The organism is Streptomyces sp. NPDC002671 (assembly GCF_053592475.1).
Genome location: NZ_JBSFVU010000004.1, coordinates 57,472 through 113,979 on the forward strand (window position 1 = coordinate 57,472; position 56,508 = coordinate 113,979).

53 protein-coding genes, 1 tRNA gene and 2 pseudogenes (2 of these 56 cut by a window edge) are annotated in these 56,508 nt (G+C 69.7%); 22 read left to right on the forward strand and 34 right to left on the reverse strand.

Annotated elements, in window-relative coordinates:
- Positions 1–763 carry the final stretch of an ABC transporter permease gene (locus ACWD35_RS07060; RefSeq protein ID WP_451350131.1) on the forward strand. Its footprint begins 1,970 nt before the window's first position, so the window shows 763 of its 2,733 coding nt (coding positions 1,971–2,733); the start codon falls outside the window, past its left edge; the stop codon is at positions 761–763.
- Positions 764–779: 16 nt separating this feature from the next.
- Complete coding sequence (locus ACWD35_RS07065; RefSeq protein ID WP_451350423.1) at positions 780–1,736, forward strand: ABC transporter ATP-binding protein; 957 nt, start codon at positions 780–782, stop codon at positions 1,734–1,736.
- 66 nt (positions 1,737–1,802) lie between these two features.
- On the opposite strand, the gene ACWD35_RS07070 is transcribed toward ACWD35_RS07065, so the two are convergent.
- Genes ACWD35_RS07070 through ettA form a run of 3 tightly spaced genes read right to left on the reverse strand, consistent with a single transcriptional unit; the run spans position 1,803 to position 4,594 of the window.
- Complete coding sequence (locus ACWD35_RS07070; RefSeq protein WP_451350132.1) at positions 1,803–2,495, reverse strand: hypothetical protein; 693 nt, start codon at positions 2,493–2,495, stop codon at positions 1,803–1,805.
- Positions 2,492–2,923, reverse strand: coding sequence for an acyl-CoA thioesterase (locus ACWD35_RS07075; RefSeq protein ID WP_451350133.1), 432 nt, complete (start codon positions 2,921–2,923; stop codon positions 2,492–2,494). Before ACWD35_RS07075 ends, ACWD35_RS07070 begins: the two co-directional genes overlap by 4 nt.
- 6 nt (positions 2,924–2,929) lie before the next feature.
- Entirely contained in the window at positions 2,930–4,594 is a 1,665-nt protein-coding gene (ettA, locus tag ACWD35_RS07080; RefSeq protein WP_451350134.1) for an energy-dependent translational throttle protein EttA, read from the reverse strand.
- A 155-nt stretch (positions 4,595–4,749) separates the two neighbouring features.
- On the opposite strand from ettA, the gene ACWD35_RS07085 reads away from it, so the two are divergent.
- Positions 4,750–5,094, forward strand: coding sequence for a hypothetical protein (locus ACWD35_RS07085; RefSeq protein WP_451350135.1), 345 nt, complete (start codon positions 4,750–4,752; stop codon positions 5,092–5,094).
- Here the strand turns inward: ACWD35_RS07085 and ACWD35_RS07090 are convergent.
- Together ACWD35_RS07090 and ACWD35_RS07095 are read right to left on the reverse strand one after the other, a co-directional pair.
- Positions 5,091–5,198, reverse strand: a pseudogene (locus ACWD35_RS07090) (GntR family transcriptional regulator); the annotation flags it as partial. The gene ACWD35_RS07085 and the pseudogene ACWD35_RS07090 overlap by 4 nt on opposite strands.
- A gap of 103 nt (positions 5,199–5,301) precedes the next feature.
- Positions 5,302–6,618, reverse strand: a complete 1,317-nt coding sequence (locus ACWD35_RS07095; protein ID WP_451350136.1) for an alpha/beta hydrolase family protein — start codon at positions 6,616–6,618, stop codon at positions 5,302–5,304.
- A gap of 548 nt (positions 6,619–7,166) precedes the next feature.
- On the opposite strand from ACWD35_RS07095, the gene ACWD35_RS07100 reads away from it, so the two are divergent.
- The 3 genes from ACWD35_RS07100 (at position 7,167) to ACWD35_RS07110 (ending at position 11,418) form a co-directional block, all read left to right on the forward strand.
- Positions 7,167–8,705: an FAD-binding oxidoreductase gene (locus ACWD35_RS07100; protein WP_451350137.1), complete on the forward strand. Its 1,539-nt coding sequence runs from the start codon at positions 7,167–7,169 to the stop codon at positions 8,703–8,705.
- A gap of 1,240 nt (positions 8,706–9,945) precedes the next feature.
- Complete coding sequence (locus ACWD35_RS07105; RefSeq protein WP_451350138.1) at positions 9,946–10,191, forward strand: hypothetical protein; 246 nt, start codon at positions 9,946–9,948, stop codon at positions 10,189–10,191.
- A gap of 429 nt (positions 10,192–10,620) precedes the next feature.
- Positions 10,621–11,418, forward strand: a complete 798-nt coding sequence (locus tag ACWD35_RS07110; protein WP_451350139.1) for a bestrophin-like domain — start codon at positions 10,621–10,623, stop codon at positions 11,416–11,418.
- A gap of 278 nt (positions 11,419–11,696) precedes the next feature.
- Here the strand turns inward: ACWD35_RS07110 and ACWD35_RS07115 are convergent.
- A tRNA-Arg gene (locus tag ACWD35_RS07115) sits at positions 11,697–11,769 on the reverse strand.
- Positions 11,770–12,042: 273 nt separating this feature from the next.
- On the opposite strand from ACWD35_RS07115, the gene ACWD35_RS07120 reads away from it, so the two are divergent.
- The 7 genes from ACWD35_RS07120 to ACWD35_RS07150 all read left to right on the forward strand — a co-directional run bounded on the left by ACWD35_RS07120 (position 12,043) and on the right by ACWD35_RS07150 (position 21,922).
- Positions 12,043–13,650: a dynamin family protein gene (locus ACWD35_RS07120; protein WP_451350140.1), complete on the forward strand. Its 1,608-nt coding sequence runs from the start codon at positions 12,043–12,045 to the stop codon at positions 13,648–13,650.
- A 105-nt stretch (positions 13,651–13,755) separates the two neighbouring features.
- Complete coding sequence (locus ACWD35_RS07125; protein ID WP_451350424.1) at positions 13,756–15,822, forward strand: YfjP family GTPase; 2,067 nt, start codon at positions 13,756–13,758, stop codon at positions 15,820–15,822.
- A 243-nt stretch (positions 15,823–16,065) separates the two neighbouring features.
- Complete coding sequence (locus ACWD35_RS07130) at positions 16,066–16,563, forward strand: single-stranded DNA-binding protein (protein ID WP_451350141.1); 498 nt, start codon at positions 16,066–16,068, stop codon at positions 16,561–16,563.
- A gap of 316 nt (positions 16,564–16,879) precedes the next feature.
- Positions 16,880–18,268, forward strand: coding sequence for a Cys-Gln thioester bond-forming surface protein (locus tag ACWD35_RS07135; protein ID WP_451350425.1), 1,389 nt, complete (start codon positions 16,880–16,882; stop codon positions 18,266–18,268).
- A gap of 640 nt (positions 18,269–18,908) precedes the next feature.
- Positions 18,909–19,463, forward strand: a complete 555-nt coding sequence (locus tag ACWD35_RS07140; protein ID WP_451350142.1) for a hypothetical protein — start codon at positions 18,909–18,911, stop codon at positions 19,461–19,463.
- A 508-nt stretch (positions 19,464–19,971) separates the two neighbouring features.
- On the forward strand, positions 19,972–20,766 hold the full coding sequence (locus ACWD35_RS07145; protein WP_451350143.1) for a hypothetical protein: 795 nt from the start codon (positions 19,972–19,974) through the stop codon (positions 20,764–20,766).
- Positions 20,753–21,922 (forward strand): helix-turn-helix domain-containing protein, encoded by a 1,170-nt coding sequence (locus tag ACWD35_RS07150; protein WP_451350144.1) that lies wholly within the window; start codon positions 20,753–20,755, stop codon positions 21,920–21,922. The genes ACWD35_RS07145 and ACWD35_RS07150 overlap by 14 nt, the downstream gene beginning before the upstream one ends.
- A 112-nt stretch (positions 21,923–22,034) precedes the next feature.
- On the opposite strand, the gene ACWD35_RS07155 is transcribed toward ACWD35_RS07150, so the two are convergent.
- Genes ACWD35_RS07155 through ACWD35_RS07175 form a run of 5 tightly spaced genes read right to left on the reverse strand, consistent with a single transcriptional unit; the run spans position 22,035 to position 26,527 of the window.
- A complete protein-coding gene (locus ACWD35_RS07155) occupies positions 22,035–22,472 on the reverse strand; it encodes an NUDIX hydrolase (RefSeq protein WP_451350145.1) in 438 nt (145 codons plus the stop codon).
- Positions 22,473–22,502: 30 nt separating this feature from the next.
- On the reverse strand, positions 22,503–23,294 hold the full coding sequence (locus ACWD35_RS07160; RefSeq protein WP_451350146.1) for an SDR family NAD(P)-dependent oxidoreductase: 792 nt from the start codon (positions 23,292–23,294) through the stop codon (positions 22,503–22,505).
- Positions 23,275–24,393: a hypothetical protein gene (locus ACWD35_RS07165; RefSeq protein WP_451350147.1), complete on the reverse strand. Its 1,119-nt coding sequence runs from the start codon at positions 24,391–24,393 to the stop codon at positions 23,275–23,277. Before ACWD35_RS07165 ends, ACWD35_RS07160 begins: the two co-directional genes overlap by 20 nt.
- Positions 24,390–26,291, reverse strand: coding sequence for a nucleotidyltransferase domain-containing protein (locus tag ACWD35_RS07170; RefSeq protein WP_451350148.1), 1,902 nt, complete (start codon positions 26,289–26,291; stop codon positions 24,390–24,392). Before ACWD35_RS07170 ends, ACWD35_RS07165 begins: the two co-directional genes overlap by 4 nt.
- Positions 26,292–26,341: 50 nt before the next feature.
- Positions 26,342–26,527, reverse strand: coding sequence for a hypothetical protein (locus ACWD35_RS07175; protein ID WP_451350149.1), 186 nt, complete (start codon positions 26,525–26,527; stop codon positions 26,342–26,344).
- A 567-nt stretch (positions 26,528–27,094) separates the two neighbouring features.
- Between ACWD35_RS07175 and ACWD35_RS07180 the strand changes: the two genes are divergently transcribed.
- Positions 27,095–28,120 carry a tetratricopeptide repeat protein gene (locus ACWD35_RS07180; protein ID WP_451350150.1) on the forward strand — a complete coding sequence of 342 codons (1,026 nt, stop codon included), beginning with the start codon at positions 27,095–27,097 and terminating at the stop codon, positions 28,118–28,120.
- Positions 28,121–28,748: 628 nt separating this feature from the next.
- On the opposite strand, the gene ACWD35_RS07185 is transcribed toward ACWD35_RS07180, so the two are convergent.
- Together ACWD35_RS07185 and ACWD35_RS07190 are read right to left on the reverse strand one after the other, a co-directional pair.
- Positions 28,749–29,810: a serine/threonine-protein kinase gene (locus tag ACWD35_RS07185; RefSeq protein WP_451350151.1), complete on the reverse strand. Its 1,062-nt coding sequence runs from the start codon at positions 29,808–29,810 to the stop codon at positions 28,749–28,751.
- A gap of 31 nt (positions 29,811–29,841) precedes the next feature.
- On the reverse strand, positions 29,842–30,330 hold the full coding sequence (locus ACWD35_RS07190; RefSeq protein ID WP_451350152.1) for a hypothetical protein: 489 nt from the start codon (positions 30,328–30,330) through the stop codon (positions 29,842–29,844).
- Between the two features lie 1,164 nt (positions 30,331–31,494).
- Here ACWD35_RS07190 and ACWD35_RS07195 point away from each other — a divergent pair.
- Both ACWD35_RS07195 and ACWD35_RS07200 read left to right on the forward strand, forming a co-directional pair.
- Positions 31,495–31,935, forward strand: a complete 441-nt coding sequence (locus ACWD35_RS07195) for a hypothetical protein (protein WP_451350153.1) — start codon at positions 31,495–31,497, stop codon at positions 31,933–31,935.
- A 134-nt stretch (positions 31,936–32,069) separates the two neighbouring features.
- Positions 32,070–32,297, forward strand: coding sequence for a hypothetical protein (locus ACWD35_RS07200; RefSeq protein ID WP_451350154.1), 228 nt, complete (start codon positions 32,070–32,072; stop codon positions 32,295–32,297).
- A gap of 382 nt (positions 32,298–32,679) precedes the next feature.
- Here the strand turns inward: ACWD35_RS07200 and ACWD35_RS07205 are convergent, their stop codons facing one another.
- Entirely contained in the window at positions 32,680–33,198 is a 519-nt protein-coding gene (locus ACWD35_RS07205) for a YfbM family protein (RefSeq protein ID WP_451350155.1), read from the reverse strand.
- Positions 33,199–33,332: 134 nt separating this feature from the next.
- Between ACWD35_RS07205 and ACWD35_RS07210 the strand changes: the two genes are divergently transcribed.
- Entirely contained in the window at positions 33,333–33,521 is a 189-nt protein-coding gene (locus ACWD35_RS07210; protein ID WP_451350156.1) for a hypothetical protein, read from the forward strand.
- A 44-nt stretch (positions 33,522–33,565) separates the two neighbouring features.
- Here the strand turns inward: ACWD35_RS07210 and ACWD35_RS07215 are convergent, their stop codons facing one another.
- Entirely contained in the window at positions 33,566–33,940 is a 375-nt protein-coding gene (locus tag ACWD35_RS07215; protein WP_451350157.1) for a hypothetical protein, read from the reverse strand.
- A 137-nt stretch (positions 33,941–34,077) separates the two neighbouring features.
- On the opposite strand from ACWD35_RS07215, the gene ACWD35_RS07220 reads away from it, so the two are divergent.
- Positions 34,078–34,413, forward strand: a complete 336-nt coding sequence (locus tag ACWD35_RS07220; protein WP_451350158.1) for a hypothetical protein — start codon at positions 34,078–34,080, stop codon at positions 34,411–34,413.
- A 219-nt stretch (positions 34,414–34,632) separates the two neighbouring features.
- Here ACWD35_RS07220 and ACWD35_RS07225 read toward each other — a convergent pair whose 3' ends face one another.
- The 6 genes from ACWD35_RS07225 to ACWD35_RS07250 all read right to left on the reverse strand — a co-directional run bounded on the left by ACWD35_RS07225 (position 34,633) and on the right by ACWD35_RS07250 (position 38,537).
- Positions 34,633–35,037 carry a DUF6416 domain-containing protein gene (locus ACWD35_RS07225; protein ID WP_451350159.1) on the reverse strand — a complete coding sequence of 135 codons (405 nt, stop codon included), beginning with the start codon at positions 35,035–35,037 and terminating at the stop codon, positions 34,633–34,635.
- 80 nt (positions 35,038–35,117) lie between these two features.
- Complete coding sequence (locus ACWD35_RS07230) at positions 35,118–35,960, reverse strand: phosphate ABC transporter ATP-binding protein (RefSeq protein ID WP_451350160.1); 843 nt, start codon at positions 35,958–35,960, stop codon at positions 35,118–35,120.
- A gap of 583 nt (positions 35,961–36,543) precedes the next feature.
- A complete protein-coding gene (locus ACWD35_RS07235; RefSeq protein WP_451350161.1) occupies positions 36,544–37,128 on the reverse strand; it encodes a vitamin K epoxide reductase family protein in 585 nt (194 codons plus the stop codon).
- Positions 37,128–37,628 carry a DUF5949 family protein gene (locus tag ACWD35_RS07240; protein WP_451350162.1) on the reverse strand — a complete coding sequence of 167 codons (501 nt, stop codon included), beginning with the start codon at positions 37,626–37,628 and terminating at the stop codon, positions 37,128–37,130. Before ACWD35_RS07240 ends, ACWD35_RS07235 begins: the two co-directional genes overlap by 1 nt.
- 161 nt (positions 37,629–37,789) lie before the next feature.
- The gene (locus ACWD35_RS07245; protein ID WP_451350163.1) at positions 37,790–38,080 is read right to left on the reverse strand and encodes a hypothetical protein; all 291 of its coding nucleotides are present in this window, start codon (positions 38,078–38,080) and stop codon (positions 37,790–37,792) included.
- A 217-nt stretch (positions 38,081–38,297) separates the two neighbouring features.
- Positions 38,298–38,537: a chaplin gene (locus ACWD35_RS07250; RefSeq protein WP_451350164.1), complete on the reverse strand. Its 240-nt coding sequence runs from the start codon at positions 38,535–38,537 to the stop codon at positions 38,298–38,300.
- A 123-nt stretch (positions 38,538–38,660) separates the two neighbouring features.
- Here ACWD35_RS07250 and ACWD35_RS07255 point away from each other — a divergent pair.
- Positions 38,661–38,861 (forward strand): annotated as a pseudogene (locus ACWD35_RS07255) (dimethylaniline monooxygenase); the annotation flags it as partial.
- Here the strand turns inward: ACWD35_RS07255 and ACWD35_RS07260 are convergent.
- The gene (locus ACWD35_RS07260) at positions 38,824–39,543 is read right to left on the reverse strand and encodes a chaplin family protein (protein WP_451350165.1); all 720 of its coding nucleotides are present in this window, start codon (positions 39,541–39,543) and stop codon (positions 38,824–38,826) included. The pseudogene ACWD35_RS07255 and the gene ACWD35_RS07260 sit on opposite strands and share 38 nt — an antisense overlap.
- Before the next feature lie 114 nt (positions 39,544–39,657).
- Positions 39,658–39,885: a chaplin gene (locus ACWD35_RS07265; protein ID WP_451350426.1), complete on the reverse strand. Its 228-nt coding sequence runs from the start codon at positions 39,883–39,885 to the stop codon at positions 39,658–39,660.
- A 352-nt stretch (positions 39,886–40,237) separates the two neighbouring features.
- Between ACWD35_RS07265 and ACWD35_RS07270 the strand changes: the two genes are divergently transcribed.
- Together ACWD35_RS07270 and ACWD35_RS07275 are read left to right on the forward strand one after the other, a co-directional pair.
- Positions 40,238–40,648, forward strand: coding sequence for a rodlin (locus tag ACWD35_RS07270; RefSeq protein ID WP_451350166.1), 411 nt, complete (start codon positions 40,238–40,240; stop codon positions 40,646–40,648).
- Positions 40,649–40,872: 224 nt separating this feature from the next.
- Positions 40,873–41,280, forward strand: coding sequence for a rodlin (locus tag ACWD35_RS07275; protein ID WP_451350167.1), 408 nt, complete (start codon positions 40,873–40,875; stop codon positions 41,278–41,280).
- Between the two features lie 74 nt (positions 41,281–41,354).
- Here the strand turns inward: ACWD35_RS07275 and ACWD35_RS07280 are convergent, their stop codons facing one another.
- The 10 genes from ACWD35_RS07280 to iolC all read right to left on the reverse strand — a co-directional run bounded on the left by ACWD35_RS07280 (position 41,355) and on the right by iolC (position 55,480).
- A complete protein-coding gene (locus ACWD35_RS07280; protein WP_451350168.1) occupies positions 41,355–43,277 on the reverse strand; it encodes an AMP-dependent synthetase/ligase in 1,923 nt (640 codons plus the stop codon).
- A 70-nt stretch (positions 43,278–43,347) separates the two neighbouring features.
- On the reverse strand, positions 43,348–43,869 hold the full coding sequence (locus ACWD35_RS07285) for a hypothetical protein (protein WP_451350169.1): 522 nt from the start codon (positions 43,867–43,869) through the stop codon (positions 43,348–43,350).
- Between the two features lie 12 nt (positions 43,870–43,881).
- Positions 43,882–44,745: an ABC transporter permease gene (locus ACWD35_RS07290; protein ID WP_451350170.1), complete on the reverse strand. Its 864-nt coding sequence runs from the start codon at positions 44,743–44,745 to the stop codon at positions 43,882–43,884.
- The gene (locus ACWD35_RS07295) at positions 44,742–47,411 is read right to left on the reverse strand and encodes a CocE/NonD family hydrolase (protein ID WP_451350171.1); all 2,670 of its coding nucleotides are present in this window, start codon (positions 47,409–47,411) and stop codon (positions 44,742–44,744) included. The genes ACWD35_RS07290 and ACWD35_RS07295 overlap by 4 nt, the downstream gene beginning before the upstream one ends.
- Before the next feature lie 150 nt (positions 47,412–47,561).
- Complete coding sequence (locus tag ACWD35_RS07300) at positions 47,562–48,968, reverse strand: APC family permease (protein WP_451350172.1); 1,407 nt, start codon at positions 48,966–48,968, stop codon at positions 47,562–47,564.
- Positions 48,969–49,343: 375 nt separating this feature from the next.
- Positions 49,344–50,846, reverse strand: coding sequence for a CoA-acylating methylmalonate-semialdehyde dehydrogenase (mmsA, locus tag ACWD35_RS07305; RefSeq protein ID WP_451350173.1), 1,503 nt, complete (start codon positions 50,844–50,846; stop codon positions 49,344–49,346).
- A gap of 16 nt (positions 50,847–50,862) precedes the next feature.
- Positions 50,863–52,740 (reverse strand): 3D-(3,5/4)-trihydroxycyclohexane-1,2-dione acylhydrolase (decyclizing), encoded by a 1,878-nt coding sequence (gene iolD, locus ACWD35_RS07310; protein WP_451350174.1) that lies wholly within the window; start codon positions 52,738–52,740, stop codon positions 50,863–50,865.
- On the reverse strand, positions 52,737–53,561 hold the full coding sequence (iolB, locus tag ACWD35_RS07315) for a 5-deoxy-glucuronate isomerase (RefSeq protein WP_451350175.1): 825 nt from the start codon (positions 53,559–53,561) through the stop codon (positions 52,737–52,739). Before iolB ends, iolD begins: the two co-directional genes overlap by 4 nt.
- Positions 53,562–53,570: 9 nt before the next feature.
- On the reverse strand, positions 53,571–54,455 hold the full coding sequence (locus ACWD35_RS07320) for a Cgl0159 family (beta/alpha)8-fold protein (RefSeq protein WP_451350427.1): 885 nt from the start codon (positions 54,453–54,455) through the stop codon (positions 53,571–53,573).
- Positions 54,456–54,514: 59 nt separating this feature from the next.
- Entirely contained in the window at positions 54,515–55,480 is a 966-nt protein-coding gene (gene iolC, locus ACWD35_RS07325; protein ID WP_451350176.1) for a 5-dehydro-2-deoxygluconokinase, read from the reverse strand.
- Between the two features lie 349 nt (positions 55,481–55,829).
- Here iolC and ACWD35_RS07330 point away from each other — a divergent pair, with 349 nt between their 5' ends.
- Complete coding sequence (locus ACWD35_RS07330; RefSeq protein ID WP_451350177.1) at positions 55,830–56,030, forward strand: helix-turn-helix transcriptional regulator; 201 nt, start codon at positions 55,830–55,832, stop codon at positions 56,028–56,030.
- Between the two features lie 29 nt (positions 56,031–56,059).
- Here ACWD35_RS07330 and ACWD35_RS07335 read toward each other — a convergent pair whose 3' ends face one another.
- Positions 56,060–56,508, reverse strand: the 3' end of a protein-coding gene (locus ACWD35_RS07335; RefSeq protein ID WP_451350178.1) for a zinc-dependent alcohol dehydrogenase family protein. 595 nt of this gene lie beyond the right edge of the window; 449 of the gene's 1,044 nt are visible here — the last part of the coding sequence; its start codon lies off the right edge, out of view; its stop codon occupies positions 56,060–56,062.

Genomic DNA, 56,508 nt, shown 5'->3' on the forward strand with positions numbered 1-56,508 from the left:
CGCCCCGCTGCCCGCCCTCGCCTCCCCGTCCGTCGCGGCCTCGTACGGCACCAGGCGGCCGTTCCTGGTCCGGCTGGAGGACGGCAGCGCGGTCACCGTCCGCATCACGGCCGTCCGGGAGCGCACCCCTGCCCTGCCGAGCTCCGACTTCCTCGTCGTGGACCGCGGCCGGCTCGGGACCGATGCCGCCCGTCCTACGGCGCTGCTGCTGACCGGCGGCCGGGTGGACGCGGCCGGGCTGCGTCGCGCGGCGGGTGGCGCGGGCACCGTCCGGGTCCGCGCCGAGGAGCGGGGCCGGTACGCCGACTCGCCCCTCCAGTCCGGCGCCGAGCACGTGTACACCGCAGCGGTGGCGGCGGGCGCCGGTTTCGCCGTGCTCGCCCTGCTGCTGGCCCTGCTGCGGGCGGCGCCCGAACGGGCCGCGCTGCTCGCCCGGCTCCGCACGATGGGCCTCACGCGAGCGCAGGGCCGCCGCCTGCTCGTCCTGGAGTCCCTCCCGCAGGCCCTGCTCGCCGCGCTCGGCGGCACCCTGACCGGCTGGGCCGTCATCCGGCTCCTCTCCCCCGGCATCGACCTCACGACGATCGCCCTGCCCACGGCCCGCACCCCGGTGACCGAGGCCGAACTGCGCCCCGACACCTGGTCACTGACGGCCCCGGCGGTGACGGTCGTGGTGGTGGCGGTGGGCATCGCGGGGGTGCAGGCGTGGTGGACGGGGAGACGGGGGGCCGTACGGGAGCTGAGGGCGGGGGATGTCCGATGAACCACTGGAGGCGCTCATGACCACCAACCCGAGCCTCACCGACCTCGCCGACAAGGTCGCCGAGTCCCGCAACCGCCCCGCCTACGGCCACGACGCCCTCATCACCTGCGACCGTCTCGTCCGGGTCTTCTCCACGGACGGCGTCGAGGTCCAGGCGCTCCAGGGCCTCGATCTCCTCGTCCGCGAGGGCGAGCTGATGGCCCTGGTGGGCGCGTCCGGCAGCGGCAAGTCCACGCTGATGAACATCCTCGCCGGCCTGGACACCCCCACCGCGGGCGCGGCCCGGGTCGCCGGCCGCGATCTGCTCACCATGACCGCCGCCGACCGGCTGGCCTACCGCCGCGAGGTCGTCGGCTTCGTCTGGCAGCAGACCTCCCGCAACCTGCTGCCGTACCTCACCGCCGTCCAGAACGTCGCGCTGCCCCTCCAGCTGTCCGGCACCCGCATGCGCCGCCGCGCCCGCGCCGAACGCGCCCTGGAACTCCTGGAGTTGCTGGAGGTCGCGGACTGCCGCGACCGGCGCCCGCACGAGATGTCCGGCGGCCAGCAGCAGCGCGTCGCGATCGCGGTGGCCCTCGCCAACAGCCCCTCGGTGCTGCTCGCCGACGAACCCACCGGCGAACTCGACTCCCACACGGCCGCGCAGATCTTCGACGCGTTCCGCACGGCGAACGAGACCCTGGGCACCACCATCGTCATCGTGACCCACGACCAGGCGGTGGCCGGCGAGGTGCGCCGCACGGTCGCCATCCGCGACGGCCGCACCTCCACCGAGGTGCTGCGCCGCAGCGAGGTCGACGCCGCCACCGGCCACGAGACGGTGGTCGCCCGCGAGTACGCCATGCTCGACCGCGTGGGCCGCCTCCAGCTGCCCGCCGACTACCTCCAGGCCCTCGGGATGCGCGACCGTGTCGCCCTGGAACTGGAGCCGGACCACATCGGGGTGTGGCCGGACGACAGCGAAGAGAAGTAGCGAAGAGGGGTAAGGAGAAGAGGGGGAAGGAGAAGAGGGGGAAGGCAGGGGGCAGGGGGCAGGGGCTCAGCGGACGCTGACGCCGAGGGCGCCCAGACCGGGTGTGCCGAGACCGGCGCGTCGTACGGCGACGGACCCGTACGGCGTACGCAGCCTGAGCCACGCTCCCGAGGAGTAGAGCCCGGTGTCCTCCCGGCCGACGCCCGGCCGCAGGAAGCCCAGGGACTGGGCCGCGTGCACGGCCCGTACCGGAAGCCGGGTCTCGCCGATCTCCCGGGACCAGATGTCCCGCCCGATCCGGTCCAGTTCCGCGCGGGTACGGCCCTCCGGCGCCAGCTCCTCCGTACGGGAGCGGAACTCGGCGACCGCGGCGGCGACCAGCGCCCGCAGTGCGTCCGGCGCGGGCAGCCCCGGCTCGGGCTGCCAGCCGCCGCGCGGCGGCAGCACGCCCGCCCATGGCGGCCCGGTGACCGCGCCCGGGACGGCGGCGGTGGCCGCGCGCTCGTCCACGGACTCCAGGAACTCACCGGCGGAGACGGTCACGTCCAGCGTGACGTCCAGCCCGTTCTCGTACGGCTTCGCCAGCCGGACCGCGCGGACCGCCAGCACCTCGAAGGACGGCGGGCGTCCGAAGACGGCGAGCGCCGTGCCGGCCGCCTGGAGGCGCACCGCCGCTCCACGGTCGTAGCGGAGCAGCCGGGAGAGGAAGGCGACGAGGTCCGCCGCCTCCGTCTCGTCGGCGAGGTGCAGCACGGTCATGCCGCGACGGCCTCCGCGTCGGCCTTGTCGGCACCGGCAGCACCGTCCATGTACTCCTGGAGGAACTCGCGCTCCTCCCCGGTGATCCGGCGGGGCCGCTCGGTCTCGAAGTCGAACGGCACGACCACCGTCGAGGCCCGTACGTAGACCAGGTCCTCGTCCTTCACCTCATAGGTGATGGTGAAGGACGCGGCCCTGATCTCGGTGACCCACAGCTCGATGTCCACCGGGTGGTGCCGGTGCACGAGCTGCCGCTTGTAGTCGATCTCATGGCGCGCCACCACGGACCCCTGCTTGAACTCCTTGTCCGGGCGGAACAGGAAGTCGATACGGGCTTCCTCCAGGTAGCGGATGAAGACCGCGTTGTTGACATGGCCGTACGCGTCCATGTCCGACCAGCGCAGCGGACAGCGGTAGATGTGGCGCAAGACCGATCAGCCCCGGGTCAGCTTCTTGTAGGTGGCGCGGTGCGGACGCGCGGCGTCCGGACCGAGCCGCTCGATCTTGTTCTTCTCGTACGACTCGAAGTTGCCCTCGAACCAGAACCACTTGGACTCGCCCTCGTAGGCGAGGATGTGCGTGGCGACGCGGTCGAGGAACCACCGGTCGTGGGAGACGACGACGGCGCAGCCGGGGAACTCCAGCAGCGCGTTCTCCAGGCTGGAGAGCGTCTCGACGTCGAGGTCGTTGGTGGGCTCGTCGAGGAGCAGCAGGTTGCCGCCCTGCTTCAGGGTCAGCGCCAGGTTCAGGCGGTTGCGCTCACCACCGGAGAGCACGCCGGCCGGCTTCTGCTGGTCCGGGCCCTTGAAGCCGAACGCGGAGACGTACGCCCGGGACGGCATCTCGACCTGGCCGACGTTGATGTAGTCGAGCCCGTCGGACACGACCTCCCACAGCGTCTTCTTCGGGTCGATGTTGGCGCGGGACTGGTCGACATACGAGATCTTGACGGTCTCGCCGACCTTGATGTCACCGGAGTCCGGGTTCTCCAGGCCCTGGATCATCTTGAACAGGGTGGTCTTGCCGGCGCCGTTCGGGCCGATGACGCCGACGATGCCGTTGCGCGGCAGGGTGAAGGACAGCCCGTCCACGAGGAGCTTCTCGCCGAAGCCCTTCTGCAGGTCGTTGACCTCGACCACGATGCTGCCCAGGCGCGGGCCCGGCGGGATCTGGATCTCCTCGAAGTCCAGCTTCCGCATCTTGTCGGCCTCGGCGGCCATCTCCTCGTAGCGGGCGAGGCGAGCCTTGGACTTGGCCTGACGCCCCTTGGCGTTCGACCGCACCCACTCCAGCTCTTCCTTGAGCCGCTTCTGCCGCTTGGCGTCCTTCTGGCCCTCGACCTTGAGACGGGTGGCCTTGGTCTCCAGGTACGTGGAGTAGTTGCCCTCGTACGGGTAGGCGCGCCCGCGGTCCAGCTCGAGGATCCACTCGGCGACGTTGTCCAGGAAGTACCGGTCGTGGGTGATCGCGACCACGGTGCCCGGGTACTTGGCCAGGTGCTGTTCCAGCCAGTTCACCGACTCGGCGTCGAGGTGGTTGGTGGGCTCGTCGAGGAGCAGCAGGTCGGGCTGCTCCAGCAGGAGCTTGCAGAGCGCGACGCGGCGCTTCTCACCACCGGAGAGGTTGGTGACGGCCCAGTCGCCGGGCGGGCAGCCGAGGGCGTCCATGGCCTGCTCGAGCTGGGCGTCGAGGTCCCAGGCGTTGGCGTGGTCCAGATCCTCCTGGAGCCTGCCCATCTCCTCCATCAGGGCGTCGGTGTACTCGGTCGCCATCTGCTCGGCGATCTCGTTGAACCGGTCGAGCTTGCCCTTGATTACGGCGACACCCTCCTCGACGTTCTCGAGGACCGTCTTCTCCTCGTTCAGCGGGGGCTCCTGGAGCAGGATGCCGACGCTGTAGCCGGGAGAGATGAAGGCGTCACCGTTCGACGGCTGCTGCAGTCCCGCCATGATCTGCAGGACGGTCGACTTACCGGCGCCGTTCGGGCCGACGACACCGATCTTCGCCCCCGGCAGGAAGCTCAGGGTGACGTCGTCGAGGATCACCTTGTCGCCGTGCGCTTTGCGCGCCTTGCGCATGGTGTAAATGAACTCAGCCAAGAGAAACCGTCCGGCAGCTTGAAATCTGGCAGTGGGCAGATACACCCCATCTTGCCTGACTGCTACCCCTGGATGGAAACGCGTCCGATCCGGTGGCTCTGACCTGGGGTTTCGACGAGCGGATAGAGGCAGAACGACACGAGGAACGGGACGGGATGTCGGACGACGAGCCCGATACGTGGTTCGTATGGGGTGAGGGCACCGTGTTCCGCCGGCCTGGCGGCAAAGGCATGCTGCTCAACGGTCTTGCCGATGAGCGGCTGCTCGCCGCCATCGCCGGGCTGGATCCCGACTGGACACCACCACCGCCCTCCGAACCCGGCGTCGAGGTGTGGTGGGGGGACCCTGCGGTCGTGGACGGGCCATGGGTGATCTTCACCGGTGGCACCGAACGGGAGGTCCGAGCGTTCGTGGACCGCTATGAGGACGTGCGCGGGATGCTGCGTGTATCCAGCGTGCGGTCATCTGGCTCCGCACATGATCGGCCGGACAAGCCCTAGCGATTGATCAGGATCTTGTACACGATCTCGCAGTGAGCAGCGGGCACCACGATGTCCGCGGTCTCCACGGGCCGCCCTTGGTCGCTGTAGTACGTCCGCCGGAGCCGGCACCTTGGCGTCGCTCCGACTCGCCGACACGCCGAAGGGCGGACCCGCGAACAGGACCCGCCCTTCGGATGACCGGTCAGCTGCACGGTCGATACCCGGTCAGCGGACGAAGGAGATCTCCGGATAGCTCTCGGACGGTCCGTCCAGCAGGGTCCTGTGCTTGCCGCGCAGCTCCTGGTCGAAGAAGGCGGCGAGGTAGGCGGACTGGACCTTGACCGCTCGGTTGGGATCGATCGTGCCGTACATCTGCTGCAACTGGTCCTCGGAGAGCCCGAGCAGGCCCGCCTCCTGCGGCACCATCCACTCGCTGTCGCTGAACGACAGGTGCGCCGCGCCATGGAGCTGGATGTCGACCCGATAGCCCTTCAGATGCGACCACAGCGTGCGCCACGACCCGTCGTTGTTGCGGTTGTGGGTGCCGGAGCTGAAGAGCATGAAGGGGCGGTCCAGGTCCTTGCTCGGCGCCGTCCCGAAGAACTGGCCGTCCAAGTCGGCGCCGGCGGCGATACGGTGGTCGAGCTGCATGGAGGTGTCGACCGCGGCGCCGCCCAGCGACCAGCCGAACATCCCGATGCGGGACATGTCCACGGCCTTCGACAGCCCGGTGGGGAGCGTGGGGTGGCTGGGGTCCGGGTTGCCGCCCCTGCTGATCGTGCCGAGCTGGTTGATGACGAACCGGATGTCGGCCGCGCGCACCTTGAGCGTGTCGGAGGAGTGGGCGCCCGCCGGCATCGTGTTGACCTCGAGCCGGTTCTTGGGGAACTGCACCTCGTTGGCGTCGTGGGTGTGGTCGACGGTGACGACGAGGTAGCCGCGGCTGGCGAGATCCTGGGCGAGTACGGTGCCCATCGCGCGGTCCGAGTGCAGCCCGGTCGAGTACAGCAGGACGGGCAGCTTGCCAAGCTTGGTGTCCACCGGGGCGAGGACATGGCCCGCGGTCCTCGGCAGGGTCACCTGCTGCGGCGACAGTCCTCGCATGGCGAGGAAGTGGGCGCCGGAGATCGACGGCATCCACGGCGCCTGGTAGTGCCCGGACGTGGCGGTGGCCGGATACCAGAGCGACACCATCACCTCGCGAGGCGTGCTGCCGGGGACGTACGGATCCGTACGGGACTTGTCGACGAGGTGCAGGCCGACCATGCCCACGCTGTACTGCCCGGTCGGCGCGGGCATGTTGAGCTGCAGACCGGATGTGTCCGTGCGGCCGGACGTGAGGGCATCAGGGCGGACGGGCTTGTGGTGCAGCGGCGCCTCGTCGTTCTCGGGCGCCCAGGGCGTCTTCGGGTCGGGCTGGTCGGGCGAGACCCCGGTGGCCGCAGGCTTGTCGGACGTCTTCCCGGCGGCCATCGCCGGCGTCATCCCTGCACCCAGCGCGACGGCCAGCGCACCCGCCGTACCGACCGCTCTGGCGAGCACTCTGCGACGGTGGCGCGGGCGGCGGTGTTTCATGGAACCCCCTTGTTGGTTCAGCGATCGCAGAACGGGCGATCGAAATGCGGCACACCGTACCGCTGCGGCGGCCGATGGGCTGCACAGAGATCCATGCCGCTGGCAGCGCCTCCCAGCCGTTTTGCGAATGCGACTTCCCAAGCGCCCCAGCGGACAGTGGTGCACTGACACATACGCATCCCTTCGAGTCTCTGCTCAACGAGGAGTTGCTCTCGCCGTGCAACAGGGCGCCCTCAGCTGCCCTGGCCGCACCACGCAGCAGGGTTCCCCGCTGTTCCCCGCTGTTCCCCGCTCGATCTGGTGCGCTTGTGGTGCGGCATTCGGCGGTACGCCGGGCACTCTTTGGGGGTGCGGGCCTGTGGGCGGAGCCTGTTGTGCGGCTGCGCCGGCCGGCGATCGGTTGACTTCACCGGGAGGCGATCGCGTCTTTGGGGCGTTTCTCGTGAGGGGCAGCCACGGTGATCAACAGGCGGGACGTAGTGCGGGTAGGCACACTGGGTGCTTTGGGGACGGGGATGGCGGGTTTGCAGGCACCACCCGCCGCTGCGTCACCCACCGAGGTGGTGGAGCGGGTCGGCCCCCGGGACTGGAAGCGGCTGGCCGACGCGCTGTCATCGCGTTCTACCCTCTACCGGCCAAGGGATTCCAACTACTCACCGCTGGCGCTCCCGTTCAACCACCGCTACGCCGGGATCCACCCCGCTGGAATTGTCACGTGCGCTACCACCAGGGATGTCCGCGCGGCGGTCCGCTGGGCCCGCGCGGTGGGGCTGCCCGCCGTGCCCCGCTCCGGGCTGGGCCACAACTACGCCGGGTACTCCAGCACCACCGGCCTGCTGCTCAACATGGCCCGGATGAAAGGCATCGCCGTCACCCCGCTGCCGGGCCCCCGCTCCCGGACCCGGCCCTACGGGCCGATCAAGGTCACCCATGACGCGGGTACGGTCACCCTGGGAGCCGGGGTCACCAATGGCGACCTGCACCCGCTGCTGGAGGACCGGGGGATCTTCGTGCCGACCGGCCGCTGCCCCACGGTCGGGGTGGCCGGACTGGTGCTCGGCGGCGGTATCGGCTTCAGTGACAAGATGTTCGGTCTGACCTGTGACCGGCTGGTCTCGACGACCGTGGTACTCGCCGACGGCCGCGTGGTGGAGGCCGGTCGGGGCTCGCATTCTGACCTGTTCTGGGCCTGCCGTGGCGGGGCGGGGAACAACTTCGGTGTCAACACCTCCTTCACGTTCCAGTACGAGCAGTTCCAGGGCAACGTGGGCATCTACCAGTTGCGCTGGAGCCTGGACTCCGTGGTGCCGGTGATCGCCACCGCGCAGCGGATCGCCGTGAACACCCTGGACAACAAGCGGTTCCACCTTCGCGTCGGCATCGGGACCCGCGGGCTCGCCAGGGACCAGATCCGCGCCAACGCCAACGTCAACGCCATCGGCCAGTACTACGGCCCCCTTGAGGAGTTGCGCGACATCCTGGCTCCGCTGCTCGCCATCGGCACGGCCGAGGAGCGCGCCCGCAACAGCGCGTCCGTCCGCGAGGTCACTCCCGGTCAGGCGAGCGTGCTGCTGAGCGCCACCACACCGGTGGAACAGTTCGCCGCCAAGTCGGCGGTTCTCACTTCCCGGACGCTCCTGACTGACAAGCAGGTCGGTGTCGCCGCCGAGCAACTGCTGAACTGGCCGGGCAGCGGCAACGAGGATGGGGCCGGGTTCGCCATGTTCGCCCTCGGCGGCGAGATCAACCGGGTGCCGCCGGATGCGACCGCGTTCGTGCACCGAAACGCCGTGTTCATCTTCGCTGCCGAGACCTCCTGGGCGGACTATGATCCGCACCACGTTGAGACCGCGAATCTGCACTGGCTCCGTGAGTTCTACAACGACATTTTCGGCAACATGCCTCCTGGGTATTCGTATCAGAATTTCCCGGATCCGACGCTGAAGGACTGGCGGCGGGCTTACTACGGTGCGAACTACGACCGGCTGGTCAGAGTGAAGCGGAAGTACGATCCGACCGACTTCTTCAGCTATCCACAGGGGATCGACACCTGAGGCTGATCGTTCGCAGGGGACTATTTTCCGGAATCAATCAGTCCACTCTCAATTCCCCCTCAATTCAATTGAGGGGACGCCGTCCAGCAGATAGGCTTTTCTTCGTTCGGCCAGCACGAGGACTTCATTTTCGAACGCGGCGATCGCGGCCGTACGGGGGGCTGTGTCCGCCTTCACGGAGTACGAGTGTTATGCCAGCCGCAGGGGCGAACCGACTTGGGCGAGTCGTGCGGCACCGAAGTGACCCGCTACGAGGTCCCCAAAAAAGTTCAGGACCGTCGAGGCGTATACAGCCGCCAGTAATCATGGCATACGAAAGGGTGACTCTATGGTGCTGGTGGTTCGAAAGCTAGCCTTAGGGGTCACCCTTTCGCTTGCATGCATAGCATGCACTTCGGGAGGCGGAAGCGGAGTTGCCCACGAATCATCAGCTGAGCAATTTCCGCATCTGAGTCAATTCAAGTCGATCGACTCGAATGAAGAACAGCTTATTGCTGCGGATGAATTCCCGCGTGAATCTCAGACCCCTAAGGTAATAGGCGAGGTTCGTGAGGGTTCTTACCGTCTGATCGCGTACATCCAGGGGGGCTCCTGTGGCCTTCGGATAGCTGACGCAGCGAACACTAAGCGATCGTTGATCCATGTCACTTCAGCGTGGCCTGGAAACGATTCAGAGGGGAGCACGCGCTACCCCGCCGGCCCCTACAGTTTCGCCTCGGCAGCAGGTTCAAGTGGATCTAGAATTTGGGCTTCACTGGGTTGCAGCAAGTCAGCGATGGTGATCAATTACTCGTCTCGGGATCACGGGTCTGCTTCTGATCAGCGGGGTAACGTTTCGATCAAAAAGCACCGCGAGGATCCGGGAACGCTGGCTGTAATCATCGGTTCGAGGGAAGCTCGCGAAAGAATCCTGCCTCAGGCCTAACAACGGCCACGGTAACGACGAGGACGCCAAGTTCGTGGGCCTCGTACGGTGAGGCTTTTGTGAAGGCGCGGGCGGTGGAACCGACCGCCCCAGCCACGAGGTACTACGGCCCGCGACCCGAGGAGGCCGTAGCCATGCGCGTGGAGGACGTGATCCTGCCCGAGCCCGGTGCCGAGGCCAGTGGTGCGAGTTGCGGCAGCACATCGAGGACGAACAGCTCCAGCCGGGTGATCTGCTGTTCCAGGGCGAGGCGAGACGGGTGGCATCCTCGCCGGCTCCGTCATCCGTCGGGCGTGGCGCAGTGCGCGTAAGGCCATGCTGCCTCCGCACGTCTTCGAGTCGCCCACCGGGCGGCGCGTGTACGACAACCGGAACACGCGCCTGACGAAGTGGCTCAACGACGGAATCCCGCCCGCCCAGGTGGCGGAGTGGGCCGGGAACAGTGTCGCCGTGCTCCTGGCCACCTACGCCCGCTGCATCGACGGGCAGCTGCCGGATCTGAAGCGACGGCTGGAAGCCGCGGGCGATCTCCCGGAGGCGGAGGTGCCGGGCGCTGGCTGATCTTCCCCCGGTCGAGATCTTCGACACGTATTCGACACGGCCACCCGCGAAAACCCGGTGACAGCCGGACAGCCCCGGAGTCTGCCCTTGATCATCAAGGGTGCCTCCGGGGCTGTCTCGTGTCGGCTGTCACCCGCCTTGACCAGCAAAAAGCCCTCCCGAAGGAGAGGGCGGAGACTGTGCGCCCCCGGCAGGACTCGAACCTGCGGCCAAGCGCTTGGAAGGCGGCGTTTGGCGGGTCGGATGTCGCACCCGTACTCGGCTGATCGGTCAACGAAGCGAGGTGCCGCACCGGGCGTCGCGAGCTCCGGAGGTCTTCGACCTGTGATCATGAAGCGTTCGTTGAAGGTGATCGACGAGGAGCTCCAGGTCGTGGGGCGAGGTAGCGCCGCCGTGTGACGCTCGTAAGAACGCGCTGTAGGTGATGTCGTGAACTGGTTGGTCTCCCTGCCGACGGCGGTCTTGGTCGTGGGCTCGCTCTGCCTTGCCCTCCTGGTCGCGGCCGTGGCGCGGGTCGGAGTCCGGGTGCTCGTACCGGTCCGGGAACAGGATCGGGTGCACCAGATCGCCATGCCCCTGATGCCCACACTCGGCGCCGCCTTCGCGATCTTCGCGGCACTCTCACTGGCCAGCGAGGCCGGCTACCTGCGCGCGGCAGAGGGGCTGGTGAGCGACGAGGCGGCCGCGGCCGCCCGCCTGGCGTGGGCGGCGACAAGTCCGCGAGTCCCGTCGGAGCCGATCCACTCGGCACTGCTGGACTACCTGCGGACCACGCGTGCCAGGGAATGGGAGGGTGCGGCAGCGGCGTCCGGTGACGACGCGGCCACCGCTCGCGCGGTCGCGCGGCTGGAGCGGACCGTGCGTGCCGAGGCAGCCCGGCCCGAGCTGGGAAACCCGGCGAGCACGGAGCTGCTGGTCTCCCTGGACAGCGTCACCAGTAGCCGTCGCGCACGCGTCGCGGCTGCCTCGCGCGAGGTACCCGTGCTCTACGTCGTCACGCTTGTGGCCGCCGGCCTGGCCTTGATCGTGAACGCCGGCGCACTCGTCTTCCGCAGCAGCCTGCGAACGTCACTGCTCATTCTGGGCGTTGCGAGTGTGGTCGGGCTGAGCCTGGCGTTGCTCTTCGCACTCAGCGCGCCCTGGAGCGGACCGCTGACCGTGAGTGGGCATCCGCTCGACGTCATCATCGGGGACCTGAAGTCCGGCTTCTTCGGCGTCGGGTCCTAGGCAGCGGGCGCGATCAGCGCGCCGCCGGCGAAGCTCGTTCGCGGCCCGGACGACGCCTGGCGAGCTCCCGGAGCCGGGGGTGCCGGGCGCTGGCTGATCTTCCTCCGGTCGAGAACTTCGACACGCATTCGACACAGCCACCCGCGAAAACCCGGTGACAGCCGGACAGCCCCGGAACCCGCCCTTGATCATCAAGGGGGCGTCCGGGGCTGTCTCGTGTCGACTGTCACCCGCCCTGACCAGCAAAAAGCCCTCCCGGAGGGGAGGGCGGAGACTTGCGCCCCCGGCAGGACTCGAACCTGCGGCCAAGCGCTTAGAAGGCGCCTGCTCTATCCACTGAGCTACGGGGGCATGGTGGCGGGACCAAGGATAAAGCTCCCTGTTCCTCGACCCTGTCGCTTCGCCTCCGTGGCTCGATGTGGAGGTTCGGTGAAGCGGTCCTGATAATCGCAGGCAGGTACGAATCGTGCACCGCTTTTGGCGCTCGACGCACCGGGTGTTGTGCACTCGTTATGCCTCGGCTGTGGCCGCGCCCCAGTCATCCCGTCTGCCCGATCCGTCCGGTCGGCGCGCAGACACGTCCATATGCTTCAGAATTCCCCTAAAATTGGGCATTCTTCGCATGTGGTGACCTTGGACGTACGGCCTCAGCTGCTCGACACACTCTCCGCGCTGCGCGACCGTGTCGCCGCCGCACGCTTTCCGCTGCCCCTCGAAGGAGCCCCGCGCGCGCGTGCCAACCGCGACGAACTCCTCGCGCAGCTCGACGGCTACCTCGTGCCCCGGATGCGGAATCCCGAGGCGCCGCTGCTGGCCGTCATCGGCGGGTCCACCGGAGCCGGCAAGTCGACGCTCGTCAACTCCCTCGTGGGCCGCCGGGTCAGCGAGGCGGGCGTGCTGCGGCCGACCACCCGCACCCCGGTGCTCGTCTGCCATCCGGAGGATCATCACTGGTTCAGCGGCATGCGGGTGTTGCCCGACCTCACGCGCGTGTGGGTGCCCCACCAGGATCCCGCGGACGAACTCCTGCTCTCCGGCGAGAACCCCCCGCGCGCGCTGCGCATCGAGACCGCCGACACCCTCCCGCGCGGCCTCGCCCTCCTCGACCCCCCCGACGTCGACTCCCTGGTCGCCGAGAACCGCATCCTCGCCGCCGAGCTGATCTGCGCCGCCGACGTCTGGGTCATGGTCACCACGGCCGCCCGCTACGCCGACGCCGTGCCCTGGCACCTGCTGCGCGCCGCCAAGGAGTACGACGCGGCCCTCGTGACCGTCCTGGACCGCGTGCCCCACCAGGTCGTCTCCGAGGTCTCGCGGCAGTACGGCGCGCTGCTCACCAAGGCCGGACTCGGCCACGTACCCCGCTTCACCGTGCCCGAGCTGCCCGAGTCGGCCTGGGGCGGCGGACTGCTGCCCGCGACCGCCGTCGCGCCCCTGCGGAACTGGCTCGTCCAGCACGCCCAGGATCCCGGCGCCCGGCAGCACGTCATCGCCCGTACCGCGTACGGCGTCCTCGACTCCCTCAAGGCGCGCGTGCCCGAGCTGGCCAGCGCCGCCGCCGCCCAGTACGCGGCGGTCCTCCGGCTCACCTCCGCCGTCGACAGTGCCTACGACAGCGAGCACGCGCGCGTGCGCGAGCGCCTCCACTCCGGTGCCGTACTCGCCGGGGACGCCCTCAAACGCTGGCGGGCCTTCCCACTGGACTGCACGGCCGGCGAGCTGCTCGACGCCCTCGTGGGGAGCCTGGGCGCCCTGCTGCTGTGTTCCGTCACCGCCGCCGACGAGCGCGTGGACGAGGCCTGGCGCCGCGAGCCCGCCGCGAGCGCCCCGGAGCTCGCCGACCCGGACCCGTCCCTGGCGAGCGCCGAGCACCGTATCGGCCTCGCGGTACGGCGCTGGCGCCGTGAGCTGGAGGAGTACACCGAGGAGGAGATCCGGGAACTCGACCGCGCTACCGCGCCCGACCCGGAGGTCGTCGCCGCCCTGGTCGCCACCACGCTGCTGAGCGGGCGCCGGGCCCGTACGGCCGGCGAGGCGCTCGCCGAGCGGCTCGGCGCCCACGGCGCGCTGCGGCTGCGCGACCGGGCCGGGCAGCTGCTCAACGAGCACGTGAACCGCGTCCTCAACGCCGAACGCGAACGGCGCCTCGCCCCGCTCGACGCCCTTGAGGTCCATGCCGAGCCCCAGGCCGAACTCATCGCCGCGCTGTCCGTACTGCAGAAGGAGAGGTGACCGGTGACCGCCGTCACTGACCAGGACCACACGGAGCACACGGACCACACCGATCACATCGACCATGTCATCAACCACATCGATCACGCCGATCACACCGATCACATGGACAACTTGGATCACTTGGATCACAGCAACCGCGTGGAGCTTCAACGGAACCGTGACGACGGTGACCGCACCGGGGAATTGGAGGGTGGTGAACGCGCCGACGGTGCCGAGGAGAAGGACCAGTCCGGGAACGGCTCCGAGAATCGCTCCGAGCACCGGTCCGAGGACCCGTGCTCCGCGGACGAGTCCTCCGACGGCCCGTCCGATGGCCCGTCCGACGTCGTAGACGCCCCGCACGCGCGCGTGCTCGACGAGCAGCCGGACGGCGAACCGCACGCGCGCGTGAAGGAGACGCTGAAGGAGACCGCGACAGAGACCGCGAAGGAGGCCGACGCCGCCCCGGAGTCCGCGGACGCCTGGGACGACGGCCTCATCGCGCGGCGGGTCACGGAGGATACCGCCGCAGCCCTCGCCGCCGAGCGCGCCGCCGTCCTGGAGGTCCCGGCCCGCGGACCGGGCAGCCGCGTCCCCGCCCCGCTGGCGTACGACGGTCCGCTGCGCTCCCGGCTCGACGCCCTGCGCGAGCTCGTCGGGCTCTCCCGCACCCGCCTGGACAGCCGGACCCTCGCCGAGGCGGGCCGGGTCCTGGACGAGGCGGCGGCGCGGCGCAAGCTCTCCGGGCAGCACACCGTCGTCGCCATCGCGGGTGCGACCGGCAGCGGCAAGTCGCAGCTGTTCAACGCCCTGGCCGGAGTGGCCATTTCGGAGACCGGGGTACGGCGTCCGACCACCGCCGCCCCCATCGCGTGCAGCTGGAGCGACGGCGCGGCCCCCCTCATCGACCGGCTCGGCATCCCGGGCCGGCTGCGCCGCCGCCCGCTGCAGAGCCCGGAGGCCGAGGCGCAGCTGCGGGGGCTGGTCCTGGTGGACCTGCCCGACCACGACTCCGCCGCCGTGGCGCACCGCGAGCAGGTCGACCGGGTCCTGAAGCTGGTCGACGCGGTCATCTGGGTGGTCGACCCGGAGAAGTACGCCGACGCGGGGCTCCACGAACGCTATCTGCGACCCCTGGCCGGTCACGCGGAGGTCATGTTCATCGTCCTCAACCAGGTCGACCGGCTGCCCGGGGAGGCGGCCGACCTGGTCCTGGACGATCTGCGCCGGCTGCTGGACGAGGACGGCATCGCGCTCGGCGAGTTCGGCGAGCCGGGCGCCACCGTGCTCGCGCTGTCGGCGCTCACCGGCGACGGTGTCGGCGAACTGCGCGAGGTGCTCGGCCAGTTCGTGGCCGAGCGCGGCGCCGCGGCCCGCCGGGTGGCGGCCGATGTGGACGCCGCCGCGGCCCGGCTGCGGCCCGTGTACGCCACCGGGCGGCGCTCCGGCCTCAGCGAGGAGTCCCGGGAGGACTTCTCCGTGCGGCTCGCGGACGCGGTGGGGGCCACCGCGGCGGGCGAGGCGGCTGAACGCGCCTGGCTGCGCAATGCCAACCGCGCCTGCGGCACCCCCTGGCTGCGGCTGTGGCGCTGGTACCAGGGCCGCGGGGACACGCCGACGGGACGCGTCCCGCAGCGCACCTCGGCCGACGAGGAGGTCACGGCGCGGCAGCGCGTGGAACAGGCGGTCCGTACGGTGTCCGAGCGGGCCTCGGCCGGGCTGCCCACGCCTTGGGCGCAGGCGGTGCGCGAGGCGGCCGTACGCGGCTCCCAGGGGCTGCCCGAGGCGCTGGACGAGCTGGCGACGCGGGCCGGGCTGCCGCCGGGCAGGCCGCCGCGGCCGGGCTGGTGGCCGGCGGCGGTGATCGTGCAGGCGGCGATGACCCTGCTCCAGATCGTGGGCGGCCTGTGGCTGGTGGGCCAGATCGTGGGCGTCATGGCGCCCAACCTGGGTGTGCCGGTGCTGCTGATGCTGTGCGGGATCGTCGGCGGGCCGCTGGTGGAGTGGAGTTGCCGGATGGCGGCCCGGGGACCGGCGCGGCGGTACGGCCAGGACGCGGAACGCCGATTGCGGGAGGCCGCGGCGAGCTGCGGCCGGGCCCGGGTGCTCGATCCGGTGGCGGCGGAGCTGCTGCGGTACCAGGAGGTGCGGGAGCAGTACGGGAAGGTGGTGCAGGCCGGGGTGGGGTGACGGGGCACCGGCGGGGGCGCGGTCCGGCTCGTGTGGGTGAGGCAGGCGGGGACCCGGCTCACTCGTGCGGGTGACGGAGTTTTCCACAGGCGGGGAGCGGTCCACAGCGCTCAGCGGGCCCGGCCCGGCGGAGGCAGTCTGATGCCACGGTGATCGCGCCGCAGGCAGACGCCGCCGTACGGGACGGGCCCGTACGCATGTCCGCACGGCCGGAAGGGGCCGGGCGAGGGAGGGGTACGCAGCATGAACGAGACCGTGGTCTGTGTGGTCGGGAACGTGGCGACGACGCCGGTGTACCGGGAGCCGGCGACGGGTCCGTCAGCGCGGTTCCGGCTGGCGGTGACCGCGCGCTACTGGGACCGGGAGAAGAGCGCCTGGACGGACGGGCACACCAACTTCTTCACGGTGTGGGCCAGGCGGCAGCTCGCCGCCAACGTGGCCACGTCGGTGGAGGTGGGGCAGCCCGTCGTCGTCCAGGGCAGGCTCAAGGTGCGCACGGAGGCGCGCGAGGGGCAGCAGCAGTGGGCGTCGGCCGACATCGACGCGGTGACGATCGGCCACGACCTGTCGCGCGGTACGGCGCTCTTCCGCCGCGCGGTCCGGCCGGAGGCGGCACAGCCGGAGGCGCGTCCTGAGCCGAGCTGGGAGACACCCGTGGTGGACTCCCGGGACCGGCCGGAGATTCGACAGGAGTCTCAACAGGAGCCTCAACAGCCCCTGGAACCAGCAGTGGTGACATGACGTCAGTCACACGCTGACCGAACTGCGGCTTATCGGTGCATGCGCTCCGAACGCCCCCGTACCAACCGGTGGATTTGTCGATAGGCGCAGCTCAAGTGCGGTGCCGGCGATAACGATTACGGATCGGATCACCCATCGGATGATCTGACCGGGCAAGGGTGGTCCGCTTGATCCATAGGATGCCGAGCGTGGCCCGAGAGGCTGCCACTTTCTGCTGGTGGGACCGTCCCCCACGTCCAACGGGTCCTGCTCGAAAGGGAATTCTGTGCTTGTTGCTGCGTTCTCTGGGTTCTCCCGGTCCGCCGGAGTGACCCGCCTGGCCGCTGTCACGCTGGTGTCCGGCCTCGCGGCAGCCGGCGTGCTGTCCGGTGCCGGTACGGCCGTGGCCGCCGGGGAACCGCAGCCCGAGGGCGGGGCGACGGCCACGATCAACGGGCTGAAGACCTACGGCGAGGCCGTGATCCACGAGGCCGGCGGCGATCAGCGGGTGGCCGCGGGCCTGTTCGAGATGTCCGTGGACGGCGGCGGCACCCTGCAGACGTACTGCGTGGACCTCCACAGCCCCACACAGCGCGACGCCAGATACCAGGAGACCTCCTGGAGCGGCACCTCGCTGGGCGCCAACAAGGACGCGGGCCGGATCCGCTGGATCCTGCAGAACTCCTACCCCCAGGTCAACAACCTCGCCGCGCTCGCCCGGCGGGCGGGCGTGAGCGCCCTCACCGAGCAGGACGCGGCGGCCGGCACCCAGGTGGCCATCTGGCGCTACTCGGACCGCGCGAAGGTCGACGCGGTGGACCCGAGGGCGGAGAAGCTCGCCGACTACCTGGAGAAGAGCGCCCGCGGCACGGGCGAGCCCCAGGCCTCGCTGACCCTGGACCCGCCCGCGGTCTCCGGTCGCCCCGGGGACCTGCTCGGACCGGTGACCGTGCACACCAACGCGGGCTCCGTGACGGTGGTCCCGCCGGCCGACGCGGCCACCAGCGGGGTGCGGATCATCGACAAGAGCGGCAAGGTGGTCACCTCGGCGAAGGACGGCAGCCGGCTGTACTTCGACATCCCCGAAGACGCGGTTGACGGCACCTCCCAGGCTCTCGGCACCGGGGGAGGTTCGGCGCAGCTGACCGTGCAGGCCTCTACGACGGTCCCCGTGGGCCGCGCCTTCACCTCCGAGAGCCGCAGCCAGACCCAGATCCTGGCCGGGTCCAGCGAGTCCATGGTCTCCGCGACCGCGAACGCCGACTGGACGGCCGAGGGCGCCATACCGGCCGTGTCGGCCCGGAAGGACTGCGCCAAGGGCGGGGTGGACGTCACCGCGTCCAACACGGGCGACCGGCCCTTCACCTTCCAGCTGATGGGCGCCGAGCACACCGTCCCCGCGGGTGCCACCCGCACGGTGACCCTCCCGCTCCAGGAGGACCAGGCCTACGACTTCACGGTCACCGGCCCGAACGGCTTCAGCCGCCGCTTCACCGGTCTCCTCGACTGCAAGACGCTGGGCGCGATCACGACGCAGACCACCACCCAGCTCCGCAACGAGCCGAGCCCGGCCACGGTGGGCGGCAGCACCACGGACAGCACCGACCTGGCCGCCACCGGCGGCTCCGCGATCACTCCCCTGATCGCGGGCACGGCCATCGCCCTGGTGGTGATCGGCGGAGCAGTGCTCGTCCTGCTGCGCAAGCGGGAACAGCCGGGCGACTGACGAACAGAGACGAACAGAACGGGGGCGTGTCCGGCGTGGCGGTCGCGCGGCAGCGGGGGCGGGTCTTTCCGCTGGTGAGTGCCGTGAAGGTAGAACGGCGAATACCAAGCCCCGCAACCGTGGACTGACCTGTGGAAATGGCTTGAAGGGCGACGGGCCCAGCAGATTTATGGGCGAGCACGAGCGATGCCGGCACCCCCGGACGGTCATGCGGCCAGTTGGGAAGCGCGCGTCCGCCCACGCCCACGCGGGAAGAGGTGCGCGGCCGGCGCTGGCAGGTCATCTCATGGCCATCGACGAAGCCCGGCCGTCGGTTAGGTCCCGGACGAGTCTCCGAGCCACCCCCAGACAGGCCGGGGATGAAACCTTTTCCTTCAGAGCTGGAACCCCCGGAAGCCGACCGCGCGCTTGAGACCATAGACGCAAGCACTGACAACGGGCCTGCCGGCGATCGACCGTTGAGCGGTGAGTGTCCAACTGCGTGACAACGCAGACGCACAACGGCGGACGCCCACGAACGTCTGCGGACCATCAGCGCAGGTGAAAGGCCCACCAGCTCAAGGCAGCCATCACCCAAGTTGCTTCGTACGCGGGCTCCAAGCTGGCTCCGGACCTCTCTTACCCAAAGATCGTCGAACGGTTGGTATCCACCGAACCCGAGCCGGACAGGCGGAAACCTGTTGCCGCTCGTACGGCGTGGAAGCGGGTTACTGAGGCGGTCGACCGGATCCCCGAAATCCTCGACCAGAGCGACGAAGCGACCGGGCAGGCCCATATCGCGGTCCTGGCAGAGACCCTCGACGCGCTCCCACTCACGGTGCCCACTGACCTGCAGCCACAGCTGCTGCGGGCGGCAACCGCGTTCGAGCGAGCCGGCCGATCCCGCATCCGCGCCCGCCATCAGCAGGCGCACGCCACCCGCACCGCGATCAAGACCATCGTCAGCCAGCCCGCCCCCAAGGACGGCACCGCCCTGGCGATGCTCCTAGACGCCCTGTTGCTCGCAGTGGTCGCGGCACAGCACTGGCACCTCACCCGCCACCACGACCAGCAGACTGAAGCCGCTTGCCGAGCAGCCGAGCACCTACGCACCGCTTACCAGGTGGCAGCTGTCCACCCGATCGCGGTGATCCACCAGCTGGGCCTGCGCCTGACCATGTCTCAACAACGCAGGCAGGGGACCGCCTTGCGCTAGGCGCTGCCTCCGGCACTGGCCGACCAGGTTCTCGCCGAGCCCGGCTGGCCCGCACTCGCCACCACCCTCATCGAAGCTGAAGCCGCTGGTCGTGACCCAGCCGCCCTACTTGCCGAAGCAGCCCTCCGACGCGACCTGGGCACCGCCGCGTCCGTCAGCGAAGTACTGGTGTGGCGCCTACGCCGCCTCGCAGACCTGCCACTCCAACCCGACCCGGGACAGCCGACATTCAGTCCGCCCCCAGTCCAGTCAGCTCGGCCCACCCAGCAGCACCGCACGCGCTGAGCCCGACGCCCCCCGCCCAAGGGGCAAGCCCCTCGGGGCCAACGCGCTTCGGCTTTGGCCCCGTTGGCGTGCCACAGCAGTCGAAGAGTAGGCCCCTGGGCTTGCCCCAAGAGCCACGAACACGCCGAACACCGCAGCAATTGTGCAAAATCCACGACATCAACTAAAGTCGGTACCGCACTGGAATGCTTCGATGCGTAGTCCGACCCTAGGAGTCGTCCGCATGAGTATGCCTTCGCCGTCGTGGACGACCGACGTGTTCGGCAAGCAAGCAGCAGCTGTACGCCTCGCCGTCGGGCAGGGCCTTCGCAACATGCAGGCCAACGCGCAGGCCGCACAGGAGCAAGCAGCATCCCGCACCACCCGCACCTACGGCACCAGCCGGTATGAGAACCAGTACGAGCGACTGCAGGACGAACTCAAGGACCTCCCCGGCGCCCGCGCGGTCCAGCCGTTCGGGTTCTCCTATGAGCTGATGCTCATAGGCAACGGGCTGCTCTACCCGTTCCGGTACTCCAAGACCAAGTCGGACGTGCGCAGCGCTCGCATCCCCAGCGAGTCGCGGCTGGTACGGGAACTCTTCACGTTCGCACCGGCGCCGAAGCACACCCAGGACCCGTTTGACCTCGACTTCGGGCCGGCCGTCCCTACCGCCGAACCGCGCGGCGCTCTGGCGACCGTCCCCCAGGGAACCCAGCTGATCCTGGTGCCCTTCGCCTGCAACGCCTCCGAGCTCCTCGAGGCGTACTGGGGCATCGCGGCACTCGGGATGAACCGGCAGCTGGAATGGACCACCGATCCCGAGCCGCTCCACCTGCCGCTGTCGGTCACCTCGTACACGCCGCGGCCGATCAGCATTCCGAACCAAGCCACGGCACACACCAGCTTCGCCGACGGAACCGAGCCCACCCTTACGCTGTCCTCTCGTACCGCCTCGGACCAGGCCCTGCACGTGCCCGTGCAGACCGAGGCAGAACCCGTCGAGGACCAGACCAGCGAAGACGATGCGACCCATTAAGCAAGACCTCATTCCCGGTACGGAAGAACGAGGCGCCACGCCACGCGCTGTCTCCGACGCCTTCGATCCCACCCGGCTGACACAAGCTCGTCGGCTGGCGGAGATGACGAAGAAGGACGTGGCGGCGCAGCTCGGGGTAACGCCTGCCGCCGTAGGTCAGTACGAGACAGGGGTGTCGAAGCCACGACCTGACTTGATCCCCCGGCTCGCTGAGATCCTCGGGGTTCCAGTGACGTTCTTCCTGCTGGGAAGACCCGCCAATCGGCTCGACGCATCCATGGCGCATTTCCGGAGCCTGCGCAGCACGCCGAAGTCCCAGCGGGAGCGTGCGCTCGCCTTCGCCGAGCAGGTCTGGGAGCTCACGTACGCGCTGGAGCAGCGGATCCAGTTGCCTCTGGTCGACTTGCCTGGTTTCGCCGGCGGTGAGGTCCACCCCGGCGAGGAACTGTCCACCGACCCCGCATCCGCCGCCCGCGAGCTGCGCAGGCGCTGGGGCCTCGGTGACGGACCTGTCACGCATTTGGTGAGGCGGATGGAATCCCACGGGATCGTGGTGGTCATGCCGCCTGCCAGTGATCCTTCCGCTGCGAGCGTGGACGCTTTCTCCACCCGGGCCGCGCGTCCCCTCGTCGTACTGACAGCCAACCGGGCCGACGACATCTACCGGCACCGGTTCACTGCCGCCCATGAACTGGGCCACCTTGTGCTTCACGGCGATGCCACCGGTGACAGCCGCCAGGAAAAGGAGGCCGACGCCTTCGCCGCCGAGTTCCTGACCCCTCAGGACAGCATCCTGCCGCTGCTCCCACGGCGAATGGATTTTGCACGGCTGGCCGAGCTCAGAGGGGTCTGGGGAGTCTCCCTCCACTCGCTCGTCTACCGCTGCCGCGAGCTGGGGCTGATCTCCGACGCCACCGCCAGCAGGACTTACCAGCGCCTACGCGCTCTCGACGGCCAGCCCGGATTCACCGCAGAATCCGTCTCGAGCTTCCCCGGTGAACAGCCTTCGCTGCTCGGACAGGCCTTCGACCTGGCTGCCAAGGAAGCAGGACTCTCTGTCCCTCAGTTGGCACATGAACTGGCCTGGACAAGCCAGAGGGTGCGAGACCTGCTGGGCGTCCAGGAACAGAGGCCGGTACTCCGGCTGGTCCAGTAGCGGTCGCCTCCCGACCTCAGGAGCCGTGGGCGAGGCTGGCAGCGCACGGGCACGCCACGAGGGCCAGCTCGTCTCGGTGCCGGCCCTCGTGATGTGTTGACGCCTCGAAGACTCAGAGCGTTGCCTCGTCTTCGAGGCTTCCGGCACTGATGGCGCCTCGCAGGACGCGGGCGATCTCCTCGGGCTTGAGGTCGATGCCGTCGAGGGCTTCCACGGTCAGCGGGATCTGCTCCAGCGCGTATTCACCACGGCCCTCGGCGCTGAACTCGGGACCGGTGCGGTCCTCGAAGGACCAGGTCGCGATGCGGGCGAGGTAGAAGAGCTGACGCTCGTCGTCGGTCTCCATCGTGTGGAGTAGGCGGACGATGTCGGCCTTCCCCGCGATCTCCTCGTGGATCTCCCGATGGAGGGCGGCCTCCCGGGACTCGTCGCTGGGCTCGACGCCCCCGCCGGGGAGCACCCAGTACTCGGGGATGTCGGGCTTGGTGCGCCGGATGACCAGCATCGTGTCGTCAGCGGTGACGAGGACGGCGCGGACTCGTTCCTTCATTTCGTTCTGTCTCCTTGCTTGTTGACGGTCTCAGTGCAGCAGCCATCCGCCGTCGACGTGGACGGATTGCCCAGTGATGAACGACGCGGAGGGGCCCACGAGGAACGCCACCAGGGCCGCGACGTCTTCGGGTCGCCCCCTGCGAGGGACGCACTGGCGCTTGATCTGCTCCTCCGGACGGGCACGGTGCTGGGCGGGGATGGCGTTCTCGGCCTCGACCTGGATGGCTCCGGGCATGACCGTGTTGACGCAGATCCCGTACGGGCCCAGTTCGCGGGCGAGGGAGCGGGTCAGGCCCAGCAGCCCGGCCTTCGCGGTGCTGTACGCGACGAGGTTCGTGCGGCCGACGCGGGCGTTGACGCTGCCGATGTTCACGATCCGTCCCCAGCGACGTTCGATCATGCCGGGGGTCACCGCGTGGCAGGTGCGGTAGTGCGCGGTGAGGTTCACGTCGAGGGAGTAGTTCCAGGCGGCCTCGTCGGTGTCCTCCCAGGGAACGCGGGGGTAGGAGCCGGCGTTGTTCACGAGGATGTCGATGGGGCCGATCTCGGCGCGGACGAGGTCGACCATGGTCTGGACGGCGGCGGGGTCAGTGAGGTCGGCGTTCGCCGCGATGCCGGGGCTGCCGTCGCGCTCGAAGGCGGCGAGGAGAGCGTGGGCGTCGGGGTCCTGGCCGAGGTGGTTGACCGCGACGGTCGCGCCGGCGGCGGCGAGCGCACGTCCGATCTCGGCGCCGATGCCGGTGGCCCCGCCGGTGACGAGGGCAGTGCGGCCCTGGAGCGGGCGGGCCTGGAGAGGGGTCTCAAGCAGGGGCAGGGACATTGCTGCTCCGTTCGCCAGAGTGGGGGTAGGGGGCCGGTGCGGTGCTGAAGAAGGTCTCAATCGTCGTGAGCGGGTGCTGGCTCTCGGCGAGCTTGATCAGTACGAGCAGGAGGTCGTGGCCGCTGAGCCGCGAGGGTGGGATGACGCCGAGGATGCGCAGGGCGAGGAAGGCGTGGATCTCCTCCAGGCCACGGCCGTCCTCCCCGCGAAGGCCCTCCAGGGCCCGTGCGATGGCTGCCTGGCGGCCAGGTCCGGTGTTCCAGGAGTACCGGACGTCGACGTGGCGGCTGCCCTCGTGCAACTCCAGGCGCTCGATGCTCGGGCGGGCCAGTGACGGCAGGGCGAGGCGGAGGGTGCGGGCGTACACGTCGGGCTGGTAACGGGGGACGAGCCAGCCTCCCAGGGCCATCAGGTACCAGAGCAGGTTGGCGGCTTCACCCACGGCGCTGTTGCGGCCAGCGAATTCGAAGTCGAGCCAGCACAGCGGGTCGGCGATGTTGGGTTCCGTGGGGTCGCCCTGGGTCAGGCCGGCCAGCCAGCGGCGGTCGGGGGCCAGGACCTGGCGGAGGCTGTCGATGATGTCCGCGACGTTCAGCGTCAGCTGCCGGCCGTTGGCGGTGAGAGTGAAGTCGGCCAGTTCTCGGAGGGTGAGGGTCGTACTGGTGTGGGGCAGAGCGATCGGCAGGTCACGGCGGAGGTACCAGCGATCCAGGCGCCCACCCGGGCGGATCCGGTCGAGGTAGAGGTCCGGAACACATTCGGCCAGCGCCACGCGCTTGGCGGTCTCCTCGGCCGCCGCCCGCAGGTCGGTACAGACGCCGTCTACGAGGCGGTCCAGGCGGGGCCGCGCGGCCGGGTCGCGGTCGGCGAGGGCGATCACATCGCCCATCAGAAGTTCGCACCGGCCGGTGGCGAAGACGTCCTCGTACGCGAGGAGCTGCCTGTCCGGTAACGCGACCTGCCCGTGAAGGCCGGGAACCGCGATGCGGGAAGCGAGCTGGGTCCAACCTCTCACTTCGACTTCGGCCTGTTCGCGGGTCGCCACCGGCTTGTGGAAGGTGCCCGCTGTCGCCGGGGCCCGCCAGGCGCTCGCGCTCACCGCCTTTCCCCGGGAAGGGTGTCCAGCCAACTCTGAAGGACGAGGGTCGCGAGCGCTTCGGCGGCGGGGCGCTCGGTGCGGGCGGTGGTGACCGCGCTCGGGTCCTGTCGTTTGGCGTCGAGGAGGACGGTGAGGGCGTCGCTGTCGGAGGGGCACTCGATCCCGTTGAAGCGGAGCTGGATCTTCGCGAGCAGCGCGGTGACCTTGTAGAGGCTCCGGAGGTCGGGTGCCCCCTTGAGGAGCTGGCGGCGGATCTCGATAGCGGCCTGGATGCCGTCGCGCAGGCTCACGTCGATGTCGGTGGCGGCGTCCGGGGCCGGCAGGGCAAGGCCGGGGGCCGACCACAGCGGGACCAGCGCTCCGCTGCCGATGAGGGCGAGGACGTGGAGGAGCCGGGAGGTCACGGCGCCAGCCCGGCACTCGGCTCGAGTCAGCACGGTCATGCCGAGTTTGACCCCGCCGAGTTCGGCCTCCAGCTCCGCGAGAACCTGGCGGATCCCGTCGAGGGAGGAGGCATCGGCGACGACGAACACGTCGAGGTCGCTCCAGCCGTGCTGGTACTTGCCCCGGGCCCCGCTGCCGGTGACGGCCAGCAGGTCGATCAACGGCTGCGGCCCGGTGGTGCGGTCGAGGAACTCGGCCAGGTAGGACTCCAGGTGGACCGGGAGTCCGAGCGCGTTGACCGGCATGGTGCTGGGCTGGTGCTCCGGCCAGCGGTGGTCGAGCGCGATGCGGTCCAGTCGGCGTTCCAGTTCTAGCCGCGGCCCGTCATTGCCGATGACCTCGTGGGCAATGGAGGCGATCTTGTCCGCACCTCGTACGCTCTTGACGACGTCGCGGTCGGCGACGTCCTGGGCCCCGGCGGTGCCCCGCCGTGTGCGCGTGGTCTCGGAGGCGTCCAGGTAGACGATGGTGAGCTGGGATCCGAGCATCCGGGCGAGTTCGGCGGTCGAGTCGAAGTCGTGCAGCGACTCGATGCTGACGGAGTCGAGAAAGTGGTGGGCCTGGCAGAACCGGTCCAGCGCGTCCACGATCAGCTCGGCCTGGACGACGGAGCCCAGCCTGTAGGGGTCGGGGATGCCCGCCCGGCTGGCCGCGTCCTCGATGAGGTGTCCGATCTTGAGGCGGGCGTGGCCATGGTGCGTGCGCAGGTACTCACCGGCGGTGCTCTTGCCGCTCTCCGACATGCCGCCCAGAGCGGTGACGTGCACGCCGGCCAGGGCCCGGCCGGGCACGCTCGGGTGCAGGGGCGCCAGGAGCTGGCGCACCTCGTCCTGGATGGTGACGGTCGGGCGGTCGCCGATACGGATCGACATCGGGAAGCGGCCGTCGTCGACGAGCCGGTTGATCTGCTCGTGGAGGTGGCGCTGGTAGGCCGCGTAGGTGTCGGTGACGGTCACCTCATGGGACAGGCTCCGCCGGGTGCCTTCCTCGGGGTCGCCGCAGTGCAGGAGGACGAGGGCGTACTCGTCCTGCTCGGCGGCCCGGAGGTCGGTCTCGTACGGGGACAGCAGGAGCCGGGTTCGGTCAGCAGCCTGCGCGGTGCCCAGGTTCTCCCGTACGGCGACCGTCGCCGCCACGGACGCCTCCAGCATGGGGATGCCCCGGTCCAGCAGGCGCACCGGCGCGGAGAACGGGTGCCGGGAGCGTTCCAGGTAGGAGGTGGCGAGGACGTCGGCGACCTCCTCGACCGGGCCGGTCTCGAACCACCAGCGGGCCATGCCGTCGGCCTTGATGACGGCCCAGCGCGGGTCGTAGTGGTCGAGCGGGCCGGCCGAGGTCGCGGTCGGGCCCATGCGCCGGGCCAGGATCCCGATCTGCTTGGTCTTCCCGGTGTTGTCGGGACCGCTGAACGCGACCGACACGGGGTGCATGTCGTTGCTGTGCTGGCTGGGCATCGGCTTCCCTTCTTTCGCTGGTGATGCGAGGCACGCGAGGGCCGGCGCCTCTATCGGGCGCTGTCGGCCAAGGGGATGTCGTCGACGCTGACTGGCGGGTGCGCCAACGGCTTCTGCGCGGACGACTGCTCGGCCTGGACCATGACTCCGAGGACCGCGAGTCCAGCAGCCGTGCCGAGCGCCCAGACCCAGCTCAGGGCCGTCCCCAGCGGGTCGGATAACGGAACCCGGCTCACCGCCGCACCTCCCGGAGGGCGGGGTAGCGGCGGCCGACACCGACCACTCGGGAAGGCGGGATCGTGCGGTTCCGTGCGCTGTCAGCGGTCATCGCCACCGTCGGTTCCTCTCACGTGTCCGGGCAGGCGCCAACAGGCCCTGAACGGGGCCTGTTCGAGCCATTCGGAGATCTGCGGGGTGATGTTCAGTGAACGGCGGTCCGCCCTCCCGGGACAGGGCCCAGGATGTAGTCCTGCGTAATCCCGCGTAATCCAGGTGGGGAGGGTGACGGGGTGCCGAGGAACCCGGCCGTCGCGGACATGATCAAGCGGGCCTGCCAAGAAAGGGGCTGGGGTCCCTCGGAGTTGGCACGTGCCCTTGGCCTGGCCGAATGCGGCGATCCGCGGCGCTTACAGCGCCAGCACGCTCGACGGTGGATCGAGGGGGAACGGACGCCCGGGCACTGGTGGCCCTACATCGCGCAGGTGCTGGGGCTGGACCCCGAGGCGATCAACCTTCCGGAGCCCATGCCTGCGGCACTCCACGCAGATACCGTTGCATCAGTCCTGCACCTGGGAAGGAGCGACGTGGAACGTCGGGAGTTCATCCTCGCCTCCAGCGGATACGCCCTGTCCGCACTCGGCCTGCCCGACATGGACAGCATCACCCGCCGGACCAAGACCGCCCTCGCCGGAGCCGTCCGCGTCGGCCAGGGCGAGGTGGCCGCCGTACGCCACATGGTCAAGGCACTCGGCGACTCCGCCTCCGAGCTCGGCGGCGGACACGCCCGCCACCTGGCCGTCCGCTACCTCACCCAGGACGTCGCCCCCTGGCTGGAGGGCCGCTTCACCGAGGCCACCGGCCGCGACCTGTTTGCCGCCACCTCCCAGCTCGTCCACCTCGCCGGCTGGATGGCCCAGGACGAAGGCGACACCCCCGAACTCCGCGGACTCGCCCAGCGCTACTACGCCCACTCCTTCCGCCTGGCCGCCGAAGCCGGCGATCCGGAGCTGTCCGCGACCGCCCTCCGAGGCCTCGCCGTGCAGTGCGTCGACCTCGGCTACCGGGCCGAGGCCGTCCAGCTGGGCGAAGCCTGTGTGGACTACGGCCGCCACCTCGACAACCCGCGCGCCGTCGCCTACTACGAGGCCACCCTCGCCAACGCCGCCGCGCAGGACGACGACCGCCGCATGGCCACCAAGCACCTCGCCATGTCCGAGACCGCCATCGGCAAGCCGGCCGCTGCAGGCGGCGACTCCTGGGCCGCCCACTACTCCCCCGGCCGCTGGGCCCACGAGTCCGGCATGATCCTCTCCCGCCTCGGCGACCTCGACGCCGCCGAAGAGCACCTCCACCTCGCCCTCGACATCCACGGCCTCGACCGCCGCCGCACCCGCGCCATCGTCCTCGCCGACCTCGGCGGCGTCCGCCTCCGCCAAGGCGACGTCGACGGCGCCATGGCCACCTGGCGCGACTTCCTCGACTGCGCCGACGGCATCCGCTCCGTGAAGGTCCAGGCCGCCCTCCAGGACATGCGCGTCCGCCTGCGCCGATACAACGGAGTCCCAGAGGCCCAGGACCTTCGGGAGCAAGCGGCTCGCATCATGGGCTAGCAACGCCCGAAACCCCGCGCCATCACACTCCACACGTCTACTGCTCCGAAGCGGGGCCTGCGTCGTTAGGGACGATGACCTTGATGCCGGCCTCAGTCAGCCAGCGCGATCACCGCAGCGACGACGAGCACCGGAGCAGTGCTCGCGCCAGAAGCGAAATCGAACACACATACCATTCGGGCGGCAGGTGCCCTTGCGTCCCATCCTGCGGTCCGGCACCCTGGCGGCGAGGAGGCCTTGTGGGCTGCTACTGACGATCGGGAGGTGGCATGGAGGCAATGAATTCTCATGGGGCCTTGCTCGCTCTGTGCATCGCACGCCTTCCCGATCAGTGCCTCCCGCGGCACGCATGGGCGGCCGAAGTACTCGTGGAGCAGCTGTGGGAGTGTTCCGTTGGCGCAGGCCACGAGGAATGGCGAGCGCTACTGACCCCACTCATCCCTGGCGGCAGAATCGATGCCCGGCGCGTCCGCAGCGAGGTCTGGGAGCTCGCCCGGAACGGACTTCTCGAACCAGATGGGACCGGTCGGGAAGCGCGGTTCAGGGTGACACCCGAGGCGGCAAAGGCATGTCTAAGCGTGATCCCGTTGGCCTCTGCCGACCAAGAAGTCGTAACGAAGGCAGTTGATCAGTTGACGGCCCGCTTGTTCACCCCCTCGAAGTAGGTGCGCGCCTGAGGGTGGTCAATAGTCGGCACCACGGCGGCCTCGCCAGCACGCCGCCAGGAGGCGGCCTTACGTCGGAACGTGACCAGTTCGACCCCACCCGCCTTCGCGGGGCTCGCCGTGACTCTCCATTGCTCATCACGACGCAGATGCGGAGCCTGCCACACGTTAGCGTCAACCTCACTCCAATCAGCGATCTTGATGGCCGCAAGGGCGGCACTCATGTCGCGGGCACTAGCAAAACGCTCGATGGGGTCGGGATGAGTGGCTCTGGCGATCAGCTGCCGCAGGCGACGGCAGACCCAGACGGGAAGCCGACGATCACTGTCACGCAAAGGCGAGAGTCCCCCCTGGAGGGCGTCGACGACCTCGGTTCGGGTGTAGGAGGCGTAGTCGAACCTTCCCGCAAGGAGTTCGATCAGGACGAGCCCCAGAGAGTAGAGATCAGCTGCGCGGGTGATTCGAGGACCGACCATGATTTCTGGCGGGGAGTACACGTGCGCCACCTGGACAGCGGGGGTAGCTCCGGAAGCGTCCATGGCGCCAGCGACACCTAGATCACCGATCTTGACGAGATCGGCGTCATTGGTGAGGAACAGGTTGGGGCTCTTGATGTCGCGATGCAGGATGCCGTGACGCTCATGCATCTCCGTCAGCCCCTGTAGCGCCGCCTGGACGATACGCAGCGCCTTCGTGGGCGCAAAAGTCTCGCCGCGCTCAAGAGCGTCAGTAATGCTCCCCCTCTCGAAGAACGGCATGAGGATTTCAACCACGCGCATGGGCGAGGGGTAGCTGGGGACGCTGGCCACGGCCCGCACGTCCACGATGTTGGGGTGCTTGATCATCTCCATGAGACCGGGTTCGATCAGATCGCCAACATCTTGAAATTCCGACAAATCTATACGTTTGCCTACAAGCCAGTTATTGAGGACGGGATCCCACCACACATGAACCTCGTGGACCCCAATCGGCATGCTCTGCAGGCACTCGTAGTCCAGTACAAGGCGTCTCCCGCGCTCACTCACTGTCGCATTCTCCGTCGCTCGGTCTCCGGGGTCACCGGTCGTCGCCAGGGATCGAATCGATCACGGCGGCGAGCGCCGCGGCGAAAGCGTCCCCGCGGCCCAGGTTCCAATATTTGGGTCGCGTGGCGGCACCGATCCGCTCCAGAGGGATGGTGCTGAGCGAGGCGGCCGTGACACCCACAAGCTTTCCGATCTTTTCAGTCGCCCACTCCTCACAGCGGATGCCGTCCTCGTGACAAGCCAGTTGAGCGAGGGTGACCATGGCGGCGCGGTCAGCAGCCTGGCGATAGGACCAGTTGTTGTACTTGCGGGTGGCGACGAGCACCACAAGGTCCGGAGCAAGGACGTGAAGGTCCTGGTAGATCCGGCGATAGGTATCACCCGTGCGTTCATAGCCGTTCAGGCCATCCGCCGGCCCGAGACGCTCTGGCGCTCCGGGCACCAAGCGGATCTCCGGGCCCTGCTGGAGAGCCCCGTAGTGGAGTGCGCCGGAGTTGACGGCGATGCCGAGGACTTTCACATACCACTACTTTCAGGCGGGACGACGGTCACGGGAAGTGCAATCGTGCCCGGGAAGCGCTAGTGGTTCAACCACGAACGACGCGAAGGCCACGGGACTCTGCCGGCAACCTGACCCCTCCGGCTGCACCGACGAGGACAGCCGCGAAGTTGCGGCGGCCGCGCAGCGGCGCGCCCACTCGCCGACGAAGACCAGGCCGTCGGTCCCCGTCCTCAGCGAACCACTCCAGATGCCGAGGGGCGTCGAGGAGGACAAAGCCGGGAGGGCGATCTCCGGCTTGTCCGCACGGGACTTGGCGACATCGATCGCCGGCTGCCTGTGTTCAGCTCCGGGGCAGCCCTGTGCACGTGAACCGAGCCCGCCTCGAGGTCGATGTCGGTGCGGCGCAGCTCGGGCAAGTTCCTCCAGGCGCATGGAGGCGGATGCGCCAGCAAGACCATCAGCCTCCAGCGGCGGCAGGTCGAGCCCGCGCCGCCCAGCTGTCACGGTGAACGACGCCCCGGCTAGCGACAGCAGCCACGAAGACGGTTCCCCAGCGGTCGAACTGCCATGTGCCGACGGAATGATGGAGGATGACCGCTGAGCGATGCAGCTAGGGTCGCCGACATGGCCAGGCTTCCCCGCTGAGGGCGACTGGCGCTGCTCCCTCCTCCGGAATTCCCATGGCATCACAGGGTTATGCACCATTTAGCTGTCTACAGGATATATCTCAAAGAACCCGCTGGGGCGGGCAGCTGTCTTGGCGTCAGAGCTTGAGCACAGCCAGCCGGAGGTGCCATGGTGACGCCTGTGAGTGAGCAAGCACCATGGGAGGGACTCACTCCGGAGGAGGTCGCCGCCGGAGTCGCTGAGACCCAGAAATTCCTCTTGGATCGGAAGGCGACACATCGGAGTCATGTCCCCGTCCGGCGCGACTTTGTGCAGCTCCCGCCACGAGCGGAGAGCCGGCACAGTCTCCTCGCCCAGTTCGTGCAGGGCCGGGACGCGCGCGGACTGAAGGCATACCTATTCATCATCGCGATCACCAGCTCCGACCTGGACGGCTGGAGCACAACGCTCAACAGCTCCGTCTGGGCAAGAGCAATTGGCGCGACGTCGACAGCAGAACCGACAAGCGCGCGAGCGGCGGTCAACAAGATCTTCGGTCGCCTACAGCAACGTCGGTTGATCAACTACGGCCGAGTCCCTGGCACGCACGACATCAGGGTCACCCTGCTGCGCGAGGACGGCCGAGGCGGGGAGTACACACGCCCCGGCCGGGAGAACCGAGACCCGTATCTGAAGATCTCCCGCGACCTATGGGACTCAAGAGCGATCGATGATCTAGGTCTGCCAGGCCTGGCCATGCTCCTCGTCCTGAGCTGCGAGCGCCCAGGCTTCGAGCTGCCGCCCGAGCGGACTCCGGACTGGTACGGCTGGTCGGCGGACACGACGGAGCGAGGCTTCAAGGAGTTGGCCCGCAAGGGATTCATCGAAGTCAAGAAGACCTTCAAGTCGGCGCCTACCAGCCCGAGGGGTTACACCCACAGCAACCGCTACACACTCCTGCCCCCGCACACCCACCGAGGGCGTAGCACCTCTCAGATGGATGCACCTGTCAGCTAGGTGCGTCGAGAAGGCAACAGAGCCTCTGTGGGGTGCGGCAGAGCCGCACCCCACAGAATCCCAGACTGAGGCCGCGCGCCGGCAAGCAAATGCTGCCTCACCTGCAAGCAGTCCATCATCGGAAGGAGAACTACTTGAGCACCAACCGTAGCGCGCCGAAGCAGACCGGCGATCCCGTGATCAACATCAACCTATCTGGGAACGCACAGCTGAACTGGGCTTACGGCGACCAGATCTCGAGTAACCAGTCCCACGCTGGTGCCGAGTCTCCAGACAGGCACCCCTTATGGAAGAGCATGATCTTTTGGACAGCGGTCGGGGTCATCGCCACCGCCGCGGGCGCCATCGCCGCCTTCCTGTAGATACCGTCCGCTACAGCGGAGGATGTCGCGACAACCCCACAAACCGCCGCCGGCAGGACCGAACCTCCTGCTGGAGAAACAGACAAGGAGTCAGCAGTAGGGTGCGGGGGCTTCGCCGAGTCGACCGGTCGCGCACGTAGGCCGTCCGCCTCCTTTGGGCGCGAAGCGGCCCAGGCGAGCCCCACTAACCTTTCGCCCCTCACCCGCCACCGACCGCGTGCCCCATCCGTGCCCTTCAGGACGGTAAACAGCGGGCACCATGGGTCCAGACGGGGCCTCGCGAGTGGCTAGGCGAAGGATCGTATCCGCAGGTCAGAAGCCGTTTAAACGTCGTGAGCCGGCATTGATTCCCAAGCTCAGGTCTCACCGCCGTCTTGGCCCGTCAGTCCAGCCAGACGAGCACCGCATCATTCGCCCTGGCGGCAGCCTCGAAGAACTGGGTGAGTCCGTCGTACCAGGGACGCGCCCACTCCAGCACGCCGGGCTCACTCCATCCGAGGGGGTACGCACCAGCGAGGGGGTACACCTCGGCACTGGTCAGCTCAGCAGGATCCACCCCGCTGATGAGCTGGGTATAGGTGGTCGCCCGCAGAGCTTTTCCAGCGAGCCGGACCCGCTCGGTTCTCAGGTATCTCGGAGGCCCGTATCCCCAGTCCTCGTCCTCGGCGAACGGCTCCTCACCGTGGATCACGTTCACCGGGAACTCGGCACGCTCCAGCAAGAAGCGGAGCATGTCCCAGGTCTTGTACGTGCTGAAGTGACGCGCCCCGGCCGGCGCAGGCTCGGACTCCTCCTCGGTGTCCTGGACCTCTTCCACGAAATCCAACGCCCAGTCGGGGTCTTGGATCGCTCGGTCAAGCTCAGTAGCCGTGACACGCAGGTACTCACCGATCATGCTCATGGCCGGAGGGTAGGCGAAACTACTGACAAGGACCGCAGCGTGCCTCGCCGGACGGCCGCAGCCTGCGCATGGTCCCGCATTGGGAGATGACCCGGTCGGACGACGGCACGAGCTGTGCCGGGAACAGGGGGACGGTGAGCAGGAGACGCTACGTTGCCAGGGGCGTGCCAGGGGGCTACCGCATCTGGGACAGCCGAGGACGTCGATGGTGGGGCGATCTCTACGAGTTGTGCCCTGACGATCTCCTTGCTGAGCTCAACGGTCAGGCGGACCAAGTCCGGATCACTGCGCTGATGAAGCGCTACAGGGCGCAGCAGCGGTAGGTAGCGCCGGAGCCTGGACGACGAATGCGCGTCGGCTGATCGAGCTATGGGGCGGGCCGGCTGATGGTCACGTCGAGAGCGCGGGCGTCCCAGCCCGGGTTGTCCACGGCTATGCAAACGCTCCAGGCCCCTCGGTCCCCGACCTGATGCACGAAGCGGGTGAGGCCTTCGACGTCACCTACGGCCAGGCGCCCGTTGTCCAGTAGGAGTTGGCCGTCGAACACAGTGGTGAACGCCGGGTCGGCGCACACGGAGTCGCCGAGGTCCATGAACAGGCGCACCCGAATGAGGCCCGACTGCGCCCGGACACGCACCGCGACATGGGTGTCGCAACTGGCCGCGTCCGCATCGCCCAGCTCCAGGGATACGGGCACCCAATCCGTCGCGCCCAGGTGCAGCACCGGATGATTCACGTACACCTCAACACCTGAGATCTGCACCCGACGCCTCCACTCACCAGGACGAACAGTCGGCCAAACCTAGCCGGTACCCCGGACAGGGTTCAGGGGACGCTCACCGCGGACGCGTTGTCAGAGGTCGATGAGACCGTGCGTTCATGGACAAGCTCTTCGATCTCCCTGAACCTGAGATACCGGAACAAGCGGTCATCGCCCACTATCGCCTGAGCGACGACCAGTACGGCACGAGAGCCGAGCGCGAAGCGGTCTTCAATGCTGAGCGCGCCATGGCGGCCTCAGTTGACGAGGCAGGTGTCGGTGAGGTCGACGGTAACGAGTTCGGTGGAGGCGAGGCAGCGCTGTACGCCTACGGGGCGGACGCCGAAGCGCTCTTCAAAGTCATGGAGCCGACACTCCGCAGCCTGCCGTTCAGGCCGGCACACGTCGTGTTGCGACAGGGGATCAGCGAGACGGAATCCCGAGTGGATCTGTAACGCGGTACAGCAGCCAAGTACAGCAACCCCTAGCCGACGCTCACAGCGCGACTTCTGACATCCATCGCTGAGATTCGGACTGGTCGAGGTGAAACGGGGCCTGCGTCGCAGGCGCCAGCGGTAGGTTGTGCCTTCGGCGACTATGCGTCGTGACCCCTTGCGGCCCAGTGCCATGTCTTCCCCTCGCCGCCAGGATGCCGGCGGGCGGGCGCGGTGGAGTCACCGGCCGAGCTGAGCCGCCAGGAACACCGCTGCCACCGAGGGGCGGACTGCGTACGTTGCGCCCGTGCTCCCCTCGGGGGCCTCCCACCAGTGGAACGGATACCGCCGCCCGCTATTGCCGTGTCCCTTGGCCATCCCGGACAGCACGCCTGCCACGCGCCGTGCCGGATCGCCCTCATCCGGCCCGCCCAGGACCTCATCCACCAGCTCCGTGCAGTGGATCGTCCGGCCAGGGTTGCGCAGCAGGTACTCGAACACCCGCCGGGCCTGCGGCGCGAGTTCGGTCAGAAACACCGCGGCGCGTTCCAAGTCCTCCGGGCCCCATTCCGGGGCATCGTGGTGCCCCTCTTCGCCAGAATGCTCAGCCCATCGCGGATCAGCTTCGGTCAGATACTCCGTCACATCAGCCCCCACATCTCGCTTTTGAGCGCCTTCATTCTGCCGCGTTCCCAACCCGGTTCGCGCCGCCGCACCAAGCGATTTCAGCCGAAGCGGCCCTCCACGTAGTCCGCCGTGCGGGGGTCGGACGGGGTGGTGAACATCGTGGAGGTGGGGCCGTGTTCCACGATGGCGCCGGGGGTGCCCTGTTCGGCGAGGAAGAAGGCGCACTGGTCGGAGATGCGAGCGGCCTGTTGCATGTTGTGGGTGACGATCACGATGGTCACCTCCTGGGCGAGTTCGCGGATCGTCTCCTCGATGCGAAGGGCGGAGGTGGGGTCCAGGGCGGAGCAGGGCTCGTCCATCAGGAGGACCTTGGGGCGTACGGCCAGGGAGCGGGCGATGCACAGGCGTTGCTGCTGGCCTCCGGAGAGTGCGCCGCCGGGCTGGCGGAGCCGGCCGCGGACCTCCTGCCACAGGCCCGCCTTGGTGAGGCATTCCTCGACGAGGTCGTCGCGGGCTTCGCCGTTCAGGTGCGTGCCGGTGAGCTTGAGGCCCGAGGTGACGTTGTCGTAGATGGACATCGCGGGAAAGGGGTTCGGCTTCTGGAAGACCATGCCGATGTTCCGCCGGGTCTGGTTGTGCTGGCACTCCCGGTGCCGGTGATAGGGCCGTCCGGCCGTGGCGGCGTCCTGTCCGTCGAGTTCGATCCGCCACATCCACGTGCCCGTCACATCGGCCATGGCTAGGACCGACCGTACGTCCCCGAGGCGCTGCCGGAGCTGGATCACCGCGGCCTGGCACACGGGCAGGCTCTCGAACGCCCTGGCGCAGCGGCCGAGTTCACGGTTGTTGGCGCCGACCAGCCGCCATCCGACGGGTCTGAGCCCTCCGTCCGGTCTCAACTTGGCTTGTTGCTGGGCTAGTTGGCTCAGCAACGGGGACATGCCAAGATCCTCCGTCGGCACATACATCAAGCGCGGGCGGACCATGCGGACCGACCCCCCTCCCCTGCGTGTTCTGGCCTCCGGCCGAAAAGGCCTCCCCCTGGCGCCCTGAGAGTCACCGTCCGTGCGGTGTCTGTGAACACGGCTCGATGAAGGCCGAACGGAGCGAAGATGAACGGGAGGCGCAGGTGACCCAACGCGATGACGATCAAGGTTGCAGTCACACTGCGTCCCGACAGCGCCTGGAGGGGGCTAGGAGGAACGGCGCTCCGCGTCGGCCAGTTGGCCCAGGCCAGGGAGCAGCCGACAAAGCCGGCGCCGACGATTTGGGCACCCTTCGCTGCTACGGATTTAGCTTTTAGCTTGCGGAAACAGGCAGGATGAGGGCGGGGCAGGAAGTCGGATGTAATCCGCGCGAATGCCTGCCAGTGAAGGCAATAGGCGGGGTAATGCCGTCCAGTACGTTGTCGGCCACGTCATACCTTGACGCAAAGTCCCCAAGTAAAGGGCCAGACATCTTTCCCCCGCAAGCGACGGGTAAGGGCGGCGTCAATTTCTCGTAAGCCGTTCGGCTCAACGTTCATCAGCTCGTCCAGAAGTCCCACCAGCGCGTCAGCACGAGCATCCCGACCACCCCGGTGTGCAGCACCGGGAGCACCCAGGTGAACTCGGCGAAGAAGCCCCGCAGCCAGCCGGGCGCGGGCAGGAAGCCTTCTCTGACGATCAGTGAGGTGACGTACCAGAACAGCACGATCGTCGCGACCCAGGCCAGGCAGCACCACAGGCACAGTGCGTTGATCCGGTACAGCGACTGGAACTGCAGCCAGGAGACGAACCCGATCCCGAACAGGCACCCGGCCCAGAACAGCAGCCAGTACCAGCCGGGGAAGCGGGTCCCGGCCAGCAGGCTCATGCCGACGCAGACGACGATGCCGTACGCCACCAGGCCCAGCATCGGGTTGGGGAACCCGAAGGCCGAGGCCTGGTCGCTCTTCATCACGCTGCCGCAGGACACGACCGGGTTCAGGCTGCACCCGGGCACGAAGTTCGGGTTCTCGAGCAGCTTGAACTTGTCGAGGGTGATGACCCAGGAGGCGAGCAATCCGGCCGCCCCGCTGAGCACCAGCAGCAGACCGAGGCCCCGGCCGCCGGCGGTGGCCTTGGTCATCAGCCGCGCAGGCTGCGGGCCGGCAGGATGACGTGCGCGGCGGCGTTCAGGGTGTCCTCGGCGCCCGCGAACGCGGCCAGTGCGGCCGGGTCGACGGTCTTGCCGGGCTCGCCCTCGGGCCAGGCCCGCTTGGTGAACACGAGGTAGGCGTAGCCGCGTTCGGCGACGGCGGCGAGCCACTCCTTCGGCGCGTCGGCCTGGGCGACCAGCTGCGGCATGTTGACGACGGCCTGACCGGCCTCGACCAGCAGGGTGACGGGCAGGCTGGGCTTGGTGGTGCCGTCGACGAGTTCGCCGCCGACCGGCAGGCCGTTGCTCACCAGCAGGTGCTCGACCGCCGCCGCAGTGGCCTTCGGGCCGCCCTGGGCGTCCCCGAGGGAGTAGGCCAGCAGGTAGGGCATGTCGGTGCCGTCCGGGGCCTCGCCGCTCCAGGCCAGGACGACGAGCGTGCCGAGTTCGGCGGCGCGGAAGGCACGGGATTCGCTTGAGGTTGAGGTCACCGCGCGACCTTATCGACGCGGCCTCGCGCCGCCGGGCGGCTTCTCACCCTTCCGGACCAGTGCCCGCCGCCGCTCCACACGAATGAGGGACGCGGTCCCGGGAACGGGCCCGGACACACCGAGGGCCGGTCCGCGGCTGCGGTACCGGCCCTGCGGGGGGGTCAGCTCTGCAGGGGCAGGCCGCCGAGCAGAGGGTTGTGCTGGTTCAGCGCGCCGGTCGCACCCTTGACCGTGTTGAGCACGGAGTCCTTGTTCTCGGTGTTCAGCGCGTCCGACTGGTGCTGGAGCGGCATCGCGTCATCCAGGGTGAGGGGGCCCTTGGCGAGCGTGTTCACGGCGCCGTTGAGGCTGGAGGGCGTCAGGTCGGCGGTGCTGTGGGCGAACGCGGGCGCGGCAACGCCGACAAGGGCCACGGAACCGGCAACGACGGCGGCAGCCTTCAGGGACTTCATCGTGTTCCTCTCTTCGGCAACTCAAGTCGCCCCAGGGAATTCTGACGCCGTGCCTAACGAGCCCCCGTCAGGCCGGAAACCCCGTACGCAGAAGACATATGAGATCCCTGAGCGACCGCACGGGGCCTTCGTCCGGGCGAGTAAACGCACAAACCGGCCGTCCACCCCGCGACGGATGAGCGGGGCGGACGGCCGGCCGAAGGGATGCGTCCCGACGTCAGCCGTTGGCGCAGGTGTTGCCGAACGCCGGGTTCAGCAGCGCGATGACGTTCACCGTGTTGCCGCAGACGTTGACCGGCACGTGGACCGGGGCCTGGACGACGTTGCCCGACAGCACGCCGGGCGAGTTGGCGGCGCCACCCTGCGCGCCGGAGTCGGCGGCAGCCATACCGGCACCGCCGGCGACGGCCGCGACGGCGGCGGAGGTAAGGACCAGGCCCTTCGCGATACGCGACATGGAGAGGTGCTCCTTGGGATCGACACAAACATCCGGGCGGGATACCCGGCGCTGTGTCAACGCGTGGCACCCCTGAGGGTTGTGCCGCCAATGGGGTGAAGTCCGAATGGGCTTATCTGCCTGGAGTTCGAGTCGTCGAACCCCGGGCCGGCCACGGCCGCGGGCTTCGGCCCGGCGTGGCGGTTCGTGCACGGCGTGACGTTCACGGCGGGCACCCTGGTACGCGGGGTACGGCGACGGTTGCACGCGGGTCCGGCCGGCCGGCGGATCCCGGCCGGCCGGCGCGCTACCGGCCGAAGCCGGCCCGTCCTCGCCGGTACATGACCGCCCCGGCCGCGATCAGCACGGCACTGGCCGCCGAGGTCGCAAGCAGGGTCCCGGCCTCACCACCGGTGTGCGCAAGCTGGGACGGCTGCTGCTGTCCGCCGCCACCGGTGGGCGCAGTGGTGCGACTGTCGCTGTAGGGAGGCAGAGTGTGACTGGGAGCCGTGGTGTGACTGCCGCCGTGGGGAGGCAGAGTGTGACTGGGAGCCGTGGTGTGACTGCCGCCGTGGGGAGGCAGAGTGTGACTGGGAGCCGTGGTGCGACTGCCGCCGGAAGAAGTCGGAGGAGTCGAGTGGTGGCCTCCGCCGGAAGAGGGCGGGGTCCGGTCGCCACCACCGCCGCGCGGGGGCGAGGTGGTCGTGCCGCTCGTCGAGCTGGAACTCGAGTTGTCACCTGAGTGGTTGCCGCCGGGAGTCTTCGAGCCGTTGCTCTTCGAATCGTCGTGGCTCGCACAGGAGTTGCCGAACGCCGGGTTCAACGCGGCTGCGACGTCGACGGTGTTGCCGCAGACGTTGACCGGGACGTCCACCGGGGCGTTGACCGTGTTGCCGGAGAGCACGCCGGGCGAGCCCTGAGCGGCGCCGTCCGCGTTCGAGTCGGCGAGCGCGGGGCTGCCGTACAAGGACAGGATGCCGGTGGCGGCGGCTGCCGCGACCATGCCCTTGCTGAGGGTCTGTCGCAATCTAGGGGTCTTCCTGCTCGAAGAGGTGGGAAGGCCGGCCTCGGAACGGAGAAGATCGACGCTCCGGGGCCGGCCAGAACGCAGCAGCTGGGCTGGTGCGTTGCGTGACGTACGTCAGCCGTTGGCGCAGGTGTTGCCGAACGCCGGGTTCAGCAGCCCGACGAGGTTCACCGTGTTGCCGCAGACGTTGACCGGGATGTGAACCGGGACCTGGACCACGTTGCCCGAGAGGACGCCCGGGGAGCCGACGGCGGAGCCCGAGGCCCCGGCGTCGGCAAAGGCGGGGGCGGCCCCGCCCAGCGCCAGGAGTGCGCCGGCGACGACGGCAGCGCTCTTCTTCATGAACTTTCCCTTCTCTACGGTCATGCCCCAATTGACGGCCGAAACCGAGCGAGCACAGCTTGAACGACTCGCACCATGACCGGCAGGCTGTAAACGAGGGACATGCAGCCGAAGAAACTATGGAACGCGCGTCGTTCCTGAATTCACTCGAACGCCTTCACAGAATTGACATCTTGGCGGAGCCGGCAGAGAAACGCGTCCTCGATTCCTGCCCCCTCGCCAAGACACACCCGGAGCTTGTTCCGCGGGCCCTTATGGGCCATCGGGGTGAACCGGAGCAACCCATTGGTGCGATGGGCAGTTGGACCAGCGTGCTCCGGTGGACGGGGTTTCTTCAGAAGGGAATCAGCAAGTGATCAAGAAGGTTCTGGCCGTCGCCGCGGTTGCCGCCTCCGTCGTCGGCGTCTCTGCCGCCGCCGCTGCGCCGGCTCTGGCCACCGGCAACGACAACGGCACCACCTCCTTCAGCGGCAACGGCGCTTCGCAGGCGTTCGGCAACTCGGCCACCTACGGCAACTTCAGCCCCCAGATGGCGCTCATGCAGGGCTCGCTCAACAAGCCCTGCATCGGCCTGCCGGCCAAGCTCAACGCGCAGTCGCTGGTCGGCCTCGCCAACGTCGGCGTGCAGGACATCCCGGTCCTGTCCTCGCCGCAGAACCAGCAGTGCACCGAGAACTCCACCCAGGCCAAGGGCGACGAGCCGCTCTCGCACATCCTGGACGACATCTCCGCGCTGTCCAGCAACGGCACCGGCAACGGCTGAGCGCGCATCTCCCGGGCTCCTCGCGGGCCCTCCTCCGACGGGTCGCCGGTTCTCCGGCGGCCCGTCGGGCTGTTCACGCGCCCGCGCCGGCCGCAGGGAGCGCTTGTGAACTCATCCGACTGCGCTGCTCCGATCGGGGCAAAGGGCGCAACCGCGGCAAGCCCGGGGCAGTTGACGATCACGCAGCTCCCTCCCCGGAGTCCGCCTTTCGAAAGGGAACGAACATGAAGAAGCTGTGGGCAACCGCGGCTGTTGCCGCCTCCGTCGCCGGTCTCGCCGGTGTGGCGGCCCCCCAAGCGCTTGCCACCGGCAACGACACGGGCACCACGTCGTTCAGCGGCAACGACTCGAGCCAGTCGTTCGGCAACTCGGCCACGATGGGCGACATGAGCCCGCAGATGGCGCTCATGCAGGGCTCGCTCAACAAGCCCTGCATCGGCCTGCCGGCGAAGGCCAACGCCCAGTCGATCCTGGCTCTGGCCAACGTCGGCGTCCAGGACATCCCGGTCCTGTCCTCGCCGCAGAACCAGCAGTGCACCGAGAACTCCACCCAGGCCAAGGGCGACGAGGCCCTCTCGCACATCCTGGACGACATCTCCGCGCTGTCCGCCAACGGCACCGGCAACAGCTGAGCCAGCGCTTCGCCGAGCGGCGGGTCACCGGGTTCCTCCGGTGGCCCGCCGCTGTGCTGTCCGCCCGCAGCCGGTCACGCCTTGCGGTACAGCGCCTCGATCTGCTCCGCGTAGGCGGCCGTCACGGCGTGCCGTTTGACCTTCAGCGACGGGGTCAGCAGCCCGTTCTCCTCGGTGAACTCCCCCTCCACGAGCGCGAAGGCGCGGATGGACTCGGCGCGGGAGACGGCCTCGTTGGCGTGGTCGACCGCCTTCTGCACCTCGGCGCGCAGCCGTTCGTCGCGGACCAGCTCGGACAGCGGTGTGCCGGCGGGCAGTTGGCGTACGGACAGCCAGTGGGCGACCGCCTCCGGGTCGAGGGTGATCAGGGCGGCGACGAAGGGCCGGTTGTCGCCGACGACCACGCACTGGCCGACCGGTGAGCGGCTGCGCAGCCGGTCCTCCAGGACGGCCGGGGAGACGTTCTTGCCGCCGGAGGTGACGAGGATGTCCTTCTTGCGGCCGGTGATGGTGAGATAGCCGTCCTCGTCGAGGGCTCCGAGGTCGCCGGTGGCGAACCATTCGCCGGTCAGTACGGCGTCCGTGGCCGCCGGGTTGTTCCAGTACGACCCGAAGACGATCCCGCCCTTGATCAGCACCTCGCCGTCGTCGGCGATGCGCACGGACACGCCCGGGACGGGCAGGCCGACCGTGCCGGGGCGGGGCCCGAGCGGGGGCACGATGGTGGCGGCGGCGCTGGTCTCGGTCAGGCCGTAGCCCTCGTAGACGATGATCCCGGCGGCGTAGAAGAACAGGTTGAGGTTGCGGTCCAGCGGGGAGCCGCCGCTGATGGCGTACCGCATCCGGCCGCCCAGCTCCTTGCGGATGCGCCGGTAGACCAGCAGGTCGTACAGCGCCCAGGCGGCGTACAGGCCGGGCCCCGGGCCCTTGCCGGTGCCGAGGAACCTGCGCAGGTGGGCCTCGCCGAAGCGGACGCCGATCCGCTCGGCGCGGTCGAAGGAGGCGCCGCGGCCGAGCTTCTCGGCGGTGGCGCGCCCGGTGTCGCGGATCTTCTCGAAGAGGTACGGCACCCCGACCAGGAAGGTGGGCCGGAACTCCCGTAGCGCGGGCCGCAGTTCGTCGGGTTTCACGCTCGGGAAGTGGCCGGTCTCGATGCGGGCCAGCAGGCAGGCCAGCTGGAGGGTGCGGCCGAGGACGTGGGCGAGCGGCATGAAGAGCAGGGTCGAGGCCTGCTGTCCGGTGACGGCCTGGAAGACCGGGTGCAGCAGCTCGACGGTGTTGGCGGCCTCGGCGTGCAGGTTGGCGTGGGTGAGGACGCAGCCTTTGGGCCGGCCGGTGGTGCCGGAGGTGTAGCAGACGGTGGCGATGGTGTCGGGGGTCAACGCGGCCCGACGCTTGGCGAGTTCGTCGTCGGGGACGTCTCGGCCGAGGGTGGTGAGTTCGGCGATCGCACCCCCGTCGAGCTGCCACAGGCGCGGGGGCCGGGGGTGGTCCGCGGTGCCGGTGGTGACGGTAGCGGTGTTCTCGGCGGTCTCGGTGACGACGTACCGGGCGCCGGAGTCGCGGACGATCCAGTCGACCTGTTCGGCGGAGGAGGTCGGGTAGACGGGCACGGACTGGCCGCCGGCCGCCCAGATCGCGAAGTCCAGGACGGTCCACTCGTAGCGGGTGCGGGACATCACCGCGACCCGCCCGCCCGGTTCGAGCCCGGCGGCGACCAACCCCTTGGCCACGGCGGCGACTTCGGCGGCGAGGACGGCCGCCGTCACCGGGCGCCAGACTCCTTCCGTGCGGCGGCGCAGCAGTACGGCGTCCGGGCTCTCGGCCGCGTGCGTGAACGGCAGATCGGCCAGGGAGCCGCTGGTGAGCGGGGGTGCGAGGGGGGCCGCGCGGACCTCGCGCACGACGCCCGCCGCGTCCTTGACGATCTCCACCGCGCTCCTGCCCGCCAGGTCGGTGCGCTGCCGTGCCCGCTTCAGATCCTTGCGTACACCCATGGCGGCTCCCTGTCGCGGCTGATGCGAAGGCTCTTGCTGCCGCGCCAACTTACTCAGAGGTCAGGAAAGGTCAATGGGCCGTGCACGCGCCGTCGGTCACCGTGATGGTGAAGGAGTCGTAGCCCACCTGCGCCTTGCGTTTCATGCCCTGGACGTCGAGGCAGAACGCGGTGTCCGTGCCGTGGGCGGTGACGGAGTACCGGGCCTGCTCCGGGCCGCCGGTGAACATCATCGACTCGGGCTCCGGGGAGGCGAGCGTGACGGAGAGCGCGCCCTCGGGGCCGTTGCCGTCCCGCGCAATCCGCTCGCGCAGGATCGCGTCGTAGTCGCCGGAGCCGGGCCCGAGCAGCGCCTCCTTCGACAGCTCGCCCGTCGCCGTGGTGACCGCGCTGCGCAGGTCGTCCCCGCCCCAGGAGCCGGGCCCGCCCAAGTGGTACAGCAGCCACATGCCTCCGGCGGCGAACAGCAGCGAGCCGACGATGAGGGCCATGCCGACGGGGTTGTCCGGGTTGTAGACGTAGCGGTTGGTGCCCCATTTGCTGCGGATGAACACGCGGTCCGCGTCGGCTCGTTCGTCTCGGTCACTGGTCATGGCGGAGATTCTCTAGGAGACCACGTCCTTGCGGGCGAACCCCCGGAAGGCCAGGGCGAACAGGACCAGGGCGTACGTGACGGAGATCGCGGCGCCCTGGATCATGCCGGACCACTCGGGGTGCGGCTGGATGATGTCGGCCCAGGAGAACTGCCAGTGCGGGGGCAGGAAGTCGCGCCAGTGGCCGAGGGCGGTGACGGCGTCCAGGACGTTGCCGACGATGGTCAGGCCGACGGCGCCGCCGACCGCGCCGAGCGGGGCGTCGGTCTTGGTCGAGAGCCAGAACGCGAGCCCGGCGGTGACCAGTTGGGACACGAAGACGTACGCCACGGTGACCGCGAGCCGCTGTGCCGCGATGCCCGGGTCGAGCGCGCCGCCGGTGGGTATCTGCAGCGGGCCCCAGCCGTAGGCCGCCGTGCCGACGGCGAGCGCCACCACCGGCAGCAGGACCATCGCGGCGAGGCTGAGCCCCAGTCCCACGACGAGCTTGGACCACAGCAGCCGGGCTCTGGGCACGGGCGCGGCGAGCAGATAGCGCAGGGAGGACCAGCCGGCCTCCGAGGCGACCGTGTCCCCGCAGAACAGGGCGACCGGGATGACCAGCAGGAAGCCCGCCGAGACGAACAGGTTCACCGCGGCGAAGTTGGTCCCGGACGCGGTGGCCGTGTTCATCAGCGTGACCTGGCCGTCGCGGCCCGACGGGTTGCCGCCGATCGCGAAGGCGATCAGCAGCACGAACGGCAGCGCGGCGAGGATCCCGCCCATGACCAGCGTGCGCCGCCGCTTGAGCTGGCGGACCAGCTCGACCCGCAGCGGCAGCGTACGGCCCGCGCGGTAGCCGGAGGCCACCTCGACGGGCTCGGTGACCGCGCTCATGCGGAACCTCCGATCAGGGTCAGGAAGGCGTCTTCCAGGCGGCGGTGGGGGCCGACGGAGGCGAGGGGCACCTCCAGGCGCACCAGCTCCACGACCAGTTGCTCGGCCGTGCCGCCGGACCGGAGGCGGACCAGCAGGCCGTCGTCGGTGCGCTCCGCGGAGGCGACGCCGGGCAGCGCGGCCACCTTCTCCACGACCGGCTCCTCCACGGGCGTGCCGGTGCCGACGAGCAGCGTGTCCCCGGAGCCGACGATCTCCCCGACGGGCCCGGCCTGGACCAGCCGGCCGCGATCCATCACCACCAGGTGGGTGCAGGACTGTTCGACCTCGGCGAGGAGATGGCTGGAGACGATCACCGTACGGCCGCCGGCCGCGTAGCGGATCATCACCTCGCGCATCTCGCGGATCTGCGGCGGGTCGAGGCCGTTGGTGGGCTCGTCCAGGATCAGCAGGTCCGGCAGGCCGAGCATGGCCTGGGCTATGGCGAGGCGCTGGCGCATGCCCTGGGAGTAGGTGCGCACCGCGCGGGCGAGCGCGTCGCCGAGGCCCGCGATCTGAAGCGCCTCGTCCAGGTGGGCGTCCTCGGGCGGGCGGCCGGTGGCCCGCCAGTACAGCTCCAGGTTCTCCCGGCCGGACAGGTGGGGCAGGAAGCCCGCGCCCTCCACGAAGGCGCCGACCCGGGACAGCACGGGCGCGCCGGGCCGGATCGCGTGCCCGAAGACGCGGATCTCGCCGCCGTCCGGCTTGATCAGGCCCATCAGCATGCGCAGGGTGGTGGTCTTGCCCGCGCCGTTGGGTCCGAGCAGGCCGAGCACCTGGCCCTTCTCCACCCGGAAGGACAGGTCACGGACGGCGTACCGGTCGGCGGACTTGGCGTACCGCTTGCTCAGGTCCGTGATCTGGAGCGGGACTTCGGCGAGCTCCGGATCGGGTGCGGGGGCGGTCGTACGGCGCCTGCCGGTCAGCAGCAGGGCGAGGGCGACCGCCGCGCCGGCCAGGGGCAGCCACCACACCCAGGCGGGCAGGGGCGCCGCGGCGGTGGTGACGGCGGGGGCCGTCGGCACGCTCAGGTCTCCCTTCAGGGAGACGGTGTACATGGCCGGGGCGGCCGGAGAGGCGTAGCCGAGGTCGGTGGAGGCGAGGACCAGGCGGAGCCGGTGGCCCTTCTGGAACTCGTGGTCGATCGCCGGGAGGGTGACCGTCACGTCCTTGCCGGACCTGGCGCCGGTCACGCGCAGGGGGGCGACGAGCTGGGCGGGCAGCACCTGCTGGGTGCCGTCGGGGCCGACGTCGTAGACCTTGCCGAAGAGGATGGCGTCCTCGCTGGTGGAGGTGGTGTGCACGGTCGCCGTCGGCGCGCCGGTGATCCTGAGGCTGGTGCGCACGGGTGCCGAGTCGAACCTGGCGTACTGGCCGGGGAAGTCGAGGGAGACGCCGACGCCGAGCGCGGAGAGCTGGGCGAGGCCGCCGCCGGAGCCGCCGAGGCCGGGCAGGGCGGAGACGGCGGGCGGGGCGGCGCCCGCCGGGTTGGCGAAGCGCTGCTCGCCGCCGGTCAGGGCGATGGCCCGCCGGTGGTCGTGCAGGCCGGGGTAGGCGTCGGCGCTCGCGCCGCGCAGCAGGGCCCTGCCGTTGGTGGAGTCGACGCCTCCGGTGCGGGTGATACGGAAGGCCGGGCCGGTGGACGTGCCCTTGTCGCCCTTCAGGTACCGGTCGAACCAGGCGTTCACGCGCGCCTCGACGCGGCCGTTCTCCGTGTCGCCGCCGTCGTGGCCGCCCGCGATCCAGTCGACGTCCACGGGCGCGCCGCCCGCCCTGATCGTCCGTTCGGCCGCGTCGGACTGGGCGAGCGTGAACAGGGAGTCGGTCTGGCCCTGCACCAGCAGCGTGGGCACCTTGATGCGGTCGCCGACGGCGGACGGCGAGCGCTGCTCCAGCAGCCTGCGGGCGGCCTCGTCCGGCGTGCCCGACTCGGCGACCCGGTCGTACATCCGGCACAGCGCGGGCTCGAACCGGGCGCAGCCGCCGCCGTTGTTGAAGAAGATGCCGGCCCACAGCTTCTTGAACACGCCGTTCGGGAACAGGGCGTCGGCCAGGTTCCAGTAGGTGACGGCCGGGGCGATGGCGTCGACCCGGTGGTCGTACGCGGCGGCGAGCAGGGAGACCGCGCCGCCGTAGGAGGCACCGGCCACGCCCACGCGCGGGTCGCCGGGTTTGTCGAGCCGCACCTGGGGCTGCCCGGCCAGCCAGTCGATGAGCCGGGAGACGTCGGCGACCTCGTGCCCCGGGTCGTTGAGCCCGATCTTCCCGGTGGATTTCCCGAAGCCGCGCGCGGACCAGGTCAGCACGGCGTACCCGTCGCGCGCGAGGTCCTCGGCCTGCCCGCGCACGTCGTCCTTGCTGCCGCCGAAGCCGTGTGCCAGGAGGACGGCGGGGCGGCGGCCGGCGGAGTCGGTGGTGAAGTACGAGGTGTCCAGGCGCGTGCCGTCGGCCATGGCCATGACCCGGTCGGTCCGGTGCACCGAGGGCTCCCCGCCGGAGGCGGCGGCCGTCCAGGTGCCGACGCCGGCGAGCACCGCGACGACGGCCGCGCCGGCCAGAAGCCGGCGCGGTCCCTTCAGCAGCCCTCGCAGCCCGGGCACACCCCGTCTCACGCGCCGAAGATCCATACCCCCCACCGTACGGGCCGCCACCGACAACGGCTGCGCCCGCCGGGCTGAACCCCGGCCCCTCCTTGGGGAGTACAGACCTGTCCCCGCGTACTTCGGTCGCGGTACGCGGGGACAGGCGGGGACGGGGCGGACGGGTGGGGGACGCCGTCAGGCCTGCGCGTCCTCCGGGATGGAGACGAGCCAGCGGGTCTCGCGGCGCGGGCGGAGGTAGAAGGCCCAGTAGAGGGTGGCGACGGCGGTGATGCCGCCGGTCCACAGCAGGTAGGTCGGGTCCTGCTCCACGAGGATGTAGACGAGGACGGCGATCAGCAGGACCGGCATCGCGGGCCACAGCGGCATCCGCCAGGCCGGGATGTCCTTGTGGGAGCCGCGCCGGGCCAGCAGGGCGGCGCCCGCGACCAGCAGGTACATAGCGGTCACCGAGACGCCCGTGACGCCGTACAGCGTGTCCAGGTTGACGAAGCAGAGCAGCGCGCCGGGGACGCCGACCGCGAGCGTGGCGACCCAGGGGGAGCCGAAGCGGCCGAGGCGCGACAGGGCGTTGTTGACGGGCTGGGGCCAGGCCTTGTCGCGGGCGGAGGCGAACAGGACGCGGGAGTTCTGGATGACCATGACGATGCCCGCGTTGATGATCGCGAGGGCCACGCAGAGGCTGACGAAGGTGCCGACCGCGGAGTTGGACCAGGCGGTGACCATGGAGCTGATGTCGCCGCCGGTCAGCTCCTTGAGGTCGGAGGCGCCCATGGTGATCGCGGCGACCGGGACCAGGATGACGACGGTGGAGATGGCGAGGGTGGCGAGCACGGTGCGGGCGACGTTGCGGCGCGGGTGCTCCAGCTCCTCGGAGAGGTAGACGGCGGTCGAGAAGCCCTGGGTGACGAAGAGGGCGATGGCGAGGCCGGAGACGACGAGCATGGCGGTCACGGTGTCGGCGTGGCCGTGCTCTCCGGCGACCTTCATGGAGACGAGGCTGCCCACCCCGCGGTGGCTGTGGCTGAAGCCGAGCAGCGCGACGACTCCGGCCGCGACGACCTCCAGGACCAGGAAGATGCCGGTGATCCAGGCGTTGGCCCGCAGGTCGAGCAGGCCGGCGAGGGTGGCGAGCAGCATCACGCCGGCGCCGGTCATCGAGGGGTCGAGGTGCACGATCGGCGCCAGATAGTCGGCGGTGCCCATCGCGATCACCGGCGGGACGATCATCACCACCAGCAGGGACAGCACGAAGACGAGCCAGCCCGCGAGCCGCCCGGCCATCGTGGACACCATGGCGTACTCGCCGCCCGCGCTGGGGATGAGGGTGCCCAGCTCGGAGTAGCAGAACGCCACGGCGATACAGAGGAGGGAGCCGATGGCGATCGTCAGGGCGGTGGCGGTGCCGAGGGAGCCGAAGAGGTCGGGGACGACCACGAAGAGCGTGGAGGCGGGCGTGACGCACGACAGCGTCAGCAGGGTGCCGCCGACGACGCCGATGGAACGCTTGAGCTTCTGGGGGCTGTCAGGGGCCCCGGAACCGTCTATGACGGCTGTCTCGACAGGGCGGAGCGTGTCGGTCATGCGGCGGTTCCGATCGACTCGTGCGAGTGAGGGTGGGGGTCGGGAGCGCTATCGCCTCCGGCGGCTCGTCATACGTTCGTCTCGTCCGCTCCCGGCTGCATAGAGAACCCCGACGAAAACCGTTCCGTCAATGGCCGTTTACCTTCGGAATCCGTACCTCCGGTAAGACCCACGTCACATCTATTTCCCAGGCTATGAAGCCCTATTGGTGCATCCATCAAGCCCTGATCGAAGGTGACCTTGCTTTCCAAGGTCATCTCTCGGAAACCCCTTCATCACCCGTTTCATCCCACCTGAACGAGAACCGCAGCCGGCGCGTCAAAAAAATGTCAGGCCGTCCGGTATCCGGACGGCCTGACAAGGGGGTCTGAGCCCTCAGTGGTTACGCGGGAACCCGAGGTCCACGCCCGCGGGCGCCTCGGACGGGTCGGGCCAGCGGGTGGTCACGACCTTGCCGCGGGTGTAGAAGTGCGTGCCGTCGTTGCCGTAGATGTGGTGGTCGCCGAAGAGCGAGTCCTTCCAGCCACCGAAGGAGTGGTAGCCGACGGGCACCGGGATCGGCACGTTCACGCCGACCATGCCCGCCTCGATCTCCAGCTGGAAGCGGCGGGCGGCGCCGCCGTCCCGGGTGAAGATCGCGGTGCCGTTGCCGAACGGCGAGGCGTTGATGAGGGCCACGCCCTCCTCGTACGTGTCCACGCGCAGCACGCACAGCACCGGGCCGAAGATCTCGTCCCGGTACGCCTTCGCGGTGGTCGGCACCCGGTCGAGCAGCGAGATGCCGATCCAGTGGCCGTCCTCGAAGCCCTCGACGGTGTAACCCGTGCCGTCCAGGACCACCTCCGAGCCCTCGGCGGCGGCGCCGGAGACGTACGAGGCCACCTTGTCGCGGTGGGCGGCGGTGATCAGCGGGCCCATCTCGGAGGTCGGGTCGTTGCCGGGACCGATCTTGATCTTCTCGGCGCGCTCGCGGATCTTCTCCACCAGCTCGTCGCCGATGGAGCCGACCGCGACCACGGCCGAGATCGCCATGCAGCGCTCGCCCGCGGAGCCGTACGCCGCCGAGACCGCCGCGTCCGCCGCCACGTCCAGGTCGGCGTCCGGCAGGACCAGCATGTGGTTCTTGGCGCCGCCCAGCGCCTGGACGCGCTTGCCGTTGGCGGAGGCGGTGGTGTGGATGTAGCGGGCGATCGGGGTCGAGCCGACGAAGGAGACGGCCTTGACGTCCGGGTGCTCCAGCAGGCGGTCGACGGCCACCTTGTCGCCGTGCACGACGTTGAAGACGCCGTCCGGCAGACCGGCCTCGGACAGCAGCTCGGCGATACGGACGGAGGCCGACGGGTCCTTCTCGGACGGCTTCAGCACGAAGGTGTTGCCGCACGCGATGGCGATCGGGAACATCCACATCGGGACCATCGCCGGGAAGTTGAACGGCGTGATGCCCGCGACGACACCGAGCGGCTGGCGGATCGCGGCCACGTCGACGCGGTTCGCGACCTGCATGGACAGCTCGCCCTTCAGCTGGACGTTGATGCCGCAGGCCAGGTCCACGATCTCCAGCCCGCGCGCGACCTCGCCGAGCGCGTCGGAGTGCACCTTGCCGTGCTCGGCGGTGATCAGCTCGGCGATCTCGTCGCGGTGGGCGTCCAGCAGCGCACGGAACTTGAAGAGAATGCTGGTGCGCTGGGCGAGGGAGGACTGGCCCCAGGTCGCGAAGGCGTCCTTCGCGGCGGCGACGGCCGCGTCCACCTCCTCGACCGACGCGAACGCGACCTTGGTGGTGACCGCGCCGGTCGCCGGGTCCGTGACCGGCCCGTACGTGCCCGACGCGCCTTCGGCGGTCTTCCCGCCGATCCAGTGGTTGACGATCTTCGTCATGCCCAGAGACTCCTTATTACAGATGGCGGCGTCGGGTCGAGACGTGCCGTTCGTACAGCTCACGTGCCTTGACCGCGGACGATCGGGTCGCGGTCTCGGCCACAGGAACATCCCACCAGGCCTGCGCGGGAGGCGCGCCCGACACAGTGTCGGACGTTTCGGTCTCCACGTAGACACATGTGGCGGTGTCGGCGGCCCGCGCCTCGGCGAGCGCCGTGCGCAGGTCGCTCACGGTCTTCGCGCGCAGCACCCGCATGCCGAGGCTGGCCGCGTTGGCGGCGAGGTCGACGGGCAGCGGGGCGCCCGTGTACGTCCCGTCCGCCGCCGGGAAGCGGTAGGCGGTGCCGAACCGCTCGCCGCCCACCGACTCCGACAGACCCCCGATGGACGCGTACCCGTGGTTCTGCACGAGCAGCATCTTGATCGCGACGCCCTCCTGGACGGCGGTCACGAGCTCCGTCGGCATCATCAGATACGTGCCGTCGCCGACCAGCGCCCACACGTTCCGCTCCGGCGCGGCCAGCTTCACGCCGATCGCGGCCGGGATCTCGTAGCCCATGCAGGAGTAGCCGTACTCCAGGTGGTACTGGTCGTACGACCGCGCCCGCCACAGCTTGTGCAGATCGCCGGGGAGCGAGCCGGCCGCGTTGACGACGATGTCCGACTCGTCCACCAGGGCGTCGAGAGCGCCGATGACCTGCGGCTGGGTCGGCCGTACGTCCGGTTCGGCGGCCTCGAAGCAGGCGTCCACGCGCTGCTCCCAGCGCTCCTTGTCCTCGCTGTACTCGGTGACGTAGGAGTCGGCGGCCCGGTGCCCGTGCACCACCAGCGCCTCGGTCAGCTCGCCCAGGCCGCTGCGGGCGTCGGCGACCAGCGGGAGCCCGCCCAGCTTGTGGCCGTCGAAGGGCGCGATGTTGAGGTTGAGGAAGCGGACGTCCGGGTTCTCGAAGAGGGTGCCGGAGGCGGTGGTGAAGTCGGTGTAGCGGGTGCCGACGCCGATCACCAGGTCGGCGGTGCGGGCGAGTTCGTCGGCGGTCGCGGTGCCGGTGTGGCCGATGCCGCCGACGTCCTGCGGGTGGTCCCAGCGCAGGGAGCCCTTGCCGCCCTGGGTGGAGGCGACCGGGATCCGGGTGGCCTCGGCGAACTCGGCGAGGGCCGCCTCGGCGCGGCTGTGGTGGACTCCGCCGCCCGCGACGACGAGGGGCCGGCGGGCGGCCCAGACAGCCCGGACGGCCTCGGCCAGCTCGGTGGGGTCCGCGCCCGGCCGCCGTACGGTCCACACGCGCTCGGCGAAGAAGTCCTCCGGCCAGTCGTACGCCTCCGCCTGGACGTCCTGCGGCAGCGCGAGGGTGACCGCGCCGGTCTCCACCGGGTCGGTGAGGACCCGCATCGCGTGCAGGGCGCTCGGGATCAGGGCCTCGGGCCGGGTGATCCGGTCGAAGTACTTCGAGACCGGGCGCAGGGTGTCGTTGACCGACACATCGCCCGCGTACGGCACCTCGAGCTGCTGGAGCACCGGGTCGGCGGGGCGGGTGGCGAAGACGTCGCCCGGCAGGAGGAGGACCGGGAGGTGGTTGATCGTGGCGAGGGCGGCGCCGGTGACCAGGTTGGTGGCGCCCGGGCCGATGGACGTCGTCACCGCGTGCGTGGACAGGCGGTTCGACTGGCGGGCGTAGCCGACGGCCGCGTGCACCATGGACTGCTCGTTGCGGCCCTGGTGGTACGGCATGACGTCCCTGTACTCGACGAGGGCCTGGCCGATCCCGGCCACGTTGCCGTGCCCGAAGATGCCCCAGGTGGCGCCGATCAGCCGCCGCCGCACGCCGTCGCGCTCGGTGTACTGGGCGGCGAGGAAGCGGACGAGTGCCTGCGCGACGGTCAGCCGGATCGTCATCGGTAACCCCCAGTGCTCTCGACGTGATCGGGGTGGAAGCAGATCCGCCACTCCCGGGTCGCGCCCGGCCCCGCCATGACGTTCAGGTAGTACATGTCGTGCCCGGGCTGGGCGATGGACGGGCCGTGCCAGCCGTCGGGGACGAGCACGGCGTCGCCGGAGCGGACCTCGGCGAGGACGTCGGCGCCGCCCGGCCGCGAGGGGAACACGCGCTGGTAGCCGAGCCCGTTCGGGCCCTCGATCTCGAAGTAGTAGATCTCCTCCAGCTCGGACTCCTCGCCCGGCCGGTGCCTGTCGTGCTTGTGCGGCGGGTACGAGGACCAGTTCCCGCCCGGTGTGACCACCTCGACGGCGATCAGCTTGTCGCAGTCGAACGCGTCCGCTGCGGCGAAGCCCCGCACCTGGCGGGCGCAGTTGCCGCTGCCGCGCTGCTCGACGGGGACCTCCGGCGCGGGGCCGTAGCGGGCGGGGAGTCGTCGCTCGCACTTCGCTCCTGCCAGGGCGAAGCGGCCTCCCGCGCCGGAGGCGATCAGGACCCGGGTGTCCCGGGGTGCGTACGCGAAGTCGGAGACCGACGCGAACACACTTTTCCGGCCCAGGAGTTGGAACTCGTCTTCCTCAATTTGCACGGTACATCCGCCTCGCAGCGGAAGCACGATCCATTCGCTGTCCCCGGTGGTGAACGTATGGGTGCCGCCCGGTGTCAACTCCACGACGCGCAGACTGCTGTGTGTCCAGCCGGCCCGTTTGGGGTCGATGTCGACGGCGTACTGGGCGTTCGCGGTCGTGCCCTTGGGCAGATGCAGGTCGGTGCTGGTCATACGGCCCCCTCACAGCAGTCCTACGGCGGTGTCCACGGCGGCGGCCACATCGCCGTCCGCCGGATACAGCAGCGAGCGGCCGGCCACCAGGCCGCGCACGGTGGGGAGTTGGAGCGCGCCGCGCCATTTCTCGAAGGCGGCGACCTGGTCCTCGGGCGAGTCGCCGATGTCTCCGCCGAGCAGCACGGCGGGCAGGGTCGAGGTCTCCATGACCCGGACCATGTCGTCGGGGTTGTCGGTGACCGGCACCTTCAGCCAGGTGTAGGCGGAGGTGCCGCCGAGGCCGGAGGCGATGGCGATGGCCTTGGTGACCGCCTCGGCGGACAGGTCGTTCCGCAGCTTCCCCTTGGGGGTGCGGTGGCTGAGGAACGGCTCCACGAAGACCGGCAGCCGGCGCGCGGCCATGTCGTCGACGGCACGGGCGGCGGACTCCAGGGTGGTCAGCGAGCCCGGGTCGTCGTAGTCGATGCGCAGCAGCAGCTTGCCGGCGTCGAAGCCGAGGCGCTCGAGGTCCTCGGGGCGGTGGCCGGTGAACCGGTCGTCCAGCTCGAAGCTCGCGCCCTGGAGGCCGCCGCGGTTCATCGAGCCCATGACGACCTTGTGGTCGAGGACGCCGAGCAGCAGCAGGTCGTCGAGGATGTCGGCGGTGGCGAGGACGCCGTCGACGCCGGGCCTCGACAGCGCGATGCAGAGGCGTTCGAGGAGGTCGGCGCGGTTGGCCATGGCGAGCTTGCGGTCACCCACGCCGAGGGCGCCGCGGGCGGGGTGGTCGGCGGCGACGATCATCAGCCGGCCGTTCTCGTGCAGCAGCGGGCGCCGGGCCCGGCGGGTGGCGGCCTCGGCGATCGCCTCGGGGTGGTGGGTGCGGGTGTGGACCAGCGCGGAGACGTCCACGCGGGCCTGCCGGCTGCCGTCCCCGCCCTCGCGGTGGGTGCCTGTCACCCTGCCCGCCCTCACAGCACCGCTCCGGCGTCGAGCGCGGCGGCCACCTCGTCGGGGGTGGGCATCGCGGAGGAGCACTCCAGGCGGGAGGCGACGATGGCGCCGGCCGCGTTGGCGTGCCGCATGGTCGTCTCCAGGTCCCAGCCCGCGAGGAGGCCGTGGCAGAGGGAGCCGCCGAAGGCGTCCCCGGCGCCGAGTCCGTTGAGGACGGTGACGGGCAGCGGCGGGACCTCGGCGGACTCGCCCGCCCGGTTCACGGCGAGCACGCCCTTCGGTCCCTGCTTGACGACGGCGGTCTCGGCCCCGGCGTCCAGGAGCGCGCGGGCGGCGGCGTGCGGCTCGCGCAGCCCGGTGGCGACCTCCACCTCGTCCAGGTTGCCGACGGCGACCGTGGCGTGGCGCAGGGCCTCGGCGTAGAAGGGGCGGGCGGCGTCCGGGTCCCTCCAGGCCGGGTTGTTCCAGAGAGCGGGCCGCCAGTCGAGGTCGAAGACGGTGATGCCGGACCCGGCCCGGTGGGCGAGGGCCGCGAGGGTCGCCGTACGGCTGGGCTCCTCGCTCAGGCCGGTGCCGGTGACCCAGAAGACGCGGGCCTCGCGGATGGCGTCCAGGTCCAGGTCGTGGGCCTCGATCTCCAGGTCGGGCGCCTTGGGCTGCCGGTAGAAGTAGAGCGGGAAGTCGTCCGGCGGGAACACCTCGCAGAACGTGACCGGGGTAGGCAGTCCGGGCACCGGCGTGACCCAGCGGTCGTCCACGCCGAAGCCGCGCAGGGCCTCGTGGAGGTAGGTGCCGAACGGGTCGTCGCCGGTGCGGGTGATCACGGCGGTGCGCCGGCCGAGCCGGGCCGCGGCGACCGCGACGTTCGTCGCCGACCCGCCGAGGAACTTGCCGAAGGACGACACCTGGGCGAGCGGGACGCCGGTCTGCAGGGGGTAGAGGTCCACTCCGATCCGCCCCATCGTGATCAGGTCGTAGGCCATCGGCTTCCCTTCGTCATGGCTCTCCCCATGGCTCTCCCCGGCTTTGTAGTCCCGTACGCAGAAGCCTGTCAATATTTTGTCCGGACATTCGGACCAGACGGCCGTGCGATTCCCAGACGACCCGGGCATATAAACGGTCACTTTGCGGCAGACGTGTCACAAACGCCCCGTTCGTGTCACACATGTCGCGCCTATGCGGGTTATCCGTCACACCCGGTCAACAGCTGCTTCCCACCGGTCACCGTGCGCCGTTCACCGGGCACAGGCTTGGTGATCGCCGGCGCAGCGCCCGGCTCCCCCGACGGCCGCCCCCGGCCGCCGCCGCGGCGCGCGCAGGGAGGTGCGACTCATGACCGACCGCAGGCTCTGGTCCTACAAAGAGATCGCGGCGCACATCAGCGTGCAGCCGGACACCGTACGGTCCTACCGCAAGCACGGGCTGCTGCCTCCGCCCGACCACGTGGAGGGCGGCAAGCCCTACTGGTACGCCGACACCGTGCGCGCCTGGGTCGCCTCCCGGCCCGGCAACCGTGGGCGCAGAGACGGCTGACGGGGCCGCGGAGGCGGGGCCGGGGGGCGTCAGCTCCAGGGCTCGATGACCGTGACGCCGGCCCCCGGTGCCGTACCCATCGCGGCGAGGGCCGCCGGGGCCGCGTCGAGGGATATGGACGACGTCACCAGCAGGTCGGGGCGCACGGCGCCGGAGCGGACCAGCCGGAGCATGCCGGGGTAGGCGTGCGCGGCCATGCCGTGGCTGCCGAGGAGTTCGAGTTCCAGGGCGATGGCGCGGGCCATGGGGACGGGGGTCCTGCCGTCCGGTGAGGGCAGCAGGCCGACCTGGACGTGCCGGCCGCGCGGGCGCAGGGAGTCGACCGAGGCCGCGCAGGTGGCGGGCGAGCCGAGGGCGTCCAGGGAGAGGTGGGCGCCGCCGCCGGTCAGCTCCCGCACGGCCTCGGCGGTGTCGGTGACCCGGGCCGCGTCCACGCACTCGGCGGCGCCGAACTGCCGTGCCAGCTCCAGGGCTCGGG

What these genes read in the sequence shown, in the direction of transcription:
- ACWD35_RS07170 (WP_451350148.1), bottom strand. Translation starts at nt 26,291, where the DNA reads ATGCCCAGCCAGCACAGCAACGACATGCACCCCGTGTCGGTCGCGTTC.
- ACWD35_RS07125 (WP_451350424.1), top strand. Translation starts at nt 13,756, where the DNA reads ATGGACAACTTGGATCACTTGGATCACAGCAACCGCGTGGAGCTTCAA.
- iolD (WP_451350174.1), bottom strand. Translation starts at nt 52,740, where the DNA reads ATGACGATCCGGCTGACCGTCGCGCAGGCACTCGTCCGCTTCCTCGCC.
- ACWD35_RS07285 (WP_451350169.1), bottom strand. Translation starts at nt 43,869, where the DNA reads ATGACCAGTGACCGAGACGAACGAGCCGACGCGGACCGCGTGTTCATC.
- ACWD35_RS07235 (WP_451350161.1), bottom strand. Translation starts at nt 37,128, where the DNA reads ATGACCAAGGCCACCGCCGGCGGCCGGGGCCTCGGTCTGCTGCTGGTG.
- mmsA (WP_451350173.1), bottom strand. Translation starts at nt 50,846, where the DNA reads ATGACGAAGATCGTCAACCACTGGATCGGCGGGAAGACCGCCGAAGGC.
- ACWD35_RS07070 (WP_451350132.1), bottom strand. Translation starts at nt 2,495, where the DNA reads ATGACCGTGCTGCACCTCGCCGACGAGACGGAGGCGGCGGACCTCGTC.
- ACWD35_RS07265 (WP_451350426.1), bottom strand. Translation starts at nt 39,885, where the DNA reads ATGAAGAAGAGCGCTGCCGTCGTCGCCGGCGCACTCCTGGCGCTGGGC.
- ACWD35_RS07290 (WP_451350170.1), bottom strand. Translation starts at nt 44,745, where the DNA reads ATGAGCGCGGTCACCGAGCCCGTCGAGGTGGCCTCCGGCTACCGCGCG.
- ACWD35_RS07105 (WP_451350138.1), top strand. Translation starts at nt 9,946, where the DNA reads ATGCTGCCTCCGCACGTCTTCGAGTCGCCCACCGGGCGGCGCGTGTAC.
- ACWD35_RS07150 (WP_451350144.1), top strand. Translation starts at nt 20,753, where the DNA reads ATGCGACCCATTAAGCAAGACCTCATTCCCGGTACGGAAGAACGAGGC.
- ACWD35_RS07155 (WP_451350145.1), bottom strand. Translation starts at nt 22,472, where the DNA reads ATGAAGGAACGAGTCCGCGCCGTCCTCGTCACCGCTGACGACACGATG.
- ACWD35_RS07275 (WP_451350167.1), top strand. Translation starts at nt 40,873, where the DNA reads ATGAAGAAGCTGTGGGCAACCGCGGCTGTTGCCGCCTCCGTCGCCGGT.
- ACWD35_RS07065 (WP_451350423.1), top strand. Translation starts at nt 780, where the DNA reads ATGACCACCAACCCGAGCCTCACCGACCTCGCCGACAAGGTCGCCGAG.
- ACWD35_RS07160 (WP_451350146.1), bottom strand. Translation starts at nt 23,294, where the DNA reads ATGTCCCTGCCCCTGCTTGAGACCCCTCTCCAGGCCCGCCCGCTCCAG.
- ACWD35_RS07300 (WP_451350172.1), bottom strand. Translation starts at nt 48,968, where the DNA reads ATGACCGACACGCTCCGCCCTGTCGAGACAGCCGTCATAGACGGTTCC.
- ACWD35_RS07085 (WP_451350135.1), top strand. Translation starts at nt 4,750, where the DNA reads ATGTCGGACGACGAGCCCGATACGTGGTTCGTATGGGGTGAGGGCACC.
- ACWD35_RS07280 (WP_451350168.1), bottom strand. Translation starts at nt 43,277, where the DNA reads ATGGGTGTACGCAAGGATCTGAAGCGGGCACGGCAGCGCACCGACCTG.
- ACWD35_RS07250 (WP_451350164.1), bottom strand. Translation starts at nt 38,537, where the DNA reads ATGTCGCGTATCGCGAAGGGCCTGGTCCTTACCTCCGCCGCCGTCGCG.
- iolC (WP_451350176.1), bottom strand. Translation starts at nt 55,480, where the DNA reads ATGGCCTACGACCTGATCACGATGGGGCGGATCGGAGTGGACCTCTAC.
- ACWD35_RS07330 (WP_451350177.1), top strand. Translation starts at nt 55,830, where the DNA reads ATGACCGACCGCAGGCTCTGGTCCTACAAAGAGATCGCGGCGCACATC.
- ACWD35_RS07220 (WP_451350158.1), top strand. Translation starts at nt 34,078, where the DNA reads ATGGACAAGCTCTTCGATCTCCCTGAACCTGAGATACCGGAACAAGCG.
- ACWD35_RS07130 (WP_451350141.1), top strand. Translation starts at nt 16,066, where the DNA reads ATGAACGAGACCGTGGTCTGTGTGGTCGGGAACGTGGCGACGACGCCG.
- ACWD35_RS07230 (WP_451350160.1), bottom strand. Translation starts at nt 35,960, where the DNA reads ATGTCCCCGTTGCTGAGCCAACTAGCCCAGCAACAAGCCAAGTTGAGA.
- ACWD35_RS07245 (WP_451350163.1), bottom strand. Translation starts at nt 38,080, where the DNA reads ATGAAGTCCCTGAAGGCTGCCGCCGTCGTTGCCGGTTCCGTGGCCCTT.
- ACWD35_RS07145 (WP_451350143.1), top strand. Translation starts at nt 19,972, where the DNA reads ATGAGTATGCCTTCGCCGTCGTGGACGACCGACGTGTTCGGCAAGCAA.
- ACWD35_RS07205 (WP_451350155.1), bottom strand. Translation starts at nt 33,198, where the DNA reads ATGAGCATGATCGGTGAGTACCTGCGTGTCACGGCTACTGAGCTTGAC.
- iolB (WP_451350175.1), bottom strand. Translation starts at nt 53,561, where the DNA reads ATGACCAGCACCGACCTGCATCTGCCCAAGGGCACGACCGCGAACGCC.
- ACWD35_RS07295 (WP_451350171.1), bottom strand. Translation starts at nt 47,411, where the DNA reads ATGGATCTTCGGCGCGTGAGACGGGGTGTGCCCGGGCTGCGAGGGCTG.
- ACWD35_RS07100 (WP_451350137.1), top strand. Translation starts at nt 7,167, where the DNA reads ATGGCGGGTTTGCAGGCACCACCCGCCGCTGCGTCACCCACCGAGGTG.